Genomic DNA, 50,214 nt, shown 5'->3' with positions numbered 1-50,214 from the left:
CCGCAGCAACTAGCGGCAGAACGGCCTGGTCGACGCGGCTCAATGCGCCTTCATGAACCTCCCGCCGAATCTCCATGCCTACAACAAGGAAAAAGGCAGTCATCAAAACGTCATTCACCCAGAAATGCAGTGACTGGGAGAAGACGTGCTCGCCAAGACCAATTGCGAACGGCAGATTCCAAAAGACGTGGTAGCTATGTGCTGCCGTCGAATTTGCCCAGAACAGTGCCGCAGCCGCTGCAACGAGAAGCGCTAAACCGCTTACCGCCTCGACATGCAGAAATCGATGAAGTGTGTTCGCAGCCTGTTCCGCCAGCCGCTGGGCTGTGGGCAAATCGCCAAATGTAGGCTTGTGATTCATGGGCGCAGGTCATCCGCGTGGCGGCCCGACCATCGCATTACCTGTCGCTGCCCAATTCAGCGAGCACCCATGCGTCCTTATACAAGTCGATGGTGGCAATTCAAGCCCGAAACAAGGGCTGCGTTCTATTTGGTGAGCCATGCATTCAGGATGGCGGCAAAGCCGACCGCGTAGAACACCAAAACGATTGGAGGAAAGAGTACGACAGCGGTATCAAAGCGTAAGAACCAAGGATGCTCTCCCGCCCTGTTCGGACGGCCGACAAACGAAAGGATGAGTGCGATCACGAGGAACGCAAAACCGCTCCACAAACTCATAGCGATTTCCTCCCTCTGGACAGGAGACAGGCGTCGCCCACCAAGCGCAAGCTAGCCAATCGTCGCATGCGCCCTGGGACCAAAACCGCTGGATAAGACCGTCATGGGTTAGCAATTTTTCGCCAGCAGATAGCTCGCAAGCGAGCGGCGATCGAAGCGGGCACGGCCTCGCATCCGGCCTGCGTCGGATAACCGACACCGGAATGCGCTCAACCCTATTCGGTTAAGGGCCAAATGCGGGTCATGGAGCTGAGAGAGTCAGATAAAGCCTTCGATGTATTCTCGTACCGCCTTTGTGTCGCCAGCCGCGGCAGACAGATACCGAATGCATGGATTTCATGAGGCAATGCGCTGCTTGGGCTCTTGACGATATCCGTCATCATCGAAGAGACCGCCTCGCGCATACGGCCAGCGCTCAGAAGTGCGAGCGCGGCTTTCTTGCTCCGTTTGAGATGTTCTTCTCGCGTTAACATTGAAGGCAGGTGGCGGGTGATACGAAAAACAAGCCTGTTCCTTACTGACTTGGCAGTCAATCTCGTGAGAGTGCCAAAAGCAACGGAGCCCGCTCCATGCTATCGCGCGATGTCCATTGAGGAGCGGTGAGCGGACCTCCGGCAGATGCGGCGCAACTTCGCAGTTGGGCCAGAAGCGGCCGTCCGTAGCGACTTCGCGCGCAGAGAACTCCGCCGGCAACTGTACTTCGTGCGCCGGCGGAGTTAGTTTTAACTCAGTTGACCTTGACGACGTGCGGCACTTTCCAGCTTCCATCAATGATGGAAGGGGTAGTCTCTTTTGGCCAGTACATCCGCAGCATTAGGACAAAATCACCTTTCGGTGCGGGCAGCCAGTTAGCTTCTTTCTCTGCGCCCGGCGACTCGTTTTGGAAGTATAGCGTCAGCGACCCGTCGGCATTGAACTTCGGATTGTCCCGCATGCTCACGGTAAACCTGTTGAGTGGATTTGGGACGAACCACCAGCCTTGGTCGTTCATATACATGGTGAACGACCAGAAACCGTTGACGGGGGGCGTTGCATCTTTTGGGAAGGTCAACGTGTACTTGTTCGCACCGCTCAGCTTCTGTCCAGCCGAGTCCTTTTCGGTGTTCGGATAGACAGCGTCACGCTCTTGATTGGCAGGCCAGCCAAATGCCGCCACCACCGCTCGCTTCATGTAATCGGCAGGGCCGTAGGTACCCAACCCTTTGGTAACCGACCAGCCGTTGACTATCCCACCAAGGTTTTCCTTGTTTGCCTCGATCTTCTTCAGAGCTGTCTGTGGAATGTCCTTCAATGCTTGCTGAACAACTGGGTCAAGCTTGCTCATCTCGAACGGCTTCCCAGGCTCGATACCAATTTTCGCCATGCTCGCGAGTATCGGTGCATCCGTCGCAGGCGCCGGAGCCGCGGATGCCATCAGTTTAGCCAATAAATTGAAGTATCCCTCCGTTCCCATGGCAAGAATGACCGACTGCGGTTTGTCGGTCATGCTGAAACCCGGACTCGGATTTACCGGCGGTGTCACAGGGGTATACGGCTTTCCCCAAGCGGAAAGGGGCGTAATCTTATATTGTGCCTGCAACGCGTTGACGGCCTTGTAGTCGGCCTCGCTGCCATCGGCATATGTGCGGCCGAGAATGACCATGTAGCGCGTAGCCACTGGAAAATGTTTCATATCCGCCGGCACCTCACCTTTCCAGCCCGGCGCGGTGAACAAGTAGTTGGCTGCCTTTCCGCTTGCAGTCCGCTTGCTTGGCGATGACTCTGAATCCGACATCCACAAATCGGTGAGCTCAAAGAGATAGAAACGGTCGCCCATGTCTGGGTGACTGAATACCTGCGGCTCCGCAAGATCGAGCCAAGCAACCGAGTAAAGCGTGTCAGCGTTGGGCGCGGAGACGCCGCGATAGTCCGCAGGCGGATAGCGCGGAACGTTGACGAATTGACCGATCGGGCTTGTGAACCCCTCGACCTTTGGCACGTTGCTCATCTGAACGCGGGTCACTTCAGTCGTGATCAGCGAATATCCATAGACATAGGCATCGGTGGCGATCTGCTGCGCTTCCGCGGGCGATATGGATTGTGCGCGCGATGGTACGGCGGCTGCCAAGCACGTCGATACGGCAACGCCAAGAACAAGCAAAACACGTCGATCGATCGCGATCATGGAGGCACCCTTTGTTGTGTTAGACAACCGTTTGAGGAATGGGGTCAGGTCAGCACGCCAAAGTAGAAGTTCCAAACAAGCATCCACGCAAAACCGCGCTATTGATACAGATCAACAGGTGCCCATCCGAGGGCATTTGGCGCTGTCAGCCAAGCTGAAGATCGGCTTTGGGTCAGACGCTGCCATCGCGCACCTTGCCGCGATTGGTCAGCTAAGGGTCAAAGGCGGCCCACTCTTCGCTCAAATTGGACCCAAGTACGTCTCCAATCGTCACGAAGCGGACGCGGGTTTGGAGGGCCTGCGGGCTGAAATTGACCAGCCTCACTACCTGAGGAGGTCAATCATGACCGATGTCCCAACCATCCCTGCCGTCTCGAAACATGCTCCTTGGAACAAGGGCAAGATCATCGGCGCAAAGCCGCCGCTCCGTCCCAAGCACGTTTGGTCAATCCGAACAAAGCTTCAGGTCGAAGGCCGAACGCGCGATTTGGCAATGTTCAACGTCGCTATCGATAGCAAGCTGCGCGGCTGCGACGTGTAGCCTTGAAAGTTGATGATGTTGCGCCGGGAGGATATTCGGCCGACCGCGCGACCGTCCGAAGAAGACCGGCCGGCCGGTAAAAATGTGAGCTGACGGAATCGACCCGGCAGGCAATAGACGATTAGTGCGTATCAGCGGCAAGAAGCCAGGAGAATACCTGTTCACAGGCCGGCGATTGGGTGGACATATGACGACCCGCCAGTACGCCCGCCTCCTATCCCGCTGGCTCGCCGACATCGGATTAGACCCGCATCTGTTCGGGACGCATTCCCTTCGACGGACCAAGGCGACCTTGATTTACCGCCGAACCGGCAACCTGCGAGCCGTGCAGCTTCTTTTGGGGCATACGAAGATCGAGAGCACCGTTCGATATCTCGTCATCGAGGTAGACGATGCCCTCGCGATAGCAGAACAAGTTGACGTCTGACTTCGGGGGCAGAGCAGACGTGTTCTGCGCTGCCCTCACAGACTGCTCCGGGCCAGATGCGGACGTTAGACGCCATCTGTTTTAGATGTTGATCTTCTCTTTCTCTAAGATGTGTTGCACAGCCGGTCGCTTCAACATGCGATCCTTGAGGGCTGTAAAATGCCTTAACTCTTGCATGGGGTAGCCTCTCCGCAATCCCCAAGGATAGAAAACGAGTAAGTAGGGATCGGCCACCGAGTATTGGTCCAAGAACCAATCGCGCCCCTCCAGTTTGCTGTCAATCTGCTGGAGATATCCGTCGAATGTCTCGCGGCCCCTCTCAGAAATCTGAGGGTGTACGGCGGGATCGGCCGCATAACGCTCCGGCCTCCACATATGCGCGACAGACGGATGAACATTTGTCGCCAAAAAGCCTATTAGCGACAATACTCTCGCCTCTGCGATCGGATCGCTCGGCCAAAGCCCAAACCGTTTGCCCAAGTACGGAAGTATCGCGGTGTTTTCGGCCAGCGGTTCGCCGTCATCAAGGATTAACGCAGGTACTCGACCCTGTGGGTTGATCTTCAAGTAAGCTTCGGAGCGCTGCTCGGCATCAGCGAAATTGACCCGTTGCGACTGATATTTTTCGCCGCCCTCTTGCAGCACGATGTGGGCCGCCATGGAGCAAGCGCCCGGAGAAAAATACAATGTCAGCATATAGCATCCTCCCATTATTGATCTTGCGGCATCAAATCACGATAGGTCAGCGTCGGACAGGTACCAAATTTCCGCATTGGGTCAAAATGCGAAGAACTCTGGTTGAGCAAACCTGGTCCGGTCCGCAGCAATGAGCGGACCTCCGGCAGACGAGGCGCGACTTCGCAGATGGGCCAATCGCGGCCATTCTTAGGGGCGCGGTGTCTTCTTGCGATCCCGCTTGTTTCCCGAATGCGTCAGTTGACGTAGAATGTCACGGCCCTTCAAGCGGGACGCGCCGAGATCACCGTCCGGGCAAACGAGCAATTGTGCTATCGGCAAGCACGCTTTCTTAGAGACCGTTTCGTTTTTCGGTTTCTCACTACCGTTCACCACGAACTTTGCCCGCTGCTTCTGCGGCGGCTTGTTCGGTATGTCGGGAGAAAAGCGATGACCAAGATCGATCGAAGAGCGTTAGCGGGTGGCGTCTGGTCTCACGTCGACTTCGGACGTTCCCCGTGCCGCTCGAAGCCGAATCGAGAACTCACTCGATCGTCCTGTCGGCACGAGAGAGTAGCATCGGCGGAATTTCGACACCCAGCATTTTGGCTGTCTTGAGATTGACGACCAGCTCAAGCTTGGTCGGCTGCTCAACGGGCACGTCAATCACTTTTGCGCCTCTCAATAGTCTTGCGACCTGACGCGCGCATTGGTCGAAGACCGCGCTGAGGCGGGGACCGTAGCCCATCAGTCCGCCTTCTTCCGCCTGCTCGGGCCACTGCAGAATGGCGGGCAGGCGGCGCAGGGCCAGCCGATCGCGGATCAGGTACTGGAATTTCGATGCCAAGATCGGCGATGCCAGCAGGTTGACGGCGTCGACCTCTTCGGCCTTCATGGCGTCAATCACACGGACGAGATCTTCCTCGGATTGTGCGGCAAACGGAACGATCTCGACGCCGAACCTCTTGGCGGCACTTTCGAGAGCGCTCAGGTTTGGTATCGGCAGGCGGTCGGCGAGAGCGGCTATTCGCCGGGCACCAGGCAGCGCTTCATGCAGCAGCTCCAATCGCTTGGCGTCGAGCTGGAACGCAAAGATGGAAACACCAGTGGTGTTGCCTTCGGGATGTGGCATCGAGGCGACAAGCTTGCTGCCAAGCAAATCGTCCGCGATCACCACGATTGGAATGCGCTGGGTTGCTTTCTGTGCTGCACGCCCCGCTTCGGCCCCGACCGCCATCAGGACATTTGGACTTGCCTCCGTCAGTTCAACGGCCACACTGGTGTAAGAGACGGCAGCCACGCGTTCGCCACGGCCGTCGATCTCAAGGTTGCTGCCTCTGACAAAGCCGGCTCTGCCCAGCTCATCGAAGAAGCTTGGCAGTAGCGGCCCCAATGTCGCAACGCGGTACCGCTGGCCAGCCCGCTGTGCGCGGGCTTCGAGCGGCAGTGCCGCAGCGCCAGCAATCAGCGTGATGAACTCGCGGCGCTTCATCGAGCCCCCGGAAGGATCTGACCAGGTTTCAGCCTAGCACGTTGGAGGCGAGGGTGATGTCGGCCTTAGGCCAAGCCAAAGGATTTATCGGGACCGACAATGCGATGCACGCGTGGGTAAGCCACTCGTCCGATCAGACGGGCAAGCAGTCGGTCCCCAATCGTCGGACTCGCCGATTGGATATCCGCCAGTCTTGCTGACAGAAACTCCCGAGTCCCAATGATGGGTTTCGTCGAAATGCTTCCAGGGTGGCTCTCTTGCTTCCTTTCGCCGTTCTGCCGGTTTGCCTGTGTGCGGACGACAAGCGCCACAGCCATCATTGCCCATTCGCGAGCACTATATCGGGAGTTCCATTTGATTGCTGCGAGCATTGGAGGCCTCCGTCGAGGTAAGAACCTTTCCTCATATTAGCGGCGCGCACGAACCAAGGGATGTAAGCTACTTCACAGGCAGTCAAGGTCTCGACATAGCCGAGGGCGATCACGGCGCGGCGAACGCGAGCAAATCGTCTGCTTGCCCTTTCCGTCAAGCCTCAAGGGCAGCGGTCGGCGGCCTTGGGCGGGGATTCATCGTAAGGGAGCCGCAGACGGCCCGAAAAGCCAGTCCACCTTCCATGGCAGAGGAGCAGATCGAAGCCGGCAACCCGTTGGCGCGCGGGCGAGCGTCGGTTTGCTCGGCCCGGCGCCTGCAAGTGTCCTTTCCATCGCAAGATGGAATGGGCCCGGAATAGAAGCAGCAATCCCTGCAACAATGGGCTCGCCTAACGATGTCGCTGCAATCGTGATTGTCATCAAAGATATGGCGACTACAAGCACATCGATCACAATGCGCTTCGAAAAGTGTTTCGTCATGAGTTCAGCCCTCACAACCGAGATGAAGTACTGCGCAGTTACAATCTTAGTTCATACGGAAAGGGGTATCCCGAGCCATCGCCGCTTGGTCGTTATTGCGACCTCGAGGAGATCGCGGCCGCTTCAATTCGGCGCGCCGTAATTGATTTCATGCTGCGTGTCTGTCCTGCCAACGCTATCCTGATCAGCACGAACATAATCGGCTTGCAGGCCTTCAGGACTTTGTCTGGCAATCAGAAGCTGTTTCCGCATTTCAGCGAGGCGGGCGCGGCAGTATTCGCGATAGAGCAGGTTGAATATGGCGGGCATGGGGGCCCCCATCGTTTGAGTATCGCTATGAGATATTCCGAGTTTCTAAGCCCCAGCGATGCTGCCCGATGTGAGCCCATCCACAAGCTGCGTCAAACTTCAAAGGATGATCAGCTAACTTGCTTGTCGGTGCAAAAACGGAACAGGGCTAATTACCTAAAATCTAGCATAGCAGCCTTCTGTTTCAGCAAAACTTCGTCAAACAACTCAAGATCGCTGCTGCGCGAATAAAAATCCAACCACAGCGCGAAATGAATTAGCACTGGATGCAAGCACCGTTGGCTGCAACGCCGCCTATTAGCCACCGTACCGAAGCAAGAATGGATCAACCGAGGCAGCTAGTCGGTCTGCCACTTGCATGTTCGGCGTGGACTGCGTTTCGGTAGGCAGCGAACCGAGAGAATTGACGGCCATCCCGGTACCAGCGGCAAGAACAGCTATTACAATCGCGGAGAGATATTTGATCCTCATGGCGATGATCCTCCCATCGCTGACGACAAGACAATTGTTCGATGAAAATTGGTTCCGTTGCGGGCTGGTCCGTGGTTGCGAACGATGGAAAAATTTCGGCCGGGATTGAGGCGTTCCCGGGCCAAACCGCCGCGCGCGTCCATCAGAACATCCCGATCGAGGCGAAAAGCGCAACCTCGATTAGGACAGTGAGGCTCATAACGCCGACAGTGAGAATTGCTTCGCCCGGTGGTAGAGGCGTCATAGCGTGCCTCGCATATTGCGAAGCCCCGAAGCCCAATAGCCAACCTGCCGAAGTCGGGAATGTTTCAGTTCCAAGCGCGCGTTAGGCAAAGATGCCTAACGCATTTCGAGTTCCTTGATCGCCAAGGCCGCAATTTGTGCCGGGGCGAGGACCTCCGTTTGCGCGATCTTGATGATCTTGCTCGCGACCATTTCCGAGCGGGTCGTCGCGATCCTGGACACAAAGCGTATGGAGCGCCTGCTCGTAAGCTGCCGTGATGCGGCTGACCATTTCCGGCTTTAAATCGACGGTTTGTAATCGCAGGTAGGTAGACATTTCTTGCCTCCTAAGCCCACGCGGGCGAACATGATAGCACGGGAGCCCGATTGCCGATCGGAGAACTTTGGACGTTCGGAGCAGCGGTATTAGTGCGAAGCCGGGATCAAGGTGGCATGTCGCTCGTTACTACGGTGGCGGCAGGATATCCGTGCACGGCAAGGAGGCGGTGCACGTCAAGGCCAACGGTGGCAGCCATGACAGATACCCCTTCGACCGCGCCCGTGGAGCATCGTCGGGCGATCTGCAACGAAATTGGTGAGCGACTTCGCGGCACCCTCACGGACGATCTCACCCCGCTACCATCGCGGCTGGAAGGCATGGTGGGGCGCCCGACCGAATTGGACGGCGACGTACCCTCGGCCGCGCCGGATCGACAGGACGATGCGTCATCCCGGCCACTCTGGAAATTTGTGTCGGCGCTTTGGCGGGTCCTCCGAAGCGCACCTTGAGACGCGGTTACCTGGGCAACTACGGGCACCACGAAGATCGCCTAGCAAACGCGCGCGGGGCGCGGCCAGCGTGTCGCGCCTGCGGCGGCGACGATCCATTTAAGAAACACCCTCTGGCCTATCGGTGGACTTCGGGCCGAAAATGGCCCTCCGAGCTTGGAACGAGGGCCTACGTTTCGAAGTCTAAGGTCAGGCGTTGTGTCGCGTGCCGCGGGCTGCAACGGCCGCACCCGCATCGGAGAGAACGGGCATGACTGCAACCGAAAACCTAATTGCCGCAATAGGACCGTGGTTAGACGAGGCAAAGCTCCACATGGATCAGGAGCGCGTCGATGCCTATGTTGCTTGTCTCCAAGCCGATGGTGCGGACGTGCAAATCGTGATCCGCCTTAGGGAAGGGACGATTAGCCTAGACGGTACGCACGATGACCAGCGTCTGGACTTCTACCGTCAAGCGGTCCGGCCGCCCGAGGCTCTCAATTGGATCTTCGGTGCCCATCGCTCGAAGGATGAACAGCTCCGATAAACCTCTCTTTCTGCTTCTTGCGGGTCCTTTGGATGGCCGCCCATTTGCAGGGACGCGCGACCGCCCGCTTTCCGCTCGGCGCCGATTGGGTGAGGGTATCAAGGCTCTCCGACCTGTCGCTCGATGAGGCGGACTTCCAACGGCCTCGGCTGTAAACGGCCACTGGTGAGGTTTTCGGCCGCCGGCTACTTGGCCGAGGCCGCTTGCGTAAAATCGCAGTGAACCAGATTTGCGGGGCGAGGCTTGCCATAGGAAGTGTGCTCATGAGCCCACGTCGGAATCGTGCGCGTGAGGTCCGCTGTGCCGCTGATAGCGCAAAACCGGAGTCGGGGGGCTTTTGGCTTGGGGACTGGCCGAGAGCTTGGATTCGACTTGGAAGCGGGAAAGTCGTTCCGCTTATCGACTAAATAAAACGGCCCCGGCGTCCTTCGCTGGGGCCGCTGCATTTCCGGATGCCATTCCGACGGCTTGCAGCTCCTGGGTCACTCCGAGGGGCGCGCCGGTTCGCACTGGCGCCCCGCTGTTATCCCTCGGAGGCGCTTGCGCAGGAACGTTTGGCCCGGCTCGGCGTCGAATGGCGACAAAACCCGCGGTTCGCCCATGGACAGAGCGGTTGCTTATGCGATTTCGACGATCATCGTCCTCTTCGGCGTCTGGATCATTGCTGCCGGTCTGTCGTCCAGCTCACCTGTCCTATGGATCGTCGTTGGGCTCGTCCCCAACGTCATCGGGCTTGTAAGCGCCTTAGGTCCCACGTGATGGGTTTGTCCCGCTTACTGAAGCGGAACGGCACTAATGCCCGTCGAGTTGTCCTCGGAGAGGCAGCCGTGGACCTGACGGAAATCGAACGCGCGTTTCTGCAGCAGTTAACTTCCGAATCGTGGATCAGCACTCCCCTGTTCGATCACGAGCTCGTCGCGCGCCTGGTAGAGGCAGGCCTGGTTGAGGCAATCCCCCAAGCGCAACGAAGTGGTCGAGTAGGCCGACATGTCTCGTAGTGGCCCGTCGGCGAAGTGGCAAGCGAGCCTGAGGACGTCCGATTACCCGAGTAGACCGGAAGTGATCGGCGGCGTGCCAGAGCGACGCTTGGCGCGCCTTCAGCGAGAGCAACCACATTGCCTGGTGCCACGATCAAGCTTGGGTTCAGGCTTACGAGTTCTTTTGCAACCTCAGCAAGCTTGTCGTGATTTCCTTCGGCCCATCGGGCCGCTTTCGTAACGTTTCTGCCGAACACATATCCCCGGTCCAAGACTTCTGTCGAACGCCTCAATATCAGAGCCTGGCGAATTCATTGACAGCATACCGATGACAGGCATCGCCGCCTGTTGTGCCCGCGCTGTCAGCGGCAACGTTGCCGCTGCACTAAGAAGCGCGATGAAGTGGCGCCGCCGCATGAAACCCTCCGTAGGAAACGCTTCATCGTCGTACGAAGCCTAACACACTCTAAAACGGTACGGCGATGAGCAGAGGAGCCCAAAATGCCGCGACCCAAGTCTGCTTGGGGTCAAAACGCGAAGAACTCAGATTGAGTAAATCTAGTCCGCTCTGACCGGATGAGCGGACCTCCGTCAGACGCGGCGTAACTTCGCAGAAGGGCCAGAGGCGGACCTCCGGTCGCACCCTGATCCGCTATTTTAGTGCGAGCTCACACCGCCTCTCGGATCACCGGATCGGTGGGCCGAAACATAGTCGACCTCTCCTCGGGTGATTCCGATATCGCGCAGTTCAGCGTCACCGAGGTCCAATAGCCGGGATCGCAGCTTCTCGCGCTCGCACCAATCGGTCAGCGCGGACCAGCAGCGCTTCAATAGGCTCAAGCCAGACCGGGTTGGACGGTATCGGTTCGACCTGACCAGAAGAGAGATTGTGGACATGGCATTGCTCCAGACGCTGTTTCGGTCTGAGCAGCCTACGGGACCCGCCAAAGCTCGCTTAACGTGCGGCTTACATTTCGCTCATCTTTGGCTTACTTTTGCCTCCAGATTTCCTGGCATGGGCCCGGAGGATTTGGCAGGTGCGCTTCCTCTTTGATGAGTACGCCTTGGACGTTGATCGGCGCGAGCTGCATCGCGGTCAAGAAGTGGTTCCTGTTCCGCCGCAAGTATTTGATCTGATCGAATATCTAATCCGCAACAACGAACGGGTCGTTACGAAGGACGATTTGATAAGCGCCATCTGGAATGGCCGTATCATCTCGGATGCTGCGCTTACCACCCGCCTTAATGCGGCGCGCAACGCAATCGGCGACACAGGGGAAAAGCAGCGACTGATCAAGACATTGCCTCGCAAAGGCTTCCGCTTCGTTGGTGCGGTGCAGGAAGTCTCGAGACGCACTGTTGACCCGCTTGGTTCGGGGGCGCAGCGCAGCGATGCGATGCCAAGCCCGTCTACAGCGCCGCGTCTGTCCATGGTGGTGCTGCCTTTCGCAAACATCGGCGGCGGTCTAGAGCAGGATTACTTTGTCGATGGCGTGACCGAGAGCCTCACCACCGACTTGTCACGCATCAGCGGCTCGTTCGTGATCGCGCGTAATACTGCGTTCACATTCAAGAACAAACCTGTTGACGTGAGAAAGATCGGTCGCGAACTGAATGTCCGTTATGTGCTCGAAGGTTCGGTGCAGCGCAGCGGCAACCGGCTTCGTGTGGCTGTGCAATTGATCGATGCCGAAACCGGCCAACATCTGTGGGCCGAGCGCTTCGACAAGCCGGTGGCCGATCTGTTCGATATGCAGGACGAGATTGTGTCGAGGCTCGCCAACGCGCTAGATGCCGAACTCGTCCTAGCTGAAGCGAAGCGGGCAGAACGCGCCCTTAATCCGAATGCCCTGGAATTGTACTTCCAGGGCATGGTCTGGATTTATAAGGGGCCGACCCGCGAAAACCTGACGACGGCGCGAGCTTTTTTCGAAAGAGCTTTGAACGTTGATCCAAACAGTGTCGAGGCGCTACTTGGCAAGGGACGTGTCGAAGCCGCTTTCGGCTCTACTTTTGTTGACGAAGACCGATGGGTGCATTGTGCCGCTGCCGAACCTCTACTGACGAGGGTGCTGTCACTCGCGCCCAACAACGCGCTGGCTCATGCATTTCTGGGAGTTGTACAGATGCAGACCAAACGAGTGGAGAGCGGAATTGCTGAGTGTGAACGAGCTCTTACTCTGGACCGAAACTTGGCCAACGCATGGGGAATGATCGCGTACGGCAAGCAACTGCTTGGCTACGCCGAGCAAAGCGTACTGAGCGTTCAAGAGGCGGAGCGGCTCTCACCACGCGATATTTTCGCGTTCCGGTGGTGGAACACCGCAGGCGTATCAAAGATGCTACTTGGAGAGGACGCGGCTGCGGTTCGTTGGCTTCGCCGTTGCGTCGAAGAAAACCGAAACTACTCCATCGCCCATATCCATCTTGCCGCTGCCTTGGCACTTTCTGGCGAGCTGGACGAGGGGCGGGCAGCAGGGCGTGCGGGGATTGCTCTGGATCCCAACTTTAGCATCCGACGATATCGCTTAGGCGCCGCAAGCGACAATCCGATGTACTTGGCGGGCCGGGAACGCATATGCCTAGGATTGCAAATCGCTGGGCTGCCGTAGGGGTGAAGTCGGCTCTGGGTCTTGGTTGTGTGCAAACGGATAGGTCGGCACGCGGCCGTGGTCGCCAATCACTGCAGGCGGCCGAGGTTCTCGCGTCGGATCGTCTAATGACCGGCCAAAGTAGGTATCGCGACGCGGTATTGCGCTTTTGGACGCACTTTCCGGCCTTCAGGCGGCGCGGATGGCTGCAATCAGGCTCGGTTTGCCGACGATGTTCATCACCCGTGTGAGATTATAGGCGAGAACATGCAGCGCCATCTCGGCGGCGACATTCCGTAGGCGCTTCATCAGGAAGTGGGGAAGCCGTCTCTGGATCTCCTCGACCACATGCTCATGCTCCCAGCGCGTGATCCGGCGCTCCTTGGACGGCGTACATTGGCTCTTGATCGCGCAGCCTTGGCATGCCGCCTTCGACCAGTAACGGCGCAGTGTCATTCCATGCTCGATGTTGGTGAAGCGATACGGCAACAGCTGGCCGGATGGGCAGCGGTAGACATCCTCATCGGGCAGGTAGGCGAAGTCCTGTTTGCCGAACCGGCCCTCCGCCTTGGCGTTCGACGTCATGGGCTTTGGCAAGGTGACTGCAACGCCAGCCTCTTCGCAGGCCAATATCTCCTCTCCGTCGAAGTAGCCACGATCGGCGACCGCATCGAGTTTGTCGACTTCGAGCACTTCTTTGGCTTGCTTCGACATCCGAGCAAGCTGCCCCCGGTCGTTGCCTACGTTTATGACCTCGTGCGTAACAATCAGATGGTGTTCAGTAGACGCATCGTCGAGACGCAGCGGACGAATCGTGCGCCGGGCGATGGCCCGTCCATGCGATGGCAGTCCTGCGCGCGCTGCGGGGAACGGCTGCAGCACCGCCTCGTTGGCCGGAAATGGGGGCGCAAGTTGAGGAGCCGACACGATGCTGGAAACGAACGATCTACTGGTCAAATGTCCGAGGTGCGGCGCGTGGCCGATGGCGGTCAGCTCCGGGAAGGATACGTTCTCGCAGCGCGAGATCGCCTTCAAATGTCCCAGGTGCGGCACCGAGGAAGCCGGGCGGCTCCGGCGTGCTCCCCTGTCGCCGGTCTCGGCGCCTGGCGGTCTCGATGCCGCCTGAGCAGTTCGGTCGCCGGGAACGCGCCTCTTTCCCGCGGCTTGATCCGGTGGACAAGCGCATAATGGAGGAGACCATGAAGCCAATCCTAGCCGTCCTGTGCCTGCTGGCGCTGGCGTCGGTTTCGCCGGCGGAAGCGAAGGGCTGCATCAAGGGAGCCATCGTCGGTGGCGTCGCGGGCCACATGGCCGGTCATGGCAAGCTTGGGGCGGCGGCGGGATGCGTGATCGGCCGTCACGAGGCCAACAAGCAGAAGAACCCGAACGACTCGAATGCCCGGGCACCGTCGGGGCAGAGGTAGCGGCCGCGGGTCTTTGCTCAGGGACGCCTCGGATGAAGATCCGGTCCCATTCGGAGAGCCACATCGTCGAGCTCGAGGACGGCTCGCGCTGGCAGATCTTTCCGGGCGATCTCGACCTGACCCTCGATTGGAAGCTCGAGACCGAATTAACGGTCGTCGAAGCCGCGGACGAGGTCGCCACCCATGAGCTGATCGGGGGCGGCGGGAAGGTGCGCGTGAGGCCCGTCGGTGACAGCTGGCCCATGAGGGATGTCAAGGACGCGCTGAAGGACGGCTGACCGCGCCGGCGCAGCGTCACGGTCGTCCCGGCTGCCGCTTCAGGAACGGTTGCGACGTGACCTCCGTTGACTCCGAAGACAGCAACATCCAGGAGGCCAACATGGCCATGGAAGATCGCGAGACCTCCAGTCTCATCGGAAGCGACAAGGTCGAAGGCACGAACGTGTACGGGCCCGACGGGCAGAAGGTCGGCTACATCGAGCGCGTCATGATTGACAAGGTCGGCGGCAAGGTGTCCTACGCGGTGCTCAGCTTCGGCGGCCTGCTCGGCATCGGCGACGATCACTATCCGCTGCCTTGGCAGACGCTGAAATACGACACCAATCTTGGCGGATACGTCACCGGCGTCACGCAGGATCAGCTCACGGGCGCTCCCAAATACGGCGACGAGAGCAGTTGGAGCTGGGACGCCCAAACGAGGCGCTCGGTCGACGACTACTATGGGGTGCCGGTCGCCTAGCGAGGCGGTCCTCGCAGGCGCGCGCAGGAACGAAGCCGCAGCGTCACCGTTGGTCGGGATCGATTTGCGAGGCCCTATGAGAACGGTTTTCGCGCGTCGCCGGCGAGCGCACGGACATGCCGAATTATCGGCCGGAGCGGTTCTGATCGCGATTGTCGCCGGCCTTCTGCTGGTATGCGCGACGTCGCGCAGTGCCGCGGAGAGCTGAGGCGGAGGCCGATGCGGATCGCCCAGATCGCTCCGTTGGCTGAAAGCGTTCCTCCGAAGCTTTATGGCGGCACGGAAAGGGTCGTGGCCTGGCTGGTCGACGAGCTGGTCGAGCTCGGTCATGAGGTGACCCTGTTCGCGAGTGGCGATTCCAGGACACGCGGAGAACTGCATGCTGTCTGGCCGCGCGCGCTGCGTCTGGGTCGCCCGCGGATCGACCCGAACACGGCCTGCACGCTCTTGATCGAAGCGGTCTCGCGTCGCGCTCGCGAGTTCGACGTTGTTCACGCCCATGTCGACTGGCTGCATCTGCCCGCGCTCAGCAGGTGCGGGATCCCGTTCCTCACTACCTTGCATGGGCGCCTCGACCTGCCTGGCATCGGCGAGGTGGTTCGGCAGTTTCCTGAGGCGTGCTTCGTCTCCATTTCCGACAAACAGCGCGCTCCGCTCGAGGACGCGAACTGGTGCGGCACGGTGCATCACGGCTTGCCGGCCCGCCTGTTTCGGCCGTCCTACGCTCCCGGGTCCTACCTCGCCTTTCTCGGGCGGCTCACGCCGGACAAGGGGCCCGAGGACGCCATCCGGATCGCCCGGGCGGCCGGCATGCCGCTGCGGATCGCTGCGAAGGTGCCTCGCGGCGAAACCGGCTACTTCAAGAAGCGGATTCAGCCGGAGATCGACGGGGCTCGGGTCGAACTCGTGGGCGAGGTGGACGAGCGCGGCAAGCAGCCGTTTCTGTCGGCCGCTGCGGCCCTGCTGTTTCCGATCAAGTGGCCCGAGCCGTTCGGCCTGGTGATGATCGAGGCGATGGCATGCGGGACGCCCGTGATCGCCTATCGGGCCGGATCCGTGCCGGAGGTCATCGACGAAGGAGTGACGGGGGTCATTGTCCAGAACGAAGCAGAGGCGGTCCGTGCGGTGAAGGAGCTAACTCGGATCGACCGGCGCAGGGTCCGGGCGCGGTTCGAAGAGCGCTTCACCTCGGACCGGATGGCACGGACCTATGAGACCCATTATCGGCGGCTTCTCGCCGCCGCCAGGCCTGCCCAAATCTCGGTCGCTTCCGAACACCTCGGCACGCCCGCGTCTCCGCTCGTCCCGTGAGCGGTGCTGTTCACGGGCGCGTTTGATTGTAGACCAAAGGGAGGATTACATGCGACGTCAACAAAGCGGCCGCCGCCCGCGCCGGTTGTTCGCGTCGATCGCAAACGGGGCCTCGCAAGCGGCCGGCCGCGCATCGACCTTTGTCCTGGCCTGCGCGGTGGTTGTCATCTGGGCCATTACCGGACCTCTCTTCCACTTCTCTGACACGTGGCAGCTCGTCATCAATACAGGCACGACCATCGTGACCTTTCTGATGGTCTTTCTGATACAGAACTCGCAGAACCGGGACAGCGCTGCGATCCAGGTCAAGCTGGATGAGCTCATCCGAACCGGCAGTGTCCAGAATTCCTTCGTCGGCATCGAACATCTTTCCGCGGACGAGTTGGAGGAACTGCGCGCCCGCTGCGAGGAGCGCGCCAAGGCCGTCGCGGCTGAGAGAGGAGGGGCAGGCAGGCGCCGCCCACGAAGATCCCAGAACGACGCCGAAGGCTGATGGCTCCAGCGGAAAAGAAGAACGGTCGCACCGCAATGGTAGGAACGCGCGAGGCAACGTGACGTTCGAGTCGAAGGTAGTCGCAATCCGCGCTTCCGAATTCCTGCAGAGGAGGAGAGACATGAGGTCTGGCATAGATGACCGGCAGTTCCGGATCGTGCTCGCGGCACCGCTCCGCGATCTGCCATCCGTCGACCTGTCCGGGCAGCCTGACGTCGGTGACAAGCACGTCCGCGACGTGGCGCTTGCACCACTCCAAAGCCTCCTCGCCAGTGCTCGCGTGGATGACGTGATAGCCCGCATCCCGCAGCGCTTCGACGACGAATTCGCGGATCAGGGGGTCGTCTTCGACGAGAAGTACGCTCACTGGAAGTACGCTCACTGGCGGCTCATTAGGGATACCAACAGTTACGCATGTCGAACGATGCAATTGCGTGGTCGTTCCCGTCGCAAGCGCGGCTGGGCGAGCGTGGCTGGAGGGCTGTTCAAACGGTCTTGTGCCATGAGAGCTCAGGGCCAGCCAGACGTCGCTCAGGGTCTAAGATCTCTGAGCCGCGCACGGGAATGGCGGGAGCCGACAGAGAGCGAAGCTCACTCCGTCTTGGGCATCCGTCCCTTGCCGCCGCATTTCGTGCAACGGCCCGGGAAGATCCTACGGCCAGTGCCGGTCTCTTCCGCGGGTTGGTGCCCGGTGCCACCGCAGGCGTCGCACTTGATCTCTACGGCTCCGCCCCTTCTCATGCTGCGCCGGCGCCAGCGAAGAGCGTAGAGGGCGGGCTGGTGCGCGGAGGCGGCAGCGGCCTGGCGCTGCCGGCGGGCTTGCTCTTGGCGTCGTAGCTCTTGGCCAGGTCGAGCAGCCGACGCTTGGTGAACGGGTCCGCATTCTCCGCCAGATCGCGCGCTCGCTGCGCGAAGCCTCTGTAGAACTCTTCCACGACGCCACCCCCGCAACAATCACTGAAAGCCCGATTTCAATCTCCGGCGGCGGAGAGGTCAAGAGGCGAGGAGATCGCTGACAACTTTCCGCGAGACTGTTGCAGCCGGAGCCCGGATGGACCTACGCTGCGGCCAGCAGGGGAAATCCGATGGCTGTGCTGTTTTCGAGCCGGAAGCTGTGTCCCACCTGCGGCAAGCCGATGACGGCTGTCCCGGACAATCTCGCAGCGGAGCGGCAGCGTTATGTCTGTACGCACTGCGATACCGATCCAATGCACGATCCCGCCGCCCGCAGGTGGGCTGATAGCCCGCTACGGGCACCGGCCAAGTAGGAGTGCCTTTGCCAAGCGAGCGTTCTGGTATGGTCGCTCGACCGAACCCGAGGTTGCGCCATGCGATTGCTGTCAGTCCTCGTCTTCTCGTTGGTCTGCCTGGTCGCCTGGCCCGCGTCCGCCGAGACGTGCTCTCAAGCCATCGCGCACTGCAAACAGGACGGCTCCCGGCATCCGGACGCGGACGCGAAGTGTAGCGCCGCCGGCAATGCCTGCATGCAATCCGGAAACTTCATCGGGCCGTACACGGGCAAGGTCTGGCGGGGTGTCGCCAAGCGGTGAAGCTCGCCCGGACAAATCCGGAGGCGGCTTCGGGCCAGAGCAGCCTTGCTTCTGGTCGCCCGGTTCGCCTTGTCCGAAATTTAATCTCCGGCGCGTATCTTGAGACGCTGAACCTCGCGGAGGCGATCGATACCTTAGTGCCTGGCCGCGGGGTTGCCCCGCGGCCAGGCGGTCGAGCGCCTCCGGCCTAAGCCAGCCCCAGGCCGCTGGTCGCTCGGCCGTTCTTGCGAAAGCCGAACGCCGGGATCGATACTTTCGCCTGTTGCATCGTCTCAGCCCGCCACCTGTACTGCACCTTCCTATGTGAATCCCGGGCGCGGTGGCGCCGTTCGGAACGAGGAACCGTGCGCGGTCGCCATCGCCTTGCCCAGCCCCGAAGGCCTGCGCCGCGGAGCCCTTAAGTAATCATCCGCAATTTCGCTCGCTCACGACCGGGCGCATGCTGGCGACATGGAGCGCCACATCCTGTTCAAGTGTCGGCGCACCGGCATGAACGTCCAGCACCGGCTCGACGACGATCGGCCCGAGGCGCCGCCGGGAAACACCTACGTACCCGTGCGCTGTCCGGCCTGCATGGCGCTGCACTTCGTCAACAGCACGACCGGCAAGCTCCTGGCAAGCAGCGGCGATCCCGACCACGCTCAGCGCTCTGCCTGATCCATGTACCGACAAATCGCGGCGAGGACTGGCAAGCTCGTCGGCGGCGCACCAAATCGTTTGTAGGTTCCAAACGCGAGGAGGCGCGATGTCGACCGTGGCAAAGCTGCTTGCGCGCAAGCGGGCGCTCATGAAGCGGCTGGAGAGCGATCCCGGACCGAACGAACGCGAGGAAATCGAACGGCTGCTTGCGCGAATCGAGACCGCGCTCAGCCTGCTCGAGCCCGGAGATGCCGCCGCCCCGAGCGAGGAATAGCGCGGAACGCAGACCCGGCAGCCGTATTGCTGCCGAGGCCGATCGTTCTCTCAAACTGTCCAAATGCTTTCGCCGTCCAACCCGCAGGTCCGGGCTTCGTTCCATCGAACGTGCCCGCGGATCGCTCTCGGGGCCGACGCGGTATCTGCGGTCGCAAACTGTGGGGCGGAGCCCGGAGTGCCTAGGAGTCCGGGTCTCCGCAACCGTAACAGCACCGGCGCGCGCATGCCGCTCGGTACAAAACCAATTCTACGCCTTCGAGCGCGGTTCGCTTTGACCGATCTCAACTTCGCGTGGTCGAGCAGCGGCGCCCTTCCGCAACGCATCGAGCTGGCCGCAGAGGTCTTCGACCCTCGCCCGCATCCTCGTCAGCAGGAGTTCGGCCGAGGCCGTCGCGACGCCAGCGCGCTGCAGCATGCGGATCTCGCGCTCCTGGGCGCGGAGCTGACCGCGCATGCGCTCGATCTCGTTGCGCGCCCAGTCGAGCTTTCGATGGGAGGGTTCGCTGACTTCGGAAACCATCGCGACGTCCGTCACAGCGTGCTGAGATCGTCCGGGACGTCCCCGAACTTCCGGATCAGCTTGGCGTCGGAAAAATCGCCAATCGAGGGGTCTCCGGTCCGCGAGAAAGCAATGGCGCCGGCGTGACCGGGCTTCCAGGACAGCGCTTCGGCTCGCATGACAGCGGCGTTGGCGCTGAAGCATTCGACCGCCTCGCCAGCGGCTAGGCCGTCGTCGGAGAAAATGAATGGTAGAGCGACGCAATAGGTCACGTCAGTCATCTGGATCGCCCCTCTATTCGCGTGCTCCCGGGAGCCGCCCCCGGGCGTAGCCGCTCGAGACATTCGATCGGAGCTCTTCGAGCTGGCTCTCGAGGAAGTTGTTGGCGACGATAAGGGCCTTGACCGCTTCCCTTGCGTCGCCTCCGCAGGCTTCGATGGCCTGGTCAGCGGCAAGCTCCAGGTCGCCCTCGGCGGGCGCGGCAGGTTGGGGTGCAGCGGGCATGACTTCTCTTCGTTTGTTCCGACGGAGTCAATGGGGCTGTCCGCCCAAATCTGCCACCGCCGGCCCGCGCCCGTCGTGCTCGGCGGCTGTACATTGTGAGTGCCTCAACCCATTTCTTAACGTAGGTTAATCCGCGGACAAGCAACCGGGGGAAGTCGCATGCGGGCATCCCATGAGTTGGAAATCTTCGCGTCCTATGTCGCGCACGCGCGCGAGCAAACAAGCGCCGGCACCGAACTCACACGCACCATGCTGGCTCATTCGAGGGAGCGACTGGCGCAGTCGCGCAAGCTCTTGGATGAGCTGGGCCCTGCTCCTGTGACTTGGCCAAAGCCGTCGCAGAAGGAATGAGTCCTCGACCAGGGAACAGGTCTTCACTGGCGTCAGGCCGAGCTGGATGAAATCGGCCTCGCGACGGCACAATGTCGGAACTGCCGGCTGCCGTTCGTCTTTGAATCCAGGCCACCCAATGGAGCTCTGCGTACATGGCCCCGCGCGCCAACTGGAAAGGCTTCCTGCGTCTGTCCCTGGTGACCTGTCCGGTCGCGCTCTATCCGGCCACCTCGGAGAGCGAGAAGATCTCGTTCAACCAGCTGAACCGGGCGACCGGTCACCGGATCAAGTATCTCAAGGTCGACGCCGACACCGGCGACGAGGTGCCGAATGAGGACATCGTTAAAGGTTACCAGCTCGAGAAGGACCAGTTCATCGAGGTCACCAAAGAGGAGCTCGAGGAGATCGCGCTGGAGTCGACGCGTACCCTCGAGATCGACGAGTTCGTCGACAGGTCCGACATCGATCCGCGTTACCTGATCCGCCCCTACTACATCCGCCCCGACGGCAAGGTCGGCCACGATGCCTTCGCGGTGATCCGCGAGACCATCCGTGAAATGAACAAGGTGGCGATCGGTCGGGTGGTGCTGAACAACCGGGAGCACATCATCGGGCTCGAGCCGTTGGACAAGGGGCTCGTCGGCACGCTGCTGCGCTACCCCTACGAAGTCCGCAGCGAGCAGGAATATTTCGACGAGATCCAGGACGTGAAGGTCACCAAGGACATGCTCGATCTCGCCAAGCACATCGTGAACCAGAAGGCGGGGCGGTTCGATCCGGAGAAGTTCGAGGATCACTATGAGACCGCGCTGATCGACCTGATCAACCAGAAGCGCGCAGGCAAGCCGATCACGTCGAAGGAGAAGCCCGCTGCGAGAAACGTCGTCGACCTGATGGAAGCGCTGCGCCGATCCGTCGGTCAGGAGGCCGCGCCAGCGAAGGCGGCCAAGCCGGCCAAGAAGCCCCGCAAGGCCCCGAGCGGCCAGAAGGAGATGCTGATGTCGATCGAAGGCAAGAAGCCCAATGAGGCCGCGGCGAAGAAATCGGCAGCCAGGCCGCAGCGGAAGTCGCGTAGAAGGCGGGTTCGGCCCGTCAGCCCCTTGAAAAGCCTCTCGCTTGATCGCGACGAGGGATTAACTATCCGAATTTCGGGCGACAAAAATCGCATCGTGCCTCTTGAAACTTTTTGCCGGATTCCAAATTCTTCCGACGTCGCGGGATGCCTTCGGGGTCGCGCGGCTGAGACGGGCGCCCGGACGGTGTCCGGAGCCTGCTCGTACCCATCTTGCTCCAAGGAGGATTTGGATATGAGGTATGATTGGACTCCCCTGTGGAGGTCGAGCATCGGATTCGACCGCCTTTTCGACGCTCTCGACGAGGTCCAGCGGACCGCCGAAGAGACCTATCCCCCCTACAACATCGAACGCATCGACGAGAACAGCTTCCGGATCTCGGTCGCGCTCGCCGGCTTCTCGCCGGATGAGGTCACGCTGACGGCCGAGCACAACGTGCTGACGCTCGAAGGCCGGAAGACGGAGAAGGAAGACAAGGCCTTCCTGCATCGCGGGATCTCGAACCGCAACTTCAAGCGCCGGTTCACGCTGGCCGACTACGTCGAGGTCAAGGGTGCGCGCTTCGAGAACGGGCTGCTGCTCATCGACCTGCAGCGGGAGATCCCCGAGGCGATGAAGCCGCGGCAGATCGAGATCAACGGCGCGGCGCCCGGCAAGGTGACCCAGATCGAATCCAAGGCGGCCTGACCGGACTGCAATAAGGCTTGATCGAGCCGCGCGGGAAAACCCGCGCGGCAACCCTCAGTTCGTCTCAGAAACGGAGGAAGCCATGCGGCCGACGACCGCGCCCGACAACAACGTCATTGATCTGAATGCCATCCTTCACCCCGGCACCGTCTTCGAGCACCTGCGCGACGTAGTGTCTGATCCCGGTCTAAGTCTTTTCGAAAAGCGCGCCATCCTGGCGTCATGGGCGTCCGACGCGTCGGCCATCGCGTCGTGCCCGTCGCTGCGGGCACCGGAAGGACTGAAGGGGCCGGTGACCATCGACGAGATCCTCCAGGCGCTCTGCGCGTTGGACGAGGGCCCGCGGAATCCGCCGGGCGGCAAGCTGATGCGCCTGCGGCCGGTCGAACGTGCTGCGGCCTAGGAGGAGGACAATGCGGACGATCGAGATGCGGCGAGAGAGCCCGGAAGCTTTGGAGCGCGACCTCGCGCGCAAGCTGCAGCAACAAGTTGCCGAGTGGAAGACGATGCGGTCGCCGGCGCTGTCGCGCACGGCCGCCGGCGTGCCGGTCGAGCGACGCTTCAGGCGGCGGGCATTGCCCGGTCGTACTTCAGCCTGATCGAGGCGCAAGCTGGCGGGCCGACCGCAGCAGCGCCAACCTAAGACTTTGCACGGTGCCCTTCGCGGACTAGAATGTTCCCATCGGGGAACGGCAATGGCGCAGTATCGGGTCTACCAAATGGACGAACGCGGGCACATCACCGGCCGCATCGATCTGACCTGCACTGACGACGACGATGCAAGACGCCAGGCTGCCCAGCTCCTCGATGGGACCGATCTCGAGCTGTGGCAGGAGGCCCGCCGCATCGCTTTGTTCACCGCAAAAAAGGACGTCGGTCAATCTGATCGATGAGCCAGAGAGATCCCCCAGCCGGGACCCTGCGCGTCGGCGGCTCCGGATTCGTACGGTCCGACCCGGGCGTGGTCGTTTACGATCTGCAGTTATATTTTCGTGCCATGAATCCCGAGTACGATCCCGAGGACGAGGCGGTCGCGGCGATGAGGCTCGCGGCGGAGACCGACGGCGACGAGCGGCTGACATGGATCCGGACCGCTTTGGCGTGGAGCGAGCTCACACGCCTAAGGGCGGCAACCCGCGGCGCCGGCCGAACGGAAGAAGCGGTCTAGTCGGCCTCCGGCGGACACTCCGGGCAGGTGTCGCCGATCGAATCCAGGACATCGCGAACCTCGGCCACGGCTGCTTCCGGCGAGATGCACGGCGGCGGATCCCGACGTGCGATGTCGAAGGCCCGCTCTCGCGCATGCGGGTCGGCCCGGTCCTGCATCCATCCGTGCTTCTCGCATTGGCGGATCGCGCCGGCCTCCTGCAGGATCGAGATCGCCCAGCCGCGCGGCGTCCGGATCGCTGGTCTTCTCTCTTTCGTCATCAGCATCGAGATCGCTCCTGCCTGGACGAATCCTTCCGCCCGCTCGCTCGTTCCGGGCGGTTAGCACGGGTCAGGGATTCGCAATCAGCTGGGCTGAGGCTTGTCCCCGTGTTCCGCAGCGCTGTGCACAACAGCAGGGGCGCCCGCCACCGGAAGCCGGCTGCCCGCAGTTCGAACGGCGTTGCTATTCAGAACGCGTGGGGTGTATTTGCTGGCGCGGTACCTCTAACTCGCAGGAGAGGTGCATGGGCAACTGGCTCGTTGTTCCCAAAGGGACAAGCTTGGCGAGGCGGAGCCGAGCGCGCCGGGCGGCACAATACGTTCGAATGTCGAGGGAGCTTCAGCGCTACTCGCTCAAGAACCAGATGACGGCCATCGCCTCCTATGCCGAAGCGAACTGTCTCACCATCGTCCGCACCTATGCGGATGAAGGCCGCAGCGGCCTCCGGATTAAGGGGCGGCCCGGTCTCATCGAGCTGATCGACGACGTTCAGTCGGGGCAAGCCGACTTCGATCACATCCTCGTCTACGACGTCAGTCGCTGGGGCCGCTTCCAGGACGTCGACGAGAGTGCCTACTACGAATTCCTGTGCAAGCGGAGTGGTGTGCAGGTCGAATACTGCGCGGAGCTCTTCAAGAACGACGGCACCTTCGTTTCAGGGATCGCGAAAAGCCTGAAGCGCGGCATGGCCGCAGAGTGGAGCCGGGAACTCTCGGTCAAGGTGCACGCTGGACACTGCCGGGTCGCGAGCCTCGGTTACCGGGTCGGTGCTCCTGTCGGTTATGGGCTTCGGCGCTTGTGGTCGACGAAAGCGAGCATCCCAAGGCTTTCCTCGCAAAGGGCCAGTTCAAGGCGCTGCAATCAGATCGCGTTCGTTTGCAGCACGGCTCCGCTGAGGAGGCGGCCGTGATCCGGTCCATTTTCGATCAGTTCGTCCACGGCCGAAGATCGTACAGTGACATCAGGCGACAACTGAACGACGCAGGAAGCGCCAATCACAACGGCCGCCCTTGGACCGACGGCATGATTCCGACCATCCTCGCGAACGAGAACTACGTCGGCAAGACCATCTACAATCGCACCTCGCGACGGTTGGGGCAGAAGCTGGTCAAGAATCCGGATCACACCTGGGTCCGAGGCGCTGCGCAGATCGAGCCTATCGTGGATCCGGGCATCTTCGCACGCGCCCAGAAACTGCTGGCCGAACGGCGCGTGGAGATTCCCGAAAATGAGATGTTGCTGCGCCTGCGCTTCACCCTGCGCCGGCGCGGAAAGCTCAACTCGCACATCATCAACACGACGCTCGGTCTCAATCACGTCTCATCATACGTGAAGCATTTCGGATCGCTGCGGAAGGCGTATGCGCTGATCGGATACGCGTCGCCGCGCGACTGCGACTGGATCGATACCCGGGAGCTTTGGGGCTCCGAACAAGCGAGGCATGCCGCCGAACTCGCGGAAGTGCTACGAAACGACCTTCGTCTTCAGCCGGAGCTCGTTCTGGACGGCATCGGCCTCGATGTCGAAGGCAGGCGGATAGTTTCGTTTCTCATCGCACGGCGGCTGGCGCGTCGGGGAGAAGACCACGCCGCGCAATGGAAGGCCTATCGAAGACAAATCTCATCGGGCCTCCTTGCCGTGATGCGGTTGGATGCGGAAAATCGTGAGATCGAGGACTACGTGCTACTGCCTGCCTCGTTGAAGTCAGGACGCTACGTCTGGCTCTCGTCCAGCTCCCTTCGTCGCCGTCGCGGCGCGGTTTATCGGGAGAAGGGAGCATTGTTCGGGGCGATCAAGGCAACGCTGGCAAAATCCACCCGTGCCGCCCCAACCAGCTCAGCACCGTCGAAAAAGCGACCGAAATCAGGCCAGCCCAAAGCCAAGGGCTTCGGCGGGCGGCGCTCACGGTGCGGAGATACAAAATCGCTCCGATGAGAGTGCCGTAGTTCCTTCGGAAGTCACCGTTCAGTTTCGCAATCTTGGACAGTTCCGAGGAGGTGTCGACGTCATTTGCCATCGGGCTGGCTCCGGTATCTGCGAGGACCAGCACCTTATGAACCACTGTTTTGCCCGACGGCACAAGCGATAATTCGTATTATCGGAATATTTGTTTGCGGAACTGCTTCCCGAGGTGCGGTTCTGAAGCGCTACGCGGCTTCACCGATATTTCTTTCCTGGCTGCGCTTTTGATTGATGAGGTTCAACAGATGGGCCGAGGCTCGCGCATCGCAGAGGGCTCGATGGTGATTCTCAAGCTCAATTCCGTAGATCTCGGAAAGCTTCCCGAGTCCGTAAGACTTGTGTCCCGGATAGCGCCGCCGCATTCCGGCGCACGTGCAGAGCTTCGGAAATCTGAAGCGTCTTCCGATCCGCTCGAATTCGTAGGCGAGGAAACCATAGTCGAAGCTGACATTGTGAGAGACAAATACGCCGTCCGCCATGAATTCCATGAAGCGGTCAGCCACTTCGGCGAACAAAGGTGCGTTCCGAACCATTTCGTTGGTGATGCCTGTCAGCTGAACGATCTTTGCCGGAATGGAACGCTGCGGGTTGAGAAGAGAGTGCCACTCGTCCACGACCTGGTGGTTGCGCACCTTCACCGCGCCGATCTCGGTGATGCGGTCGCCGTTCGACCATGAGCCGGTGGTTTCGATATCGACCACCACATAATCCTGCTCAGGGTCGAAGCGATAGTCGACCCGGCCGATCTCGGCCATGATGCCGGCAGCGCCGAGCTGGCGGAGGCGGGTCAGTCGGTTACGGCGGATCACATCCCCTTCCGCCTTCACCTCCATGAAGGACACCTTGCCGTCGCGCACAAGCATCAGGTCCGGAAAGCCGTCGCGCATGCCGCGGAAGTCGTCGCACATGCTGCCGACGATGCTGGCGATGCCGGCCGGATCGGCCCCTTCGAGCAGCGCGCGCAGCGCCTCCACTTGCACGTGGTCCCAACTGAAGACCCCGTTCGGGCGGCCCCATCTTGCCGCAACGGTGCGAAGGATCAACGGGAGGGCGGATCCGGACGCGATGGCTGCCAGCTTCTCGTCGACCGTCGCGGCGAAAAGCCGACGGAAGCTGCGGTCCTTCAGGCAGTGGGGTAGCCAATCGAACCCGCTGGGCATGCGGGTGCTCTCGAACAGCTCGTCCCAGAAGAGCAGGCCGAACAGGGTGTGCCACAACACGTTTTCGGTGAAGAAAACCTTCGTGCCCTTGCGCCGCAGCACGCCGGCGACACCCGCTTCGGGATTGCCTCGATGGGTGTCGTCGACCGTGATGGTTCGGCCGGACCTCAGAAGTTCGGTGTAGAGCCCTGTACGCCTGCCGCCGAACTTACGGGCATAGAAGTCCGTGGCGAAGAGGTGTTCGCCATCGCTGCCGGGCTCATCGATCATCCGCTGCAGCAGCGCTTCGGCCTCGGCCTTGTCGCCCGTGTTGTAGAGCAGGCGAACCAAGCGCTCGTTGCAGTCAGGGGAAGGACCTGCACGGTAGAGCTGCCGGGCGAGATCGCTCTCGCCCGCCTTCTCGAAGAAGTGCCCGGTTTGGTGCGCGACGCGGCTGCGGAGGTCGGAGGCGAACTCGGTCGTGCAGGCAGGCCCGGCGAGCACGTCGATGGCGGCCTGTCTGCGAACAGCTTCCGATCCGTCCTCCAGGCTGTCCAGGACCCGGCTGTAATGGAACGAGGCGAGCGCCTCTTCGGCATCGGTGAAGCGCGCGCTGAACGAGGTCTGGCGGTTGGTGCGGAGAATTCCCAGGTCGCGCAGCGCGAAGTTCTTCAGGCTCACCTGTGTCTTGCCGAAGTAGAGGTAGAGCAGGAACTCGATCGGACGCGTCCCGTCGAGCGCGATGAAGTTGCGGGCGCCACAGTGCTGCGCGGCCACCGAAAAAGGGATGCTTTGCAGATAATAGTCGATGAACTTTGGCTTCGACCAGGATTTGCGGACGTCTCCTCGCCCGGCCGCCTGCGCTCCGGTGACGAGGATGTCCTTTGGCAGGCATGAGACGAAGGCCGCATAATCCGCGTCGCCAAGCTCGCGTGCATGACCGGCTGCGGTCAGATCGGATGCCGCACGCTCGACGTCATCGATCTCGGGGTAGCTGAACAGGGATCGGTTGAATATGGCACCGCGCCTGTTGATCATCCGGACAAGCAGGCATCGCGCATCTCTCGGAAGGGCCTCGAACCGCGCTATGAAGGCGTGATGCTCCGGACCGAGCACGGAGGCGTACGTCAGCTGCACGAACCCCAGCATTTCGGCGAAGTGGTCGAGATAATAGTAGACTGGCAGTTGCGGCAGTTTGGCCAAGCGGACCTTCGCGGCAGAATCGTTCGTTCTATTTTTGTTCGAACGCCATCCTCGGTGTCAAGCGCGTCGATGCGCTACGGGTGTCCAGGTCGCCGGCACAGCGTCTTCCTTCACACCTCGCGGGACGATCCGCAGCGTCCCGGTCCGGAAGCGGTCGCTGCAGCTTCAACTTCCTCTAAGGGCGCGGTCATCCAGATTGTCGACCTCCTCGGGTGTCCTCAGCCGAGCCCGTCAGCAGACGAGAGGATCACTTCTTCGGGTTGATCCGTCGCCAGAATTTCAGGGATCCATGGTCGGGTTCGTGCGCCATGGCCAGTACGGTCTCTTCGCAGCCATGCAAGACCATCCACGATGGGTGGTATGCCCGCACGCGGGACTCCACCGCGTTCGCGCACAAGTCAGTCATGGGCCAGTTCCGGACTCACGTACCGCAGCAAACGAGACCATATTTCCGCCCGTGCTAACCTCGCAGTCCGGTTCTAGGAGAGACTCACGGCTCGTTCAGCCTCCATCAGATCGCCGTTCTCGCCGCTTCGGCCGCTCCCTTGGCCGGATCATCTTACCAGCGCTGCTCCTGATGATGAGGTCGATCAGAGTGCTTTCGAAGGCCGCGCCGGGCCCCTCCCACTTGGCAATATAGCCGCACTCGCCCGGATGTGGGTCTTCGGGGAGGGCCGAAAGTACGCAATAATTCTAAACGCAAATCACTGGCCCACAATAACAAGAGCTACCGACCTTCCTTTGCTACTGTGCCTCGTTGCTCGCGGCGCTCATCGATCGTGGTGACGCATAGAGGTTCACTTACCAGGTTGCGATTATGTTACGCGACAGCAGGATTGCCTTGTTCATCGACGGCCCCAATCTCCACGCAACGGCTAAGACACTGGGCTTCGACATTGACTTCAAGCGGTTGCTGGAGGAGTTTCAAAAGCGCGGAATGCTCCTACGTGCATCCTACTACACAGCAATAATCGAGGACCAAGAGTATTCTTCGATCCGTCCCCTGGTCGACTGGTTGGACTACAATGGTTATGCCGTCGTCACTAAGACGACCAAAGAGTTCGTCGATGCCAGCGGTCGTCGTAGGGTGAAAGGCAATATGCACATCGAGATCGCAGTCGATATGATGGAAGTAGCTGCGTCGATCGACGAGGTAATATTATTCTCCGGTGATGGCGATTTTCGGTCATTAGTGGAGACGGTGCAGCGACGCGGAGTCAGAGTTACCGTCGTTTCGACTATCTCAAGTCACCCTCCAATGGTTGCCGATGAACTAGGCCGTGTACCCATAAACCGGGCGGCGTGATGCGACTAAAGCAATGTCTGCTTTGCCCCTATAGCGACCGACTTGTGGGGCTGCGCAATATGTCGCGATGGGCCAATAGCCGACCTCGCCAAGTGGCGCGCTATCGTGGTAATGTTACGCGGGATGCGTTCGGGCTCAAGTCGAGACCAACTCCATGAGAGATGAAAAGCCAAGGGGAGTTCTTAAACTCGTCAGCGGCAAGGCCGGCTCCTCGCACGACCCGGCGCCGATAGTCGCGCATGAGACGATGCGTAGCAGCGCCGAACTTGATCCGCTCGTTAGGCAGGTCGTGGCCAATGCCTCCCTGATGAAAAGGTTTCGAGAGACTGTCGGCTGTAACGACGAAGCTCGAGTACGCGCCGTGATCGATGAAGTTAGAAGTTATGCCATCAGCATAGATCCCAATTCGACCTATGCCGAAGGCGCGAAGCTCGCTCTTTTACTTGCAGACTATCGATGAGCCAAATGGCCCGTCGATCTTTCTCAAAGTCTCCCGGGGCGTGAGCCTGACTTGCTTATGCATCGTGGTGATCGCCGTCGTTGTAGTCCCCTTGGAGCTTCTCTTTTATCCCTTCCTGAAATCCATCGGGTGCAGTTTGTCCGATGGACAGCAAGGCTTCACCTGCGACGGCTGGATCGGTGGCTTCACGTCGTCCGTTCTCAACCTGCCGATCCTGTTCAGTGACGCACGAGAGTTTACGTTTGGGCCTTAAGCGCCCTCTGGACGCGGAGTGGCGATCTATTTGTTCGACGGGATCTTCATTCTCGCGCTGGCGTATCCGCTACTGATACTCTTCGCCGGGAAAGGCCGCCGACGAGGAAGCTAACGTCCGCTTCGGGTCAGAAGCGGAAAAATTTACCGGAGGTTAGCACGCGTTAAGGCAAAACCGAAGGATGCTCTTCCTCTTGGAAGCTCACCATGAACAGCCGACTCCATTTCAGCAGCTTCCAGTTTCGCTTTTTGTAGCCCTCTATTGGGCGGTATCAGCGAACACTCTGGTGCTTGCGGCCCCAATCGACCTGTCTGCAGCGCAAGAGGCGCAATCAGGATTGTTGGAGCTCCGCTTTGGGGCAACGACCTTCGCATTTGAACGGGGCGAAATCGGGTGGGTTAGTGGTCACGGGAAGCCCGATAGATCAGTTCCCACGCTGACCGTCGCGCGGAATGCGTCTGTGTTCTTTAAACCTCCGTTTGACATCCCGGCGTGCCTGGACATTGGACAGGTAGTGATAACTAATCAGACCATCGAGCCGATCGTTCGGCAGCGGCTTTTTCTCGGTTACACGCCGGCGGTCACTGAATATCGCGGCATTTCCCAACTCAGGCCACCGTCGGGGCGGCCTATTTTGGATTTGTACCAATTCGAAGCCAGTGACCTCAAAGATTTCTGGGGCGAACAGATAACCTTCTATCGCGAGTCTCTGGCGACAGACGTCAAAATACAATTGACACGCGACACTCATCTGCGCGTCGCAGCCACGGCTGAACGCTGCTTCTTTGAGCGCGGCGAGGCGGCGATCAGGCAATTGATTTCATTCGTGATAGGCAAGATCAAGAAATGAAATGAGAGGATACGCCATCCCCTTGTGATTACCGCATCACTGCGCTCGGGCTGACGTCAGCATCTGGGGCGGTCAAGTCCGCTTCGGGTCAGAAGCTGCCATCACGCAACATGCTGAGATTGGTCAGCTAAGGGGTCGAGTTTGATCACCATATCGTAGTCGGCAAACGCGCTGTCGGAAGCCGTGCCCGCATTGTGGGCGGCCGATGAAGCTTGTGAGCGACGAGGGCGCGAAAGGCGGGGAGCGCTACGTCTGCCCCGATTGCGACGAAGATCCGCTGCACGATCCCGCCGCCCGGAAGTGGGTGGACGGTCCACTTCGGTCGCCGGCGAAATAGTTGTCAGGAAGTAACCGGCCGGGCCTTGCAAAGCCAGGACTGGCAAGTTCGTCGTGGGCGCACCAACTCTTTTATAGATGCCAAACATGGGAGGCGCGATGTCGACGGTCGCAAACCTGCTTGCGCGGAAACAGGCGCTCTTGGAGCGGCTGGAGAGCGATCCCGGGCCGAACGAGCGGGAGGAAATCCAGGCGCTGATCGCCCAGATCGAGACGGCGCTGAACCTGCTCGATCCGAGAACGGCCGGTCCAAGTGACAAGTGAACCGAATCGTCGCCGCCCGTCAGAGCGCGCTCAGGTCGTCCGGCACCTCGCCGAACTTCCGGATCAGCTTTGCGTCACCGAATTCGCCGCTCGACGGGTCTCCGGTCCGCGAAAAGGCGACCGCGCCTGTGCAGCCTGGTTTCCGGGAGAGCGCTTCGGCACGCATGACGGCGGCGTTGGCGCTCAGGCATTCTACCGCCTCGCCGGGCGCGACGCCGTCGTCGGCCATGACGAACGGGAGTGCCACGTAGTAGGTGACGTCCATCGCAGTCACTCCTTGCGTTCGCGCTGCGGGCCATGCCTCCCGCGCGAATATCCTTTCGAAACGGCCGCGCGCAGCTCGTTGGCCTCGGCCTCGAGAAAGTCGATGGCGATCAACAACGCCTTGATCGCCTCCCGGGGATCTCCGCCGCAGGCTTCGATGGCCTAATCGGCGGCGAGCTCAAGATCGCCCTGGGCGGTCAGAAGCGGCAGACATGCTTCCATGTTCTTCATTTGTTCGATCTGAGTCAATGGGCATCCGTTTGCTTCCGCTGCCGGCGAGGGGACCGTGCGGATGAATCTTCGCCGAAAAGGCTGGCCTGTCGGAACTGGCATCTGCCGTTCGTCTTGAATCCAGGCCCCCAATGGAGTTCTGCGTAACATGGCCCCGCGCGCCAACTGGAAAGGCTTCCTGTGTCTTTCCCTCGTCACCTGTCCGGTGGCGCTCTACCCGGCGACCTCGGAGAGCGAGAAGATCTCGTTCGATCAGCTCAATCGCGGGACCGGCCATCGCATCAAATACCTGAAGGTCGATGCGGACACCGGCGACGAGGTCCAGAACGAGGACATCGTCAAGGGCTACGAGGTTGAGAAGGGCCAGTACATCGAGGTGTCGAAGGAAGAGCTCGAGGAGATCGCGCTGGAGTCCACGCGCACCATCGAGATCGACGAGTTCGTCGACAGGTCCGACATCGATCCCCGCTACCTGATCCGCCCCTATTACATCCGGCCGGACGGCAATGTCGGGCACGACGCGTTCGCGGTGATCCAGGAGACCATCCGCGAGATGGACAAGGTCGCGATCGGACGGGTCGTGCTGACCAACCGCCAGCACATCATCGCGCTGGAGCCGATGGAGGACAAGGGCTTGGTCGGCACGCTGCTGCGCTATCCCTATGAGGTGCGCAGCGAGCAGGAGTATTTCGACGAGATCCAGGACGTGAAGGTCACCAAGGACATGCTCGACCTCGCCACCCACATCGTGAACCAGAAGGCGGGGCGGTTCGATCCCAAGAAGTTCGAAGACCACCACGAGAGCGCGCTGATCGATCTCATCAACCAGAAGCGCGCCGGCAAGCCGATCACGCCAAAGTCCAAGCCGGCGGCGGGCAACGTCGTCGATCTGATGGAGGCGCTGCGCCGGTCAGTCGGCAAGGAAGCCGCCAAGAAGCTGAAGAAGGAATTCGCGGGCCAGAAGGAGATGCTGATGCCCATCGCCGGCAAGAAGCCTGCGAAGGAGGCGGCCGCGAAGAAACCCGCCGCCAGGCCGCAGCGGAAGTCGGCCTGACGCTAGTGGTAGGAGATTTCGCATGGACATGAAGGAAGCCTCAGCGATGACGGAAGCCTCCGGCCTGGTGAACGACCCAGAAGGCGCGGAGTTGGCTGTTGCGGCCAGGCTGAATACTGAAGCGAAAACGGCCGCGGACTTGCGAGGACCGCGCCCCTCTCAAGACGTCGCCCTGCGCTTGGTGGATCGCTTGCGCGAGACAGCGATGAATGCCCCGCTGCGTTCGCTCTTGGCCGCCTTTTTGGTTGGCGTCTTGGTCGCGCGCCGGCGCTAGGGTGAAGTCGTTCCGAGTTGTCGGAACCGTTTCGCTCAGTCCTCGGGACCCCTTTCGCTCGCGGGGCACTCCGAGCACGTGTCTCAAGGAAACGAGCACTTCGAGGATCGCCGCGACGGCATGATCGGTCGAGACGCCTGCCGGCGGATATTTGCAGGCGAGACTGCTCTCTGGCGGGCGTCGGGGTCGGCAGGTCCTGCATCCAGCCGTGCTCCTCGCATTCGCGGATGGCGCCTGCCTCCTGCAGCCGAGATCGCCCAGCCGCGCAACGTCCGGATCGTGGGCCGCCTCTCCTTGATCATCAGCATCGAAATCGCTCCTTGGGCCACATACGCCATCTACGAACAGTGGGATGCCCCCGCTGCACGTCACGGGTCATAAGTGCTTCCCTGCCGCTGCTAAGCGCACGCCGAACTCTCTCAAATGTCCGCGCCGGCAAGCAACTGAGAACGCCGATCGCTGGGGCTCATTAATCACAAGAGTGGCGACCTAACCAGCCGTTGGATGAGATCGGCGCGACGCGCACGTCAGGCGTTGCGCCCTAAACCTACGATGAAAGTTTTTTAAACAGCCGTTGATGGAACGCGCGCAATTTCCATCTCGTTGGTCAGTGTGCGGTGTTTGACGAAGAAGAGGAATGCAAATGAAGAGGATGATCATTGCACTTTCTGCTATCGCCCTCATAGGGACAGCGCCCGCCGTATTCGCGCAAGGCATGTCGAGCAAGACGCCGGGTCACGAGATGCAAACCAAAGGGTCTAAGAAAGGCCACCCGGGCGCATCTGGATACTCTCCGGGACACGAAATGCACGCCAAAGGTAGCAAGAAGGGATATCCTGGCGCATCCGGTTATGCTCCAGGCCAAACTACAGGCACGAGCTCCAAGAGTGGCTACTGACGATCATCTCGCAATCGCGATCGCAAGAGGCGCAGAGGCACAATCCGGCGGCCCTTTATCTGGTTATCTGGGCGCTCGGAGTCTCGGCCGGCCGCCCAGCTCGGCTGGCCTGTTCGCTGTGGCGGCCTAGGTGGACTTGAGCACGCCGTTCATTCCGTTCGGATAGAAGCCACCTTTGCTAACGCCTTGCTGCTCGGTCAAATAGACGATGTGCAACACCTCCTGAGGCGTGCGGCGGAACGCAATGGCGTCGGGCGTAGACGGCACGACGTTGGCTTTGCCGTTCATCCGGATGCCTTGGTCCTTATCCTCTCGACCATCCACTTTGTCGCGAGCCTCCGAGATCACGTTGGCCGAATTCCAGGCCTTTTCGCCCATCAAATAAAGCTGCGAGCGCGCCATGCCCATGTGGTAGGCCTCGACCGCAAGAATGCCGGCCGCCGCCTCGACGAACTCCTTGCTCTTGATCAGCGGCGCGGCCCCAGCATAGGCGGTCACGCCCACGTCCTCAAACAGCATGCCACCGAGCAGGACGCTCATGTCATCGGCAAACGGGTCGAAGTCGGCAGGGAGGCCGGCTGCAAGCGCAGCTGCCTTGAAGCCGGCATCGAAATCGATGGCCGGGAGCGACACCGCCATCCTGCCCAGCGTTTTGCGATAGAAACGCACATGGGCAAGCTCGTTCTCCGCCAGCTCCTCGACGAATTCGCGGATTTCCGGCTTCTGGAACTTGGCTTCGTGTCCGCCGACGACCCGCGCCGCATCAGAACCGGCATCACTATCGTCGATGCCATTTCCCGTTGTGGCCCGCAGATAAAACTCAGCTTCCATGTATTCCAGATTCAACGCGAACTGAAAAATATCTTCATCCTTCACTTCGCGAGTATGGACTCCAACGCCTGTAGTCTCCTGGTGCTTCGGCTGTGCCTTGTGCTGTGCGTAGGCGGCGGGAAGCAGAAGACCGCTCAGCCCGAGGACCGATAGGCCGGCAACGGATGCCGTCGGGAAATACGCGACCGCTCCACGTTCATGGCGAACCGCGCTTTCCGGCGGCAAATCGCAGTCCGCTGTTGGCCGCTTGGCGGGCGCGCGATGCATCACAAACAAGAGGAGTTTGCGTCCGTTCCTACTTAGGGTCGCTTTCGAGTGACTACTTGAGGGAACATCCCGATGCGGAGTGGTCCGAGGTCAGCAACGTGTGAGAAGCTGACGACGTGGCGGACGGCACGACAGGTCGCCTAAGAGCCAACGGCCGACATCTCCAAAAGAGGCAAACCGCCCTGCGCAAGCAAAGAAACCCGCCTAACGTTCTCGCGGGTTCACTCCTTGTGCCGCTGGCGGATCGCGGGCCATCTCGTTTTCTAAGGCGGTCCCCGAAGGCTATTTCTTCGGCGCGGAGCCGTCCTTCAAGGAAGCGTTGTAGTCGGCCTGCGAACTATTGATGTTTGATGGATTGCCGGGCGCACTACTACCGGTTGTCGCCCCGCTCGTGTTCCTTGGCTCTCCCGGTACGTGAGAAGCCGCGCCAGGCCGGTCCTGGTTGCCAACATAGCCGGATTCGCCGGAATTGCGGGATTTAATGCCCTTTTCAGCTTCAGTTTGCACGTTTTGAGCAGCACCGGATTGAGACGTCGTCTCCGTTTGCTTCTGGGCGGCAGCAGGTAGCGACATCACTGGAAGTGCGACAAGCAATGCCGCAGATAAGTATCGCATGGCTGTTTCTCCACCTAGCCCCGCCGCTTGATCAACGTGCGCATACCCGAACATTTCCGCCCGACTGATGAAAACTTGTGACTGCTGCGTTGACACATCTCATGCAGTAGTAAGCAGGACAGAGTGCAATCTGTGTTCTTCATCCGCCGCTACAGCCAAGTCTTAGTGCGCAACGGCGGTACCGCGTCTCGCAGGAACGACCGCGCAACGGTTTCGTTGTGCTCGTCTTACGGACAAGAAAGGATACGATCATGGACCGTGAACATGTGAAGGGCGCCGCCGACAAAACAAAGGGGGCGATCAAACAGGGGGCTGGCAAGCTTACCGGAGACAAGAACCTGGAAGCCGAAGGCAAGATGGACAAGGCCAAGGGCTCCGCCCATAACGCTGCGGGCGATGTGAAGGACGCGGCGCGGGATGCCGCTGACGCCCTCCAGAAGTAGCAGAAGAAGGTCTGAACTAGCCGCCTATGGGCTTTTTCTTTTCTGTCAGTCCCATGACAAGCTTTGGAGCCGCTCTAGCTCGTAGGCTTTGCCTCGCAATCCACTTCCGCAAGTGAGACGGGCCTATTTCGGCCTTGGGTCAAAAGCCGAAGCGGCCGTTGTTAGCGGGCTTGGTGCAAAGCAGACTTAGCGGCGGTACATCCCACATCATCGAGATCCAGAGGATATCCACTTCCCCAAACGGGAACGGCGAAGGGTTTGGTTAGAATGCAATTTTCCGGCAGGTAGCCTAAGATTCGCGTGAGTAGCCACGATGAGAAGCTACAGATTTTGCGGGGCCGCGACCACCGCGCCCAAAGAGCAGGGCACTTCGCAATGCGCCGAATGGCAACAATTGGCTGAACGCCTTCGGGCGGCTGGTAAGCGTGAGCTTTCCGCTAGGACCCGTTTGCCATCCGCATCGGCGACTTGAACGGATAGATCGCCTTGTCAGTCTGATTAGCACCAAGGCCGACGAGCGCTACAATGGCGCGCTTCAGATGGTTTCCATATCTATCATGGCACTCCCCCTCTAAGAATAGCCTGCGGTTGTGCACGCCATCTAAAACCGGGCGTGCTCACATTGCACCGCAGAAAGTGCGGGGCATCGGTGAACAAGCGATGGTGCTGACCCAATCTGTCCTGGGGTAAGGAGGTTACGAATTAACCATCGGCAGCCGCAAAACTGTTTGAAGGTTAAAGGACCACGGTATACCGTTATGAGGTCAAGCTTCGATGAAAGGCTTTGGGTGTCGCCTCATTGACGGGTTCAGATGCTGAACCCGCAGCGTGGCACTTCGCGCTCCAGAGATCGCCGGTCATGTCATCTTCCGATAAGATTGCGCTCTTCATCGACGGGGCCAATCTCTATGCCTCAACGAGGGCGCTCGGCTTCGATATCGATTACAAGCGCCTACTCAGCGAATTTCAGAGTCGCGGCACACTTCTGCGGGCGTTTTATTACACAGCGACCATCGAGGATCAGGAATCCTCGTCGATGCGCCCTCTGATCGACTGGCTGGACTATAACGGCTACACCGTCGTCACCAAGGTGAGCAAGGAATTCATCGACGCCTCCGGCCGTCGTAAGGTCAAGAGCAACATGAGCATTGAACTTGCTATCGACGCGATGAGGCTCGCTGAGCACATAGACCAGATGGTGCTGTTCTCCGGTGATGGTGACTTCCGCTCCCTGGTGGAGGCCGTGCAGCGGCGCGGCGTCCGTGTCACCGTGATCTCCACGATCGCCAGCCGTCCGCCTATGATCGCGGACGAGCTAAGACGCCAAGCAGACGTGTTCACCGAACTCATCGAGCTTCAGGCTAAGATCGGTCGCAATCCTTCCGAGCGGCCGCCGCCGCGTCCACGCGAGGTGCGCTATCGCCCGGAGCAGGTTCCTGACGGGGAGACGAACGCGGCGCTCAAGGGAAATGATAGCGTGTTCGAGAAGTGAGCCGCGTAGCCAGTGCGTCGTGCAATCCAGATCGCTAGTATAGTTCGGCGGCCGACGCGCGTTGTCCAAGGGATGGAGCTCGACGAAAAGGCCGGCATTTGCGCCGGACTGATCGCCAATATGGTTCGGTGCTCAGCAACGGACGAACTAGAGAGCAATCCGAACCTTTGGTCGGTTCGGATTCTGACATTGCAACGCTTGCTGGCGAGATTGGCATAGCGTGTTGCCGTTAGGCACTCGCGGGGGGATGGACGCGCTTTGACGCGCCAACATTATGAAAAATGAACAAGGCGGATTGCGATGCCAAATAAAGGCTTACGCAGTCGGCCACATCTAACATCAATAAAGGGCTTGCCACTTTTTCCCGGTCTGCTGTAGAATCTTCGCGCGAGTATTTTGAAGGAATGGGTTCCACGCAGCTCCAGATTTCGAACATTCATAAAACTCTTTGGGGGACATTGCGATGGCTAAGCCTTCCGTTTCCCGTGACGCCTTTCGTCGGTTGTTCGCGTTCTATGCGGCCAAAGCCCAGCATGATCATAACGGCGCCGCCGAAGGCCGGCTCCTCAAACTATTTGGATCGAGTGACCACATCCCCGATCGTCTGTTAGACTTGTGGTCATCACGGACCGAGCTGATTGGCCCTGAGGCTGTTGGCAACATAATGTCACCGCTCGCTCATCAGATCTTGGACGGCGACGCACAATATAACCACGCCAGCGACTTCTTGCATCGACTGTTGCGAGAGTTGGACCGAGACGTCCACTACCCGCCATCGCGAGAATGTCCGCTCTGAGGTTGCCGTTTGCTGTACCTAGGCAAACTCGGCGCGAGACTCGCCTTGGCGGCAACAAGCGCAACGCGCTTCAGGAGCGCAATCTCACCGCATGCCGAACCGAGCGGCTCGTGCTTAGGATGGAAAGCATCCCTAGCATCATCAGCAGTACGCCGAGCCAAGTTGCCGTCCGGCTGGTCGCCTCGCCATCGGCTTTAGCGAGGCGTACGCCGACCGGAACGCTCTGAAGTTCGGACGAAGTTACCACATCGTTGGCCGGCGCGGCCGCTAGAAGTTGCTCAACGTCGACTTGATTTTGGTTCGGTCCGAAGGGCATGGTCTGGCGCCTGTGCTGGGCAATGAGAGCGGCCGATGCCAGAGCAGTGCTTGTACCGAGATCAGGGTCAGCATCAGCTACCTTGAGCTGTGCGCGAGGCGGCTGAGAAGGCAAGGCGGGTGCGGAACGCAGCAACTCCGCGCGCGCATCGAGGACCCCGCTCTGCCTGGGCCGCGCGGTCCCGCTCTCGTCTAAACTGGCCGTGGCAGGTTTGGGGGCGCGACGAGCGATCTTCTTCATTTTCGCGGTGCCCTCGGTCAGGAACCAGCATTTGCGATGCCCATCCAGTCGATAGACCCAATGTTGGCCGTCGGGAGCCGAGTTGCCGGGGCGTCCCACGCATTCTGCTTGCGGCGGAGCAGTCACCGGAGGTGGGGCTGCAGCAGTGTTGAAGAGATCCGCAAGAGGATTGGAGGACGCAGGCGCCGTGAGAGTTTCAAGAAGAACGAAACTGACGAAGCACAATCGCAAAGAACCGGACATCGAAAACTCCCGGTGTTGCGCCCACCCGGGATGACCCTTTGCACCGACCTAGGCAGCTATACGGCCCAAATCTGGCGGTGCGATGGATTCATTGTGCTCGTGCCATGGGTGCGAATGCAAGGACGGGCCGCCGTCATCCGGTTTCTGGGGGCGATCAACTTCAATCGTTATAAGCGCGTGGTCGGTCGGTTTCGGCAGTCTCGTTTGACGCCAAGCAACGTCGCGCCCGCTCGATCTGTGCGTCGGTAGCGCCATGATTTCGAGCGTACATCTCGGCGACGGCTGCCGAGTATTTTGCGACGTAGTATCTGACCTCACTGCAAGATATGCGCGTTGTGGGCCTGTGGTGACGGGAAGCGAAGGCATCGGACCCCAGCGGCAACAGCAGCAACGTAACAGTGGCCCCCGCGCGTACGATCATTCCCCGCCCCCTAGGTTTGTCTGCTTCGTGCAGAAAGGAGGACTGAGTCGCTCACACGACGCAAATTAACAATCGCGCACTGGTCAAGGTGCCGGGAAACTGTTGCTCCAATGCTTCGGTGTTGCGGACAAAGGATGCATGCAGATGCTCGTTAAGCGACCTGATGCGGTTGCGCCAATGTCGAAGCGCGGACGCGCGATCGTTGCATTGAACGGTAGCTATCACCGTCGAAGGACTCTCCTTCTCCGCACGGCCTTCGGGATGCGCCGACCAATCCTTCTCGCGTTCGCGGCTCGCAGGCGCCGCGGAGTGTCTGCACTTCCGCAAATAGTACGATGAGCCCCTCGACCCGTTCACGCAGAATAGCCGAGCAGTTGAAACCTGACCTCGATTACTCATTTACAAAATGCGGGCGGCAACGGGAAGAGTACCCGCCGGGGCCGCGCTAAACGTCGCGAATGCATCATCGCATTTTGCGCTGCCGCACGACTCCGGCCGCTACAGGGCAAAGCGGAAATTGACTTCGCATCTGCCGCTGGGTCCATGGGTACACGGCCTAACTCTTCCTGGCTTATTCACGCGCTCTGGCGCGAGACGCTGGTGGATGCGCGAGCCACCGCGATCGACTGCAAGCCTTGCCCGCGACGCGCGCTCACGAGTGCGGCATCTCATCTGCGAGCTTGCGGCCGCGGCTGGAAGTCCTGGGATTGCTGGAGGGCGCCAGCTTTTATGTCCAGTCACCCAGCAGCACATCGCGGATCCCTGCGGTTTATCCGTCGTGGATGCCAATCGCACCATCCAGGAGCTAAGACAACTTCGACTCGTTGAGTGGGATAGACGAACGTTGACGCTGCTCCGACGGAAGAGCTGGAGGAACTGGCGGACTTCACGCCAGAGTATCTCCACCTTAGCGATGAAAGGCTCTAGCTTGCGACAGAAGGGCGAAGAGCCTTGAACTTATTCCCTGACCGAAGGAAGAGCGCACTTTGCGGATGCGAGACACGGGCAAACACGGAGTTCAGCCTTCCGGGCTCTCTGGTTTGTCGCCTGGTCGAGAAGATATCATGACGCGGGGTGCTGCGGCGCAAAAAGTTCGAAGAACTCGACCTGAGCAAGTCGCACCGATCTGGTTAGAAACAAACCGGCAGCCGCATAGTTGAGCCGAAAGCTCTCTCGGAGCATGAGCCATGCGTTTGTCAGCAATAGCTACTCTTATTTTCCTTTCGTGTGGTTTTGTTTCCGGCTTCGCCTTCGCCCAACAGCAGGAAGCCGCGCCGGATCGAACGAAGCGCAAACTACTCCTGTCCAGCCAGAACGTACACCACAGCAGTCTGAACAAGTGCGGGAGCAGGATCGTAAGAGCGCCGAAGACACCCGTATCAAGCGAGATTGGACGGCGCAGCAGCGGGATGACGATCGGATGGATATGGACCGCATGCGTCAGCGACACATGGGACGGGAAGACATGGACCATCGCACCACAGGCGGCAATTGGCGAATGCAGCGCGACGACGATGATATGGGCCGTCACTTGCGATACCGGGACGAGGATAGACCGCGCCGCCGGATCAAGATTTGCTTCGAATATGAAAATGGTGACGAATTTTGCCGCTACCGGGACTAGGCATGCTGCGCCCGGACACACCTCCCCAGGCAGCTTCGTGGAGTTGACGGGCGGTCAGCGAAGAACCGCTGGTTCAAACTGCAAACAGGAACCTCGGTCGGCAACGACCAACAAGCCAAGCACACAGGTTGGTTAGCCTCGGAGGCGTCTACCGACTGAAACATTGATGAGTCTCAACATATGTCAGTGCACCACGCGTGTGCACGGAGCGGGCATTGTCGGCTCACATTGACGTGGCGGCCATCCAGCCTGACCTAGCGGTTGTTGAGGCGCCGCTGGCCTATGGGGTTGCAAAAGTCCTCGCTTCAGGACTCAAAGTTAGTGCCCGCGTCCGAGCAGACCTCTCTACCAAGGTGTTGATCGGGCAGGGCCCATCGCGCCAACCCGCAGAGGTGCCACCTCTCAGCAGAAGTCGCTTTCCGAGATGTCTCGCGATGAACTTGCCGACTTCATTGCGAGCAACCAAGCAGAGATCAAAAGGATTGAGGCCCAGCTGGCGTCGCGCGCGAAGGACGAGTCGTATTTGGGCTAGACTGCTCCGATCAGGGCGCGCTGAATCTTTAGGGGGGCTGGCGAAGCCTGTCCGCCGCCATTTCGTCCGGCTTCGCTGTCTGCTTCAGCCGCCCGTCCGGCATGGAGAATAGGGCCCGCTCCCGAGGCGGTTGAACGGACGTACACGGCTCATAAAGTGGGGTCAGAATAGGCTGAAACTAACCTGCTGCGGTATTAGGCGCTGCGCCAGCAGCACGCACCCGTTTGGTTTAGAGCCCAGCACTGCTCCGCCGGGCGTCTCCGAGATCCTGTAGATATTGGTCGAGCCTCGACCAAGCTGCGGCGATCGTCAGGGACGTTGGACAAGCCATGACACCGTCCCGTGCTCTTGATGCAGAGCAATAGAAGGTGTCGTTAGGAACGAGCGCTCGCATTCCACATTGCTTGTGATGTGCAATCGGGAGTCTGAGCATGGCAGTGCAAATCGTGATGGATCATAGCGGCGACAGCCGGCACTTCTTCGACAACTCCAACGCAGAAGCGTTGGTAGAGGCGGAGAGGCTTTTTGTGCAATTTACCAACAAAGGCTATACCGCGGCGGTGCGGAAGGGGCCCGGTGAGGTAACCAGGATCACCGGGTTCGATCCGGCCGCCGAAGAGACATTGTTTTTCCCGCGGCTCGTGGGCGGGTGAGGACCAGTGAAGAGAGGGTTTGGTCGCATCGGCCCGTGGACTTTTCGGAGCATGGCTGTTGGTACGCTTTATCAAGCAGCAAAGGAGGAAAAAACGGTTCAGGCTCGCGCGCTGCTACTGCTGCGTTCTTGGCTTTCGCCCCAGCAAAGGCTCGAGTTCGAGAGGAAGGGGTACTTCGACGTCGTGGGGTGCGATACCGGAAAGCGGTACCGCATCCGGCGAGGCACGTCCGGCAACGTCAACGAGATCGACGAATATGGGCGGCTCGGCACAGGCTGGTGCTTCGTCCCGTTGGGTGGCTTGGTCGAGGGCGATGTCATGTTAGCTCAGAAAGTAGCTCTTGAGACGGATGAGGAACGCGCCTTGAGCATCGCCAATCGCTTCCCCGGGCCGATCAGATGGCGCCGACCCGGTACTCGCCCCTCAGAGAGGAGAATTGCGCTCGGACGCCCTGAATAGTTGAGGGCGCTCGACCGTGCAGTAGGACGGCGACCCTTGCAGGAGACAAATGTCAGGCGGGTACTGCGGCGACGGGCGGGCCGGAAGCATTCTTTTGATCTGCTGCGGTCGAGACCGCTAAAGCTCGCGCTCCATGGCGGGATGGCTCCGGTTCTTTACCTTGATCCAATGCTTCTGCCGGCCGCCACGGTACGGCCGATGGCGATGTTTGGAGACTAAGCCCTCTAGGCCCATGCAGCACGCCGCCCGGAAGAGGTCGGGACCAATCTCGCCGCGCTCGAACGGTGCCACCGTGATCCCGTCGGGTGGCCGTGCCAATAGCCTCTCTAGGTTTGTCGTACGGACGTGCAGAGGTAGAGTGCGCAAGTCCTCGCCGCCCATCGCAAGAATGTCGAAGGCGTATAGCTGAACTTCGTGATCATGCTTGCGGCTGTGCAGCGCGTTGAAGTCGGAGACGCCGTCCACCCCAAGAATTACGGCCTCCCCATCGATCACAAAGCGCCCTTGACGGCTCTTCAGCGCCGCCTCAGCAATCCAGGGATAACGCTTCGTCCAGTCAGTGCCGTTTCGCGAGAGGAGGCGAACGCGTTCGTCCTCCCGGATGACTAGCATCCGGTAGCCGTCGGGCTTTACTTCGTGAATCCAATCGGGTCCCGCGGGGACTTGCTTGGCGGCGGTCGCCAGGCAGAGCTCATACGCCATACGCATGGGCCGGAGATAAGATTTCGCACAGCGTTTACGAGTCGGGAACAAGTGGCAACTTGAAGTGATTGCTTCTCTGCTCCGGTGTCCCAGAGCCCCCCTGAAACCGGAGCAATGCCCACGGCCTCAGCTCAGCGGGAGCTGAGGCCGTTCATTTAGTTTACGCTGGCAACTGTCCCGCGCGTCTCGAAGTAGAACGCTGCCGGGCTCGAAATGAATGTCCCGGCAGCATTTATTCTCGAACTGAGCGCTGAAATCCCAGTTGGCCAAGCTCAGCAATAGCCGTGCCACAGGTTTGTGACAGGATAGCAAACGGCCCCGGGCAGTTCGGGGCTGGCTCAGATGCTGAGGCCGTTCGGCGCAGCCTCGAAAAAGGCGCGCCGCTTATTTTTTCCGACCGTGCGCCTATTCGCAAGGAATACTTGGACCAACTGTACATTATTGCTGCCGGTTCACGCCGGCGGGTCTCTGTCAGCTTTAGTGGGCGGCTTATCCGCAGTAAGCGAACGCAGCACTTGTTCGGCTTGCTCCTTGGTTAAATTGGCCGCCCAACCGGTCCCGATCAGTGCTGGGCCTTTGCGTTCGCGATCGTAGACCATCCATCCCTTGCCCCCGATTCGAACGAAAAATCGGCTGGGCGATGGAATTTCGTCAGTCAATGAAGTTGCTCCCGATATGCCATGCACCTTGGGAGTGTATCAGCTTCATTCAAACGCATCGGGAAAATATGGCAATGCACCCAAGCTCGCGCGGAAGGTACCGGTCACGATTGCGTGCGAAAATACGGCTCAAGGCCTTACAGAAATGGCCCCAGCTCCGCGGGGCAGGGTGTCGGAGCTGGGGCCTGCCGGGGTGTTCTGGGGGATGGGGATCGGGAAAACGAGGCAGTACGCCAAGCGCTCCCGGCCCTGCCTCAGGTCACCGGTTCTTGTCGGGTTTGCCGTTGGGGCTACCATCGCCCCCTCCATTGCCGTAACCATTGTTGCCCCGAGGGCCATGCTTCAGGCCGCCGCCGGAATGCGCGATGGCTGGGCTAGTCAGGGAGGTCGACAGCAATGCTGTGATGGTAGGGGGAGTTACAACGGCGAACTTGCCGCAGGTCTTCAGAAATTCCCGCCGATCGTCATCTTCTTGTTCTACCATTCCGACCCTCCTAGGGTACGCAACTGATATAATATTTAATCCACAATTAAATATATTAAATAGTTAATAGGTTCAGTCAGAATATGTGACGGAGGAGATTTCAGGGTCAAGGATTCACAAAATCCGCGGGGGATGATTATTTGGGATGAAGCTGCGTTTGCCGACCAGACAGCGGCAGACCTCTCGGTCCCAGCTCGTCTTTCGATCCGGAAAAACCTCCAGGCTGGGGCCGGTTGGTCTACCGCAATTTGAATTTTGGGAACGCCCCGATTTGCGTAAGGTCCTCGGCGGATCCAGGAACACCTAGCAGCGAGCGCCACGTTGCCCTTCCGGAGTTCAATCCGGCGCTTCACGCCCCTGGATAGTCAACTCGTATCGATCGCCGTTCTTTGTCAGCCAACCGCCCTCGACCATGCGGAGTGCAAACGATTTCGTGCAAACCGGATGAAAGGCGGCCAACTGATAGATCTGGTCGTTTCGCTCGATCAGGTACCCGTAGATCCGGGCCTTACGCAGAATCCTACGTACCTCTGGCGAAAGAACCAACATAATGATCGCTTAAGCATAGGCTTAAGAGAGGGTTCCTAAGAATCGCGAGACACTGCAGCGTGCTTATTGCCGCACGCACTCACATTTCCCGACCCCATGGCTCCGGTCTTCCGTCTTGATCCAGTACGTCTTGCCGCCCGCCGCGGTACGGCCGATCGATGTTTGGACACCGGTCCTTCCAGGCCGATCCGGCAGGCAGCTCGAAACAGGTCAGGGCCGATCGCCCTGCGCTCGAATGGCGCCACCGTTATCCCGTCCGGCGGCGAGCCAGTAGCTGCTCCAGGTTGGTCTTCAGCATGTGAAGGGACAATGAGCGCAGGTCGTCGCCGCGTATGGCGAGGATATCGAAGGCGTGAAGCTGCACCTCGTGCCTCATGCTTGCGGGAGTGCAGGGGAGTTGGAGATGACGTCGACGCCAAGGATCACTGCTTCGCGACATTTGCGAATCTACCTAGGAACCGCTGGTAACTCCACCTCGCTCACCGACGGTCCCGGTGGGCCAACTCGACTAAATAAAAGCGCGTGCAATAGATGAACGTGCGCAATTGGATAATTGTACCTTCGCTCTATGCCGCTATCGTGAGGAAATTGCTACCCAACTTTCCGAACTAGAAATGCTTCGAGACCGAGCGGCCAAGGCCGAGCGCAGAATCGTTGGTGCGGCGCGCAAACCTGGCGATGCGGTTCATGAGCCCAGGGTTGTCTCGACAGCAGCGTGATAGCCCGATCGCGCAAAGGCCTCGAACAACTCGCCCGATCCGCTGAGAAATGAGTTGGCTGGTACAATGCTCAGCTCTGAATGTGCTTCACTGTTGAGATCGGCCATTTACCGTCATGTCCGCTGATTGAGATGCGCAGCCCATGCGCGTCGTCGAGGAATACGTGGACAATCGTGCCAGCTTTGCCGTCGGTCAGCGCGACCGCTTTCCCGACCAACTCCTCCTCGGCTGCGTGCAATTCGCGGAGGATGTTCATTGCGCGATTGTCGCTCATTAGCGGCAAATCGCGCAGACCACGAGAGGTTCCGTCGAAAGCCGCGAGAACGCAAGTACGCGAGTACGAGTAAGTGACAGAGTTCAACGAGCGGCCAGCATCTCGACAGTCGTAAGTAGCCGGACATAGGTGCCGCTCTCGTGCAGCTCGAGCCAGCCCTTCCTAAGCGCATATTCTAAGCCAGCACGGTACTCTGATGCGCTGCCTTTCAGGGTGAAGAGGAATGGAGCATTGATCTTCTCGGTATGAATGCGCCCGTCCTGAACGGGCTCCACGCTGGCGGCGAGCTGGATGAGCTGCCGGGCGGCGGCGACAGGATCTGCGTAGGGCCGTGAGGCCGCGAACGTTGTCATCGTTTATTATTCTCGTGGCCCGTGATCGCCATCTTCGGATTACCTCGCTCGAAGTCGGGCCGGACTTCGGCATCCCGCGCGCCGCAGCCCTGACATACGAAGCGAGGCTCGATGTCTGACAGTCGCACCTTGTCCTGCCAGGCGGCCCCGTCCAGGGCGACATGGTGGCCGCAGTGACAATAGACCAAGATGCCGCTCAGGCCCATCGCGCGCATCTGGCCGAAAGTGATTTTCATCGGCCGTCCGTCGGGGTGGGCGCAGGGCGTCGAGCGGTTCGGGGCATGACCAAGCAATTAGGTGGGCTTCGCGCTGAGTGATTCCGCGGAGGGCGGTGAGAGGCAAGCCGCTAAGGCTTGGGCCGGGCTCAGGGCAGCACGCCACTATTCGGTCAAGGGCCTGGTTAGATAGCAACCGGACGAATGCGGTCCGTATTTGACTCCAAGCGTCGAAGTTGAATCCGTTTTTGTTTGGAACGCACTGCGTCGCCCAGCTTATAAGGGAATGGATGACCTGTTGCCGCGCCGACGAAGTGATCGCTACCAGCCTGCGCATCATGGAAGAGATTAGGTGGCTTCGCTCGATTGCGAAGCAGGAGACGGCTCGGTGTTACCGGCTCCGTGTTGGGAAGCTTGGTTGGGCTCTAAGTTCTGCGGATAGAGGATTCGGCGTCGGCGTGATCAAACCAAGTCAGAAGGCGCATCTGACGAAGGCCAGCAATGACTTCGTCGTGTATTTGGGGTAAGGATTGGTCGTTAACTGCTCAAGGAGCGCGCTATGAGCCAGCCGCGCCAGAGAATGAAACAGACCCGCTCCCTTGAAGAACGAATGGCAGAACAGGCAGCCAAGCTCAAAGAGCAGGCCAGTCAAATGCCCGCTGGAGCAGAACGTGAAAGCTTGCTCAGGCGAGCCAGAATTGCCGAAGTAGACATGCACTTGAGTGATTGGGGTTCAGTCCCCCGGCCTGCAGCCGCCGAAATGATACAGTCGTCACTCGAACTACTTGTTAAAATCCAGGCCGATCTCACGGAGTTAAGGCAGCTCGCCCTTGAGTTGCCTCCCGCGACTGCGGGCATTGTAGAGATGTTCGCAGACCAGATGGAAGCATACGCCCGGCTGATTGATCAAATCGCTTAGAGATGCCCCTGTCTGCCCTGACGGGAGGTTCGTTTGGGGCGCTTGCGAGTTGCGGCTACTCATCTGCATCTCCGCTTGTGGCCCATCTGCGAAGTTGCGCCGCGTCTAACGAAGGTCCGCTCATCGCAGCGAACCGGACCAGATTTGCCTGAGTTCGTCGTATTTTGACCCATGGCGGACGGTGACCGACCTTTGCTGCGATGCGAAGCGCAATTTGTCCGGAACCCCAGCAACCCTTCCCTTACAGGAACGTTAGAAGCCATCACCGCAAGGCTCTAGGTATTTATCGGTGATGAGAACGCACCGTAGCGCTCCCGCCTTCCTCAATTGGAAAGGAGCGCGCCATGACAGCGCGTCGGCGTCGATTCAAACAAGCAGTGCCTTTGGAAGATCGCTTGGCCCTTGAGGCTGACCGGCTTCGCGAGGAGGCCCAGGCTCTCCCGCATGGCCTTGAGCGAGAGCATCTGATGCGCAAGGCCCGCCAGTGCGAGACCGGCTCGCACGTGAGCGAGTGGCTTAACTCACCGGGGTTACAGCCGCCGAAGTAAGTTCGGCTCAATTGCCCGCTCTCCCTTGATCTATCTCAAAAGGTATCGGCCTCCGCGCGGCGTTCCATCGGCCCATGGCCGGGACCGACAAACAGACTGAGGATAAGGAAGCCAAGCCGTCACGGTTGGACGAAGCGAAGGGCGTGATCGAGAGGTACGTCAATGACCTCCGCGAGATCATCAGGAAGCTACGCCAGAAGATGAATGGAGGCCGCTTCATTGGCGGCCTCGTTCCCTTCCCACAATGTCACCTTTTGGCCCAACCCGGAAGTCAGGCAGTCTCCGCTTTTGTGCTGCCATTAGGGTGAGAAGCGGACATCGCGCGGGCGGGCGGTTAATGAGTACGCGCACAAAGCCTTTGCAGGAGAATAAATACCCGACGAAGCCGCCGCGGCGTCTCAGTTAATTGAAATACAGCGGTAATATGGGCCATCTCGTAATTGAATCTCGACAAATCTGCCGTCCATGTCCTTCCGAATTTGAGCTGAGGAGTGTCTGGGCAGGCTGAAGTCGCCGGCGCTGTGAACGATCAGACTGTCGACAATCTGCTTGAGCAAGATGGTTATATTCACTCTTCTGGTGTAACGTCGATCGCCGTCTGACGAGAGACTGTTGATCTCTTCCGCAAGACCGAGCAGCGACGTCCTTTGCTCCTCCCCCATTTTGTCGAGCAAGGCCGGGTGAGCTAAAAAGGCGAGAACGGTGGTCTCGAAATCCTTGTACGTCCAGGCGGAGCGGCTGCATGCACTATCGTACAAAACCTGCTCGCACACCAGAACCTGCACGTTTGAGATCCTATGGAAGATGACCTCGCCACCGCAATAGGCGCACGAGCACAAACCACCGAAGATGTTCGCGAGGTCTTTTCCTTTGCGGCCACGATGCGCCAGATTCTGTTGGCGTGCGGCCTGCGCAGCATCAAAAGTGGCCTTGTCTATGACTGCAGGGTAATAGCCGGAAATGGGAGGGCCGCTCGGGATACCCTTCTTATGACCTGCGGCGAAGGACTTCGGTTGGTATTCGCCGTAGGTCGCCCTGTTCCGGAGCATGGAGTCTATGGTGGTGTTGTCCCAGTTAAGCGATCGGGTGAAGGTCGACACCTTTTGTTCGTCGAGATAATTCGCGATGGCGTAGCTGCCCATCCCGCCGATCGCGAGTTGGAAAATCTTTCGCACGGTTTCGGCCCGATCCGGGAGGAACACGAAAGACGACCGGTTTTGAGTGAGGCCAAGCCAACTTGGCGCCGCTGAGATCTTTTTGCTGCTCTCTTTAGACATCGTGATCCTGGATCCGAATGGCTGGCTGCGCTGCGCCGTCGAAACGGACACTCGATTCGTTCCCAAGAGCAAATCGATTCCCCGCCTTCCAGGTGCACTAGACGTGCATGTTCCCGCCTTGGGGGCCCGTTCGTCGGCGAAGCACTCACGCAGCTGTGAGCGCTAGAATCGTCATACCTAACAATAGCTTAAACGACAATTCCTCTCAAGAAGTTGCGTGATTTTTGTGCAACACCTGTCCGAAAACAAGCTTCATAGGCCCGTTTCGGAGCGTTCTCTTGTTGTGTGTGCATGGGGCATCGATCATGGTGACTGGGCGACGGAGGGGGGCATCCCGAGGTCGTCCCGTTTAGGTCATTTCGCTTAAGTCCCTCGCGTTCATGCGGGTGTGTCCGAAGACGCGAAGGAGCCCGGAGCGG

55 protein-coding genes and 5 pseudogenes are annotated in these 50,214 nt (G+C 59.9%); 33 read left to right on the top strand and 27 right to left on the bottom strand.

The features are described from left to right. The 3 genes from GGD61_RS37005 to GGD61_RS36995 all read right to left on the bottom strand — a co-directional run. Positions 1-361, bottom strand: a 361-nt coding sequence (locus GGD61_RS37005; protein ID WP_183232187.1) for a Na+/H+ antiporter NhaA, incomplete at its 3' end; no start/stop codon positions are given. A gap of 125 nt (positions 362-486) precedes the next feature. Next, positions 487-678, bottom strand: coding sequence for a hypothetical protein (locus GGD61_RS37000; RefSeq protein ID WP_183232186.1), 192 nt, complete (start codon positions 676-678; stop codon positions 487-489). A gap of 727 nt (positions 679-1,405) precedes the next feature. Next, on the bottom strand, positions 1,406-2,842 hold the full coding sequence (locus tag GGD61_RS36995; protein ID WP_183232185.1) for a DUF1254 domain-containing protein: 1,437 nt from the start codon (positions 2,840-2,842) through the stop codon (positions 1,406-1,408). A 136-nt stretch (positions 2,843-2,978) separates the two neighbouring features. Between GGD61_RS36995 and GGD61_RS41735 the strand changes: the two genes are divergently transcribed. Together GGD61_RS41735 and GGD61_RS41730 are read left to right on the top strand one after the other, a co-directional pair. Next, positions 2,979-3,383 (top strand): hypothetical protein, encoded by a 405-nt coding sequence (locus GGD61_RS41735; protein WP_409362488.1) that lies wholly within the window; start codon positions 2,979-2,981, stop codon positions 3,381-3,383. Between the two features lie 187 nt (positions 3,384-3,570). Further along, the gene (locus GGD61_RS41730) at positions 3,571-3,810 is read left to right on the top strand and encodes a tyrosine-type recombinase/integrase (protein ID WP_409362487.1); all 240 of its coding nucleotides are present in this window, start codon (positions 3,571-3,573) and stop codon (positions 3,808-3,810) included. Positions 3,811-3,891: 81 nt separating this feature from the next. Here GGD61_RS41730 and GGD61_RS36985 read toward each other — a convergent pair whose 3' ends face one another. From GGD61_RS36985 to GGD61_RS36970, 4 genes are all read right to left on the bottom strand, one after another. Further along, positions 3,892-4,506 carry a glutathione S-transferase family protein gene (locus GGD61_RS36985; protein ID WP_183232184.1) on the bottom strand — a complete coding sequence of 205 codons (615 nt, stop codon included), beginning with the start codon at positions 4,504-4,506 and terminating at the stop codon, positions 3,892-3,894. Between the two features lie 523 nt (positions 4,507-5,029). Continuing rightward, the gene (locus tag GGD61_RS36980) at positions 5,030-5,977 is read right to left on the bottom strand and encodes an ABC transporter substrate-binding protein (RefSeq protein ID WP_183232183.1); all 948 of its coding nucleotides are present in this window, start codon (positions 5,975-5,977) and stop codon (positions 5,030-5,032) included. Between the two features lie 974 nt (positions 5,978-6,951). Further along, on the bottom strand, positions 6,952-7,137 hold the full coding sequence (locus GGD61_RS36975; RefSeq protein WP_183232182.1) for a hypothetical protein: 186 nt from the start codon (positions 7,135-7,137) through the stop codon (positions 6,952-6,954). 796 nt (positions 7,138-7,933) lie between these two features. Continuing rightward, entirely contained in the window at positions 7,934-8,167 is a 234-nt protein-coding gene (locus tag GGD61_RS36970; RefSeq protein WP_246786141.1) for a hypothetical protein, read from the bottom strand. 702 nt (positions 8,168-8,869) lie between these two features. Here GGD61_RS36970 and GGD61_RS36965 point away from each other — a divergent pair. After that, entirely contained in the window at positions 8,870-9,145 is a 276-nt protein-coding gene (locus tag GGD61_RS36965) for a hypothetical protein (protein ID WP_183232181.1), read from the top strand. Positions 9,146-10,779: 1,634 nt separating this feature from the next. On the opposite strand, the gene GGD61_RS36960 is transcribed toward GGD61_RS36965, so the two are convergent. Beyond that, the gene (locus tag GGD61_RS36960) at positions 10,780-11,019 is read right to left on the bottom strand and encodes a DUF1127 domain-containing protein (RefSeq protein ID WP_183232180.1); all 240 of its coding nucleotides are present in this window, start codon (positions 11,017-11,019) and stop codon (positions 10,780-10,782) included. Between the two features lie 140 nt (positions 11,020-11,159). Here GGD61_RS36960 and GGD61_RS36955 point away from each other — a divergent pair, with 140 nt between their 5' ends. After that, positions 11,160-12,734, top strand: coding sequence for a winged helix-turn-helix domain-containing protein (locus tag GGD61_RS36955; protein WP_183232179.1), 1,575 nt, complete (start codon positions 11,160-11,162; stop codon positions 12,732-12,734). 168 nt (positions 12,735-12,902) lie between these two features. Here the strand turns inward: GGD61_RS36955 and GGD61_RS36950 are convergent. Next, positions 12,903-13,496, bottom strand: a pseudogene (locus GGD61_RS36950) (transposase); the annotation flags it as partial. Positions 13,497-13,912: 416 nt separating this feature from the next. Between GGD61_RS36950 and GGD61_RS36945 the strand changes: the two are divergent. The 5 genes from GGD61_RS36945 (at position 13,913) to GGD61_RS36925 (ending at position 16,680) form a co-directional block, all read left to right on the top strand. Next, positions 13,913-14,137, top strand: a complete 225-nt coding sequence (locus GGD61_RS36945; protein ID WP_183232177.1) for a hypothetical protein — start codon at positions 13,913-13,915, stop codon at positions 14,135-14,137. Between the two features lie 32 nt (positions 14,138-14,169). Beyond that, positions 14,170-14,415, top strand: coding sequence for a hypothetical protein (locus GGD61_RS36940; protein ID WP_183232176.1), 246 nt, complete (start codon positions 14,170-14,172; stop codon positions 14,413-14,415). Positions 14,416-14,516: 101 nt separating this feature from the next. Then, entirely contained in the window at positions 14,517-14,876 is a 360-nt protein-coding gene (locus tag GGD61_RS36935) for a PRC-barrel domain-containing protein (RefSeq protein WP_129142811.1), read from the top strand. Positions 14,877-15,095: 219 nt separating this feature from the next. Next, complete coding sequence (locus GGD61_RS36930; protein WP_183232175.1) at positions 15,096-16,187, top strand: glycosyltransferase family 4 protein; 1,092 nt, start codon at positions 15,096-15,098, stop codon at positions 16,185-16,187. A 49-nt stretch (positions 16,188-16,236) separates the two neighbouring features. Further along, a complete protein-coding gene (locus GGD61_RS36925) occupies positions 16,237-16,680 on the top strand; it encodes a low affinity iron permease family protein (RefSeq protein ID WP_183232174.1) in 444 nt (147 codons plus the stop codon). A gap of 145 nt (positions 16,681-16,825) precedes the next feature. On the opposite strand, the pseudogene GGD61_RS36920 reads toward GGD61_RS36925, so the two are convergent. Together GGD61_RS36920 and GGD61_RS36915 are read right to left on the bottom strand one after the other, a co-directional pair. Beyond that, a pseudogene (locus tag GGD61_RS36920) lies at positions 16,826-17,047 on the bottom strand (response regulator); the annotation flags it as partial. 370 nt (positions 17,048-17,417) lie between these two features. After that, positions 17,418-17,615, bottom strand: coding sequence for a hypothetical protein (locus GGD61_RS36915; protein WP_183232173.1), 198 nt, complete (start codon positions 17,613-17,615; stop codon positions 17,418-17,420). Between the two features lie 1,065 nt (positions 17,616-18,680). Here GGD61_RS36915 and GGD61_RS36910 point away from each other — a divergent pair. Then, positions 18,681-18,887, top strand: a complete 207-nt coding sequence (locus GGD61_RS36910) for a hypothetical protein (RefSeq protein WP_183232172.1) — start codon at positions 18,681-18,683, stop codon at positions 18,885-18,887. Between the two features lie 88 nt (positions 18,888-18,975). Beyond that, positions 18,976-19,143, top strand: a complete 168-nt coding sequence (locus GGD61_RS36905; RefSeq protein WP_183232171.1) for a hypothetical protein — start codon at positions 18,976-18,978, stop codon at positions 19,141-19,143. Between the two features lie 249 nt (positions 19,144-19,392). On the opposite strand, the gene GGD61_RS36900 is transcribed toward GGD61_RS36905, so the two are convergent. Genes GGD61_RS36900 through GGD61_RS36890 form a run of 3 tightly spaced genes read right to left on the bottom strand, consistent with a single transcriptional unit; the run spans position 19,393 to position 20,148 of the window. After that, the gene (locus tag GGD61_RS36900) at positions 19,393-19,680 is read right to left on the bottom strand and encodes a hypothetical protein (protein WP_312012785.1); all 288 of its coding nucleotides are present in this window, start codon (positions 19,678-19,680) and stop codon (positions 19,393-19,395) included. After that, the gene (locus GGD61_RS36895) at positions 19,677-19,925 is read right to left on the bottom strand and encodes a hypothetical protein (protein WP_183232169.1); all 249 of its coding nucleotides are present in this window, start codon (positions 19,923-19,925) and stop codon (positions 19,677-19,679) included. Before GGD61_RS36895 ends, GGD61_RS36900 begins: the two co-directional genes overlap by 4 nt. 13 nt (positions 19,926-19,938) lie before the next feature. Next, the gene (locus tag GGD61_RS36890) at positions 19,939-20,148 is read right to left on the bottom strand and encodes a hypothetical protein (RefSeq protein ID WP_183232168.1); all 210 of its coding nucleotides are present in this window, start codon (positions 20,146-20,148) and stop codon (positions 19,939-19,941) included. Positions 20,149-20,633: 485 nt separating this feature from the next. Here GGD61_RS36890 and GGD61_RS40915 point away from each other — a divergent pair. From GGD61_RS40915 to GGD61_RS36865, 6 genes and pseudogenes are all read left to right on the top strand, one after another. After that, positions 20,634-21,551, top strand: a pseudogene (locus tag GGD61_RS40915) (Ku protein); the annotation flags it as partial. Between the two features lie 237 nt (positions 21,552-21,788). Then, positions 21,789-22,241 (top strand): Hsp20 family protein, encoded by a 453-nt coding sequence (locus GGD61_RS40910; RefSeq protein WP_246786143.1) that lies wholly within the window; start codon positions 21,789-21,791, stop codon positions 22,239-22,241. Positions 22,242-22,323: 82 nt separating this feature from the next. Further along, positions 22,324-22,644, top strand: coding sequence for a hypothetical protein (locus tag GGD61_RS36880; protein WP_183232166.1), 321 nt, complete (start codon positions 22,324-22,326; stop codon positions 22,642-22,644). 10 nt (positions 22,645-22,654) lie between these two features. Continuing rightward, positions 22,655-22,840, top strand: coding sequence for a hypothetical protein (locus GGD61_RS36875; RefSeq protein WP_183232165.1), 186 nt, complete (start codon positions 22,655-22,657; stop codon positions 22,838-22,840). A gap of 96 nt (positions 22,841-22,936) precedes the next feature. Further along, the gene (locus GGD61_RS36870; protein WP_183232164.1) at positions 22,937-23,134 is read left to right on the top strand and encodes a hypothetical protein; all 198 of its coding nucleotides are present in this window, start codon (positions 22,937-22,939) and stop codon (positions 23,132-23,134) included. Beyond that, positions 23,131-23,409, top strand: a complete 279-nt coding sequence (locus GGD61_RS36865) for a hypothetical protein (RefSeq protein ID WP_183232192.1) — start codon at positions 23,131-23,133, stop codon at positions 23,407-23,409. The genes GGD61_RS36870 and GGD61_RS36865 overlap by 4 nt, the downstream gene beginning before the upstream one ends. On the opposite strand, the gene GGD61_RS36860 is transcribed toward GGD61_RS36865, so the two are convergent. Then, positions 23,406-23,675 carry a hypothetical protein gene (locus GGD61_RS36860; protein ID WP_183232163.1) on the bottom strand — a complete coding sequence of 90 codons (270 nt, stop codon included), beginning with the start codon at positions 23,673-23,675 and terminating at the stop codon, positions 23,406-23,408. The two genes, GGD61_RS36865 and GGD61_RS36860, sit on opposite strands and share 4 nt — an antisense overlap. A 239-nt stretch (positions 23,676-23,914) precedes the next feature. Here GGD61_RS36860 and GGD61_RS36855 point away from each other — a divergent pair, with 239 nt between their 5' ends. Both GGD61_RS36855 and GGD61_RS36850 read left to right on the top strand, forming a co-directional pair. Next, entirely contained in the window at positions 23,915-24,580 is a 666-nt protein-coding gene (locus tag GGD61_RS36855) for a recombinase family protein (RefSeq protein ID WP_183232162.1), read from the top strand. Further along, on the top strand, positions 24,577-25,605 hold the full coding sequence (locus GGD61_RS36850) for a recombinase family protein (RefSeq protein ID WP_312012787.1): 1,029 nt from the start codon (positions 24,577-24,579) through the stop codon (positions 25,603-25,605). The genes GGD61_RS36855 and GGD61_RS36850 overlap by 4 nt, the downstream gene beginning before the upstream one ends. 212 nt (positions 25,606-25,817) lie before the next feature. On the opposite strand, the gene GGD61_RS36845 is transcribed toward GGD61_RS36850, so the two are convergent. Next, positions 25,818-27,974: an exonuclease domain-containing protein gene (locus GGD61_RS36845; protein WP_183232160.1), complete on the bottom strand. Its 2,157-nt coding sequence runs from the start codon at positions 27,972-27,974 to the stop codon at positions 25,818-25,820. A gap of 817 nt (positions 27,975-28,791) precedes the next feature. Between GGD61_RS36845 and GGD61_RS36840 the strand changes: the two are divergent. The 4 genes and pseudogenes from GGD61_RS36840 to GGD61_RS36825 form a co-directional block, all read left to right on the top strand. Beyond that, positions 28,792-29,256 (top strand): annotated as a pseudogene (locus GGD61_RS36840) (NYN domain-containing protein); the annotation flags it as partial. A 178-nt stretch (positions 29,257-29,434) separates the two neighbouring features. Continuing rightward, a complete protein-coding gene (locus GGD61_RS36835) occupies positions 29,435-29,740 on the top strand; it encodes a hypothetical protein (protein ID WP_183232158.1) in 306 nt (101 codons plus the stop codon). Between the two features lie 434 nt (positions 29,741-30,174). After that, positions 30,175-30,843, top strand: coding sequence for a hypothetical protein (locus tag GGD61_RS36830; protein ID WP_183232157.1), 669 nt, complete (start codon positions 30,175-30,177; stop codon positions 30,841-30,843). Positions 30,844-31,278: 435 nt separating this feature from the next. Further along, positions 31,279-31,443, top strand: a complete 165-nt coding sequence (locus GGD61_RS36825) for a hypothetical protein (RefSeq protein ID WP_183232156.1) — start codon at positions 31,279-31,281, stop codon at positions 31,441-31,443. Positions 31,444-31,462: 19 nt separating this feature from the next. On the opposite strand, the gene GGD61_RS36820 is transcribed toward GGD61_RS36825, so the two are convergent. Beyond that, complete coding sequence (locus tag GGD61_RS36820; RefSeq protein ID WP_183232155.1) at positions 31,463-31,708, bottom strand: hypothetical protein; 246 nt, start codon at positions 31,706-31,708, stop codon at positions 31,463-31,465. A gap of 378 nt (positions 31,709-32,086) precedes the next feature. Between GGD61_RS36820 and GGD61_RS36810 the strand changes: the two genes are divergently transcribed. Continuing rightward, complete coding sequence (locus GGD61_RS36810; protein ID WP_183232154.1) at positions 32,087-32,992, top strand: Ku protein; 906 nt, start codon at positions 32,087-32,089, stop codon at positions 32,990-32,992. A gap of 22 nt (positions 32,993-33,014) precedes the next feature. Continuing rightward, positions 33,015-33,266, top strand: a complete 252-nt coding sequence (locus GGD61_RS36805; protein ID WP_183232153.1) for a hypothetical protein — start codon at positions 33,015-33,017, stop codon at positions 33,264-33,266. A gap of 35 nt (positions 33,267-33,301) precedes the next feature. Here the strand turns inward: GGD61_RS36805 and GGD61_RS40905 are convergent. The 3 genes and pseudogenes from GGD61_RS40905 to GGD61_RS36795 all read right to left on the bottom strand — a co-directional run bounded on the left by GGD61_RS40905 (position 33,302) and on the right by GGD61_RS36795 (position 35,877). Then, positions 33,302-33,574, bottom strand: a pseudogene (locus GGD61_RS40905) (hypothetical protein). A gap of 716 nt (positions 33,575-34,290) precedes the next feature. Then, positions 34,291-35,040 (bottom strand): ferritin-like domain-containing protein, encoded by a 750-nt coding sequence (locus tag GGD61_RS36800; protein ID WP_312012786.1) that lies wholly within the window; start codon positions 35,038-35,040, stop codon positions 34,291-34,293. A gap of 504 nt (positions 35,041-35,544) precedes the next feature. Next, positions 35,545-35,877, bottom strand: a complete 333-nt coding sequence (locus GGD61_RS36795; RefSeq protein ID WP_183232152.1) for a hypothetical protein — start codon at positions 35,875-35,877, stop codon at positions 35,545-35,547. A gap of 251 nt (positions 35,878-36,128) precedes the next feature. Between GGD61_RS36795 and GGD61_RS36790 the strand changes: the two genes are divergently transcribed. Both GGD61_RS36790 and GGD61_RS36785 read left to right on the top strand, forming a co-directional pair. Next, positions 36,129-36,320: a CsbD family protein gene (locus GGD61_RS36790; RefSeq protein WP_183232151.1), complete on the top strand. Its 192-nt coding sequence runs from the start codon at positions 36,129-36,131 to the stop codon at positions 36,318-36,320. Between the two features lie 859 nt (positions 36,321-37,179). Next, on the top strand, positions 37,180-37,812 hold the full coding sequence (locus tag GGD61_RS36785) for an NYN domain-containing protein (protein ID WP_183232150.1): 633 nt from the start codon (positions 37,180-37,182) through the stop codon (positions 37,810-37,812). A gap of 866 nt (positions 37,813-38,678) precedes the next feature. Here GGD61_RS36785 and GGD61_RS36780 read toward each other — a convergent pair. Beyond that, the gene (locus GGD61_RS36780) at positions 38,679-39,407 is read right to left on the bottom strand and encodes a hypothetical protein (protein ID WP_183232149.1); all 729 of its coding nucleotides are present in this window, start codon (positions 39,405-39,407) and stop codon (positions 38,679-38,681) included. An 827-nt stretch (positions 39,408-40,234) separates the two neighbouring features. On the opposite strand from GGD61_RS36780, the gene GGD61_RS41725 reads away from it, so the two are divergent. From GGD61_RS41725 to GGD61_RS36755, 5 genes are all read left to right on the top strand, one after another. Continuing rightward, positions 40,235-40,783, top strand: coding sequence for a helix-turn-helix domain-containing protein (locus GGD61_RS41725; protein WP_409362486.1), 549 nt, complete (start codon positions 40,235-40,237; stop codon positions 40,781-40,783). A 225-nt stretch (positions 40,784-41,008) separates the two neighbouring features. Continuing rightward, positions 41,009-41,452: a hypothetical protein gene (locus GGD61_RS36770; protein ID WP_183232147.1), complete on the top strand. Its 444-nt coding sequence runs from the start codon at positions 41,009-41,011 to the stop codon at positions 41,450-41,452. A gap of 373 nt (positions 41,453-41,825) precedes the next feature. Then, the gene (locus tag GGD61_RS41720; RefSeq protein WP_183232189.1) at positions 41,826-41,984 is read left to right on the top strand and encodes a DUF1192 family protein; all 159 of its coding nucleotides are present in this window, start codon (positions 41,826-41,828) and stop codon (positions 41,982-41,984) included. A gap of 431 nt (positions 41,985-42,415) precedes the next feature. Then, positions 42,416-42,637 carry a hypothetical protein gene (locus GGD61_RS36760; protein ID WP_183232146.1) on the top strand — a complete coding sequence of 74 codons (222 nt, stop codon included), beginning with the start codon at positions 42,416-42,418 and terminating at the stop codon, positions 42,635-42,637. Between the two features lie 51 nt (positions 42,638-42,688). Continuing rightward, positions 42,689-43,096 (top strand): hypothetical protein, encoded by a 408-nt coding sequence (locus GGD61_RS36755; protein WP_183232145.1) that lies wholly within the window; start codon positions 42,689-42,691, stop codon positions 43,094-43,096. Positions 43,097-43,213: 117 nt separating this feature from the next. Here the strand turns inward: GGD61_RS36755 and GGD61_RS36750 are convergent, their stop codons facing one another. The 5 genes from GGD61_RS36750 to GGD61_RS36725 form a co-directional block, all read right to left on the bottom strand. Next, the gene (locus GGD61_RS36750) at positions 43,214-43,798 is read right to left on the bottom strand and encodes an RNA ligase family protein (protein WP_183232144.1); all 585 of its coding nucleotides are present in this window, start codon (positions 43,796-43,798) and stop codon (positions 43,214-43,216) included. A gap of 918 nt (positions 43,799-44,716) precedes the next feature. Continuing rightward, on the bottom strand, positions 44,717-44,941 hold the full coding sequence (locus GGD61_RS36740) for a hypothetical protein (RefSeq protein ID WP_183232143.1): 225 nt from the start codon (positions 44,939-44,941) through the stop codon (positions 44,717-44,719). A gap of 1,338 nt (positions 44,942-46,279) precedes the next feature. Next, on the bottom strand, positions 46,280-46,483 hold the full coding sequence (locus GGD61_RS36735; protein ID WP_183232142.1) for a PRC-barrel domain containing protein: 204 nt from the start codon (positions 46,481-46,483) through the stop codon (positions 46,280-46,282). Positions 46,484-46,566: 83 nt separating this feature from the next. After that, positions 46,567-46,836: a hypothetical protein gene (locus GGD61_RS36730; protein ID WP_183232141.1), complete on the bottom strand. Its 270-nt coding sequence runs from the start codon at positions 46,834-46,836 to the stop codon at positions 46,567-46,569. Continuing rightward, positions 46,833-47,072, bottom strand: a complete 240-nt coding sequence (locus tag GGD61_RS36725; RefSeq protein ID WP_183232140.1) for a hypothetical protein — start codon at positions 47,070-47,072, stop codon at positions 46,833-46,835. The genes GGD61_RS36730 and GGD61_RS36725 overlap by 4 nt, the downstream gene beginning before the upstream one ends. Positions 47,073-47,610: 538 nt before the next feature. On the opposite strand from GGD61_RS36725, the gene GGD61_RS41530 reads away from it, so the two are divergent. After that, entirely contained in the window at positions 47,611-47,970 is a 360-nt protein-coding gene (locus GGD61_RS41530) for a hypothetical protein (protein WP_312012784.1), read from the top strand. Between the two features lie 946 nt (positions 47,971-48,916). Here GGD61_RS41530 and GGD61_RS36715 read toward each other — a convergent pair. Continuing rightward, positions 48,917-49,846, bottom strand: coding sequence for a recombinase family protein (locus GGD61_RS36715; RefSeq protein WP_312012783.1), 930 nt, complete (start codon positions 49,844-49,846; stop codon positions 48,917-48,919). Between the last annotated feature and the right edge of the window lie 368 nt (positions 49,847-50,214).

It is taken from the genome of Bradyrhizobium sp. SBR1B, assembly GCF_014198205.1.
Classification (GTDB): domain Bacteria; phylum Pseudomonadota; class Alphaproteobacteria; order Rhizobiales; family Xanthobacteraceae; genus Bradyrhizobium.
This window is presented reverse-complemented; position numbering and strand designations above follow the sequence as displayed.

Coding starts and splice junctions, on each gene's coding strand:
- GGD61_RS36740 (WP_183232143.1), bottom strand. CDS start 44,941: ATGGTAGAACAAGAAGATGACGATCGGCGGGAATTTCTGAAGACCTGC.
- GGD61_RS36760 (WP_183232146.1), top strand. CDS start 42,416: ATGGCAGTGCAAATCGTGATGGATCATAGCGGCGACAGCCGGCACTTC.
- GGD61_RS36735 (WP_183232142.1), bottom strand. CDS start 46,483: ATGAGCGACAATCGCGCAATGAACATCCTCCGCGAATTGCACGCAGCC.
- GGD61_RS36905 (WP_183232171.1), top strand. CDS start 18,976: ATGTCGACCGTGGCAAAGCTGCTTGCGCGCAAGCGGGCGCTCATGAAG.
- GGD61_RS41530 (WP_312012784.1), top strand. CDS start 47,611: ATGAGCCAGCCGCGCCAGAGAATGAAACAGACCCGCTCCCTTGAAGAA.
- GGD61_RS36860 (WP_183232163.1), bottom strand. CDS start 23,675: ATGCTGATGACGAAAGAGAGAAGACCAGCGATCCGGACGCCGCGCGGC.
- GGD61_RS36960 (WP_183232180.1), bottom strand. CDS start 11,019: ATGTCCACAATCTCTCTTCTGGTCAGGTCGAACCGATACCGTCCAACC.
- GGD61_RS36805 (WP_183232153.1), top strand. CDS start 33,015: ATGGACATGAAGGAAGCCTCAGCGATGACGGAAGCCTCCGGCCTGGTG.
- GGD61_RS36785 (WP_183232150.1), top strand. CDS start 37,180: ATGTCATCTTCCGATAAGATTGCGCTCTTCATCGACGGGGCCAATCTC.
- GGD61_RS36870 (WP_183232164.1), top strand. CDS start 22,937: ATGGCGCAGTATCGGGTCTACCAAATGGACGAACGCGGGCACATCACC.
- GGD61_RS36820 (WP_183232155.1), bottom strand. CDS start 31,708: ATGGACGTCACCTACTACGTGGCACTCCCGTTCGTCATGGCCGACGAC.
- GGD61_RS37000 (WP_183232186.1), bottom strand. CDS start 678: ATGAGTTTGTGGAGCGGTTTTGCGTTCCTCGTGATCGCACTCATCCTT.
- GGD61_RS36985 (WP_183232184.1), bottom strand. CDS start 4,506: ATGCTGACATTGTATTTTTCTCCGGGCGCTTGCTCCATGGCGGCCCAC.
- GGD61_RS36875 (WP_183232165.1), top strand. CDS start 22,655: ATGCGGACGATCGAGATGCGGCGAGAGAGCCCGGAAGCTTTGGAGCGC.
- GGD61_RS36980 (WP_183232183.1), bottom strand. CDS start 5,977: ATGAAGCGCCGCGAGTTCATCACGCTGATTGCTGGCGCTGCGGCACTG.
- GGD61_RS36835 (WP_183232158.1), top strand. CDS start 29,435: ATGAGAGATGAAAAGCCAAGGGGAGTTCTTAAACTCGTCAGCGGCAAG.
- GGD61_RS36925 (WP_183232174.1), top strand. CDS start 16,237: ATGCGACGTCAACAAAGCGGCCGCCGCCCGCGCCGGTTGTTCGCGTCG.
- GGD61_RS36965 (WP_183232181.1), top strand. CDS start 8,870: ATGACTGCAACCGAAAACCTAATTGCCGCAATAGGACCGTGGTTAGAC.
- GGD61_RS36910 (WP_183232172.1), top strand. CDS start 18,681: ATGGAGCGCCACATCCTGTTCAAGTGTCGGCGCACCGGCATGAACGTC.
- GGD61_RS36975 (WP_183232182.1), bottom strand. CDS start 7,137: ATGCCCGCCATATTCAACCTGCTCTATCGCGAATACTGCCGCGCCCGC.
- GGD61_RS36830 (WP_183232157.1), top strand. CDS start 30,175: ATGCTCTTCCTCTTGGAAGCTCACCATGAACAGCCGACTCCATTTCAG.
- GGD61_RS36895 (WP_183232169.1), bottom strand. CDS start 19,925: ATGACTGACGTGACCTATTGCGTCGCTCTACCATTCATTTTCTCCGAC.
- GGD61_RS36935 (WP_129142811.1), top strand. CDS start 14,517: ATGGCCATGGAAGATCGCGAGACCTCCAGTCTCATCGGAAGCGACAAG.
- GGD61_RS36810 (WP_183232154.1), top strand. CDS start 32,087: ATGGCCCCGCGCGCCAACTGGAAAGGCTTCCTGTGTCTTTCCCTCGTC.
- GGD61_RS36930 (WP_183232175.1), top strand. CDS start 15,096: ATGCGGATCGCCCAGATCGCTCCGTTGGCTGAAAGCGTTCCTCCGAAG.
- GGD61_RS36790 (WP_183232151.1), top strand. CDS start 36,129: ATGGACCGTGAACATGTGAAGGGCGCCGCCGACAAAACAAAGGGGGCG.
- GGD61_RS36970 (WP_246786141.1), bottom strand. CDS start 8,167: ATGTCTACCTACCTGCGATTACAAACCGTCGATTTAAAGCCGGAAATG.
- GGD61_RS36855 (WP_183232162.1), top strand. CDS start 23,915: ATGGGCAACTGGCTCGTTGTTCCCAAAGGGACAAGCTTGGCGAGGCGG.
- GGD61_RS36995 (WP_183232185.1), bottom strand. CDS start 2,842: ATGATCGCGATCGATCGACGTGTTTTGCTTGTTCTTGGCGTTGCCGTA.
- GGD61_RS36865 (WP_183232192.1), top strand. CDS start 23,131: ATGAGCCAGAGAGATCCCCCAGCCGGGACCCTGCGCGTCGGCGGCTCC.
- GGD61_RS41725 (WP_409362486.1), top strand. CDS start 40,235: ATGCGGGCGGCAACGGGAAGAGTACCCGCCGGGGCCGCGCTAAACGTC.
- GGD61_RS36780 (WP_183232149.1), bottom strand. CDS start 39,407: ATGTCCGGTTCTTTGCGATTGTGCTTCGTCAGTTTCGTTCTTCTTGAA.
- GGD61_RS36770 (WP_183232147.1), top strand. CDS start 41,009: ATGAGCCATGCGTTTGTCAGCAATAGCTACTCTTATTTTCCTTTCGTG.
- GGD61_RS36730 (WP_183232141.1), bottom strand. CDS start 46,836: ATGACAACGTTCGCGGCCTCACGGCCCTACGCAGATCCTGTCGCCGCC.
- GGD61_RS36750 (WP_183232144.1), bottom strand. CDS start 43,798: ATGGCGTATGAGCTCTGCCTGGCGACCGCCGCCAAGCAAGTCCCCGCG.
- GGD61_RS36725 (WP_183232140.1), bottom strand. CDS start 47,072: ATGAAAATCACTTTCGGCCAGATGCGCGCGATGGGCCTGAGCGGCATC.
- GGD61_RS41730 (WP_409362487.1), top strand. CDS start 3,571: ATGACGACCCGCCAGTACGCCCGCCTCCTATCCCGCTGGCTCGCCGAC.
- GGD61_RS36825 (WP_183232156.1), top strand. CDS start 31,279: ATGTCGACGGTCGCAAACCTGCTTGCGCGGAAACAGGCGCTCTTGGAG.
- GGD61_RS36880 (WP_183232166.1), top strand. CDS start 22,324: ATGCGGCCGACGACCGCGCCCGACAACAACGTCATTGATCTGAATGCC.
- GGD61_RS36945 (WP_183232177.1), top strand. CDS start 13,913: ATGAAGCCAATCCTAGCCGTCCTGTGCCTGCTGGCGCTGGCGTCGGTT.
- GGD61_RS36755 (WP_183232145.1), top strand. CDS start 42,689: ATGGCTGTTGGTACGCTTTATCAAGCAGCAAAGGAGGAAAAAACGGTT.
- GGD61_RS36795 (WP_183232152.1), bottom strand. CDS start 35,877: ATGCGATACTTATCTGCGGCATTGCTTGTCGCACTTCCAGTGATGTCG.
- GGD61_RS36890 (WP_183232168.1), bottom strand. CDS start 20,148: ATGCCCGCTGCACCCCAACCTGCCGCGCCCGCCGAGGGCGACCTGGAG.
- GGD61_RS40910 (WP_246786143.1), top strand. CDS start 21,789: ATGAGGTATGATTGGACTCCCCTGTGGAGGTCGAGCATCGGATTCGAC.
- GGD61_RS36940 (WP_183232176.1), top strand. CDS start 14,170: ATGAAGATCCGGTCCCATTCGGAGAGCCACATCGTCGAGCTCGAGGAC.